The 57671-nt window shown below is 70.1% G+C and carries 49 protein-coding genes (1 of these 49 running past the window's edge); 14 read left to right on the top strand and 35 right to left on the bottom strand.

Features of this window, described 5'->3' with window-relative positions; all coding sequences use genetic code 11:
* From purN to icmB, 5 genes are all read right to left on the bottom strand, one after another.
* Positions 1 to 30: the start of a phosphoribosylglycinamide formyltransferase gene (gene purN / locus Adu01nite_RS26585; RefSeq protein ID WP_203730396.1), read on the bottom strand. It extends 588 nt beyond the left edge of the window; the window shows 30 of its 618 coding nt (coding positions 1-30); the start codon lies at positions 28 to 30; its stop codon lies off the left edge, out of view.
* Positions 31 to 110: 80 nt separating this feature from the next.
* The gene (locus Adu01nite_RS26580) at positions 111 to 1562 is read right to left on the bottom strand and encodes a cell division protein PerM (protein ID WP_203730394.1); all 1452 of its coding nucleotides are present in this window, start codon (positions 1560 to 1562) and stop codon (positions 111 to 113) included.
* Positions 1563 to 1674: 112 nt separating this feature from the next.
* On the bottom strand, positions 1675 to 2556 hold the full coding sequence (gene sucD, locus Adu01nite_RS26575) for a succinate--CoA ligase subunit alpha (protein ID WP_203730392.1): 882 nt from the start codon (positions 2554 to 2556) through the stop codon (positions 1675 to 1677).
* Positions 2557 to 2560: 4 nt separating this feature from the next.
* Positions 2561 to 3739 carry an ADP-forming succinate--CoA ligase subunit beta gene (gene sucC / locus Adu01nite_RS26570; RefSeq protein ID WP_203730390.1) on the bottom strand — a complete coding sequence of 393 codons (1179 nt, stop codon included), beginning with the start codon at positions 3737 to 3739 and terminating at the stop codon, positions 2561 to 2563.
* Between the two features lie 614 nt (positions 3740 to 4353).
* Positions 4354 to 4758, bottom strand: a complete 405-nt coding sequence (gene icmB, locus Adu01nite_RS26565; protein ID WP_203730388.1) for a coenzyme B12-dependent isobutyryl CoA mutase small subunit — start codon at positions 4756 to 4758, stop codon at positions 4354 to 4356.
* A gap of 392 nt (positions 4759 to 5150) precedes the next feature.
* Between icmB and Adu01nite_RS26560 the strand changes: the two genes are divergently transcribed.
* Both Adu01nite_RS26560 and Adu01nite_RS26555 read left to right on the top strand, forming a co-directional pair.
* Positions 5151 to 5891: a M23 family metallopeptidase gene (locus Adu01nite_RS26560; protein WP_203730386.1), complete on the top strand. Its 741-nt coding sequence runs from the start codon at positions 5151 to 5153 to the stop codon at positions 5889 to 5891.
* A gap of 82 nt (positions 5892 to 5973) precedes the next feature.
* The gene (locus Adu01nite_RS26555; protein WP_239132717.1) at positions 5974 to 6753 is read left to right on the top strand and encodes a M23 family metallopeptidase; all 780 of its coding nucleotides are present in this window, start codon (positions 5974 to 5976) and stop codon (positions 6751 to 6753) included.
* On the opposite strand, the gene pcrA is transcribed toward Adu01nite_RS26555, so the two are convergent.
* Complete coding sequence (gene pcrA / locus Adu01nite_RS26550; RefSeq protein ID WP_203730382.1) at positions 6750 to 9125, bottom strand: DNA helicase PcrA; 2376 nt, start codon at positions 9123 to 9125, stop codon at positions 6750 to 6752. The two genes, Adu01nite_RS26555 and pcrA, sit on opposite strands and share 4 nt — an antisense overlap.
* A gap of 86 nt (positions 9126 to 9211) precedes the next feature.
* Positions 9212 to 10579, bottom strand: coding sequence for an NACHT domain-containing protein (locus Adu01nite_RS26545; protein ID WP_203730380.1), 1368 nt, complete (start codon positions 10577 to 10579; stop codon positions 9212 to 9214).
* A gap of 105 nt (positions 10580 to 10684) precedes the next feature.
* On the opposite strand from Adu01nite_RS26545, the gene Adu01nite_RS26540 reads away from it, so the two are divergent.
* The 3 genes from Adu01nite_RS26540 to Adu01nite_RS26530 all read left to right on the top strand — a co-directional run bounded on the left by Adu01nite_RS26540 (position 10685) and on the right by Adu01nite_RS26530 (position 14825).
* Entirely contained in the window at positions 10685 to 11887 is a 1203-nt protein-coding gene (locus Adu01nite_RS26540) for a hypothetical protein (protein WP_203730378.1), read from the top strand.
* Positions 11888 to 11996: 109 nt separating this feature from the next.
* Positions 11997 to 13841 (top strand): bifunctional metallophosphatase/5'-nucleotidase, encoded by a 1845-nt coding sequence (locus Adu01nite_RS26535; RefSeq protein ID WP_203730376.1) that lies wholly within the window; start codon positions 11997 to 11999, stop codon positions 13839 to 13841.
* Positions 13842 to 14534: 693 nt separating this feature from the next.
* A complete protein-coding gene (locus tag Adu01nite_RS26530) occupies positions 14535 to 14825 on the top strand; it encodes a chorismate mutase (protein WP_203730375.1) in 291 nt (96 codons plus the stop codon).
* A gap of 736 nt (positions 14826 to 15561) precedes the next feature.
* Here Adu01nite_RS26530 and Adu01nite_RS26525 read toward each other — a convergent pair.
* From Adu01nite_RS26525 to Adu01nite_RS26495, 7 genes are all read right to left on the bottom strand, one after another.
* Positions 15562 to 16569: an ABC transporter ATP-binding protein gene (locus tag Adu01nite_RS26525; RefSeq protein ID WP_203730503.1), complete on the bottom strand. Its 1008-nt coding sequence runs from the start codon at positions 16567 to 16569 to the stop codon at positions 15562 to 15564.
* A gap of 1 nt (position 16570) precedes the next feature.
* Positions 16571 to 17581: an ABC transporter ATP-binding protein gene (locus Adu01nite_RS26520; protein ID WP_203730502.1), complete on the bottom strand. Its 1011-nt coding sequence runs from the start codon at positions 17579 to 17581 to the stop codon at positions 16571 to 16573.
* Between the two features lie 26 nt (positions 17582 to 17607).
* Complete coding sequence (locus Adu01nite_RS26515; RefSeq protein ID WP_203730373.1) at positions 17608 to 18510, bottom strand: ABC transporter permease; 903 nt, start codon at positions 18508 to 18510, stop codon at positions 17608 to 17610.
* The gene (locus tag Adu01nite_RS26510) at positions 18503 to 19429 is read right to left on the bottom strand and encodes an ABC transporter permease (protein WP_203730371.1); all 927 of its coding nucleotides are present in this window, start codon (positions 19427 to 19429) and stop codon (positions 18503 to 18505) included. The genes Adu01nite_RS26515 and Adu01nite_RS26510 overlap by 8 nt, the downstream gene beginning before the upstream one ends.
* A gap of 84 nt (positions 19430 to 19513) precedes the next feature.
* Positions 19514 to 21148 (bottom strand): peptide ABC transporter substrate-binding protein, encoded by a 1635-nt coding sequence (locus Adu01nite_RS26505; RefSeq protein WP_239132716.1) that lies wholly within the window; start codon positions 21146 to 21148, stop codon positions 19514 to 19516.
* Positions 21149 to 21361: 213 nt separating this feature from the next.
* The gene (locus Adu01nite_RS26500) at positions 21362 to 22021 is read right to left on the bottom strand and encodes a response regulator (protein ID WP_203730369.1); all 660 of its coding nucleotides are present in this window, start codon (positions 22019 to 22021) and stop codon (positions 21362 to 21364) included.
* Complete coding sequence (locus Adu01nite_RS26495) at positions 22018 to 23277, bottom strand: ATP-binding protein (protein WP_203730500.1); 1260 nt, start codon at positions 23275 to 23277, stop codon at positions 22018 to 22020. Before Adu01nite_RS26495 ends, Adu01nite_RS26500 begins: the two co-directional genes overlap by 4 nt.
* 153 nt (positions 23278 to 23430) lie before the next feature.
* Between Adu01nite_RS26495 and Adu01nite_RS26490 the strand changes: the two genes are divergently transcribed.
* The 3 genes from Adu01nite_RS26490 (at position 23431) to Adu01nite_RS26480 (ending at position 26492) form a co-directional block, all read left to right on the top strand.
* On the top strand, positions 23431 to 24837 hold the full coding sequence (locus Adu01nite_RS26490; RefSeq protein WP_203730367.1) for a PspC domain-containing protein: 1407 nt from the start codon (positions 23431 to 23433) through the stop codon (positions 24835 to 24837).
* On the top strand, positions 24834 to 25175 hold the full coding sequence (locus Adu01nite_RS26485) for a hypothetical protein (RefSeq protein ID WP_203730366.1): 342 nt from the start codon (positions 24834 to 24836) through the stop codon (positions 25173 to 25175). The genes Adu01nite_RS26490 and Adu01nite_RS26485 overlap by 4 nt, the downstream gene beginning before the upstream one ends.
* A 72-nt stretch (positions 25176 to 25247) precedes the next feature.
* Positions 25248 to 26492, top strand: coding sequence for a phosphatidylserine decarboxylase (locus Adu01nite_RS26480; RefSeq protein ID WP_203730364.1), 1245 nt, complete (start codon positions 25248 to 25250; stop codon positions 26490 to 26492).
* A 55-nt stretch (positions 26493 to 26547) separates the two neighbouring features.
* On the opposite strand, the gene Adu01nite_RS26475 is transcribed toward Adu01nite_RS26480, so the two are convergent.
* The 3 genes from Adu01nite_RS26475 to Adu01nite_RS26465 all read right to left on the bottom strand — a co-directional run bounded on the left by Adu01nite_RS26475 (position 26548) and on the right by Adu01nite_RS26465 (position 29551).
* Entirely contained in the window at positions 26548 to 27432 is an 885-nt protein-coding gene (locus Adu01nite_RS26475) for a CDP-alcohol phosphatidyltransferase family protein (RefSeq protein ID WP_203730361.1), read from the bottom strand.
* 267 nt (positions 27433 to 27699) lie between these two features.
* The gene (locus tag Adu01nite_RS26470) at positions 27700 to 28596 is read right to left on the bottom strand and encodes an NUDIX domain-containing protein (protein WP_203730359.1); all 897 of its coding nucleotides are present in this window, start codon (positions 28594 to 28596) and stop codon (positions 27700 to 27702) included.
* 4 nt (positions 28597 to 28600) lie between these two features.
* Positions 28601 to 29551 (bottom strand): NUDIX hydrolase, encoded by a 951-nt coding sequence (locus Adu01nite_RS26465; RefSeq protein ID WP_203730357.1) that lies wholly within the window; start codon positions 29549 to 29551, stop codon positions 28601 to 28603.
* Positions 29552 to 29779: 228 nt separating this feature from the next.
* Here Adu01nite_RS26465 and Adu01nite_RS26460 point away from each other — a divergent pair, with 228 nt between their 5' ends.
* Positions 29780 to 30037, top strand: a complete 258-nt coding sequence (locus Adu01nite_RS26460; RefSeq protein ID WP_203730355.1) for a PspC domain-containing protein — start codon at positions 29780 to 29782, stop codon at positions 30035 to 30037.
* A 105-nt stretch (positions 30038 to 30142) separates the two neighbouring features.
* On the opposite strand, the gene guaA is transcribed toward Adu01nite_RS26460, so the two are convergent.
* The 3 genes from guaA to Adu01nite_RS26445 all read right to left on the bottom strand — a co-directional run bounded on the left by guaA (position 30143) and on the right by Adu01nite_RS26445 (position 35010).
* Entirely contained in the window at positions 30143 to 31690 is a 1548-nt protein-coding gene (guaA, locus tag Adu01nite_RS26455) for a glutamine-hydrolyzing GMP synthase (RefSeq protein WP_203730353.1), read from the bottom strand.
* A 30-nt stretch (positions 31691 to 31720) separates the two neighbouring features.
* Positions 31721 to 33121, bottom strand: a complete 1401-nt coding sequence (locus Adu01nite_RS26450) for a S8 family serine peptidase (RefSeq protein WP_203730351.1) — start codon at positions 33119 to 33121, stop codon at positions 31721 to 31723.
* A 107-nt stretch (positions 33122 to 33228) separates the two neighbouring features.
* Complete coding sequence (locus Adu01nite_RS26445) at positions 33229 to 35010, bottom strand: S8 family serine peptidase (RefSeq protein WP_203730349.1); 1782 nt, start codon at positions 35008 to 35010, stop codon at positions 33229 to 33231.
* Positions 35011 to 35140: 130 nt separating this feature from the next.
* Between Adu01nite_RS26445 and Adu01nite_RS26440 the strand changes: the two genes are divergently transcribed.
* Entirely contained in the window at positions 35141 to 36235 is a 1095-nt protein-coding gene (locus Adu01nite_RS26440) for an LCP family protein (RefSeq protein WP_203730347.1), read from the top strand.
* Here Adu01nite_RS26440 and Adu01nite_RS26435 read toward each other — a convergent pair.
* Genes Adu01nite_RS26435 through guaB form a run of 3 tightly spaced genes read right to left on the bottom strand, consistent with a single transcriptional unit; the run spans position 36225 to position 40254 of the window.
* The gene (locus Adu01nite_RS26435) at positions 36225 to 37631 is read right to left on the bottom strand and encodes a M1 family metallopeptidase (RefSeq protein ID WP_203730499.1); all 1407 of its coding nucleotides are present in this window, start codon (positions 37629 to 37631) and stop codon (positions 36225 to 36227) included. The genes Adu01nite_RS26440 and Adu01nite_RS26435 overlap by 11 nt on opposite strands.
* Positions 37632 to 37633: 2 nt before the next feature.
* The gene (locus Adu01nite_RS26430) at positions 37634 to 38752 is read right to left on the bottom strand and encodes a GuaB3 family IMP dehydrogenase-related protein (protein ID WP_203730345.1); all 1119 of its coding nucleotides are present in this window, start codon (positions 38750 to 38752) and stop codon (positions 37634 to 37636) included.
* 14 nt (positions 38753 to 38766) lie between these two features.
* On the bottom strand, positions 38767 to 40254 hold the full coding sequence (gene guaB / locus Adu01nite_RS26425; protein WP_203730343.1) for an IMP dehydrogenase: 1488 nt from the start codon (positions 40252 to 40254) through the stop codon (positions 38767 to 38769).
* A 122-nt stretch (positions 40255 to 40376) separates the two neighbouring features.
* Between guaB and Adu01nite_RS26420 the strand changes: the two genes are divergently transcribed.
* Complete coding sequence (locus Adu01nite_RS26420) at positions 40377 to 40772, top strand: DUF5319 domain-containing protein (RefSeq protein ID WP_203730341.1); 396 nt, start codon at positions 40377 to 40379, stop codon at positions 40770 to 40772.
* Positions 40773 to 40798: 26 nt separating this feature from the next.
* On the opposite strand, the gene Adu01nite_RS26415 is transcribed toward Adu01nite_RS26420, so the two are convergent.
* Positions 40799 to 41647, bottom strand: a complete 849-nt coding sequence (locus Adu01nite_RS26415; RefSeq protein WP_203730339.1) for a response regulator transcription factor — start codon at positions 41645 to 41647, stop codon at positions 40799 to 40801.
* A 234-nt stretch (positions 41648 to 41881) separates the two neighbouring features.
* Here Adu01nite_RS26415 and Adu01nite_RS26410 point away from each other — a divergent pair, with 234 nt between their 5' ends.
* Positions 41882 to 42271, top strand: a complete 390-nt coding sequence (locus tag Adu01nite_RS26410) for a WhiB family transcriptional regulator (RefSeq protein ID WP_127499727.1) — start codon at positions 41882 to 41884, stop codon at positions 42269 to 42271.
* A 165-nt stretch (positions 42272 to 42436) separates the two neighbouring features.
* On the opposite strand, the gene Adu01nite_RS26405 is transcribed toward Adu01nite_RS26410, so the two are convergent.
* The 9 genes from Adu01nite_RS26405 to Adu01nite_RS26365 form a co-directional block, all read right to left on the bottom strand.
* Positions 42437 to 44122, bottom strand: coding sequence for a molybdopterin-dependent oxidoreductase (locus Adu01nite_RS26405; protein ID WP_203730337.1), 1686 nt, complete (start codon positions 44120 to 44122; stop codon positions 42437 to 42439).
* 22 nt (positions 44123 to 44144) lie between these two features.
* Complete coding sequence (locus tag Adu01nite_RS26400) at positions 44145 to 45851, bottom strand: peptidase M16 family protein (protein WP_203730335.1); 1707 nt, start codon at positions 45849 to 45851, stop codon at positions 44145 to 44147.
* Positions 45851 to 46792 carry a hypothetical protein gene (locus Adu01nite_RS26395; protein ID WP_203730333.1) on the bottom strand — a complete coding sequence of 314 codons (942 nt, stop codon included), beginning with the start codon at positions 46790 to 46792 and terminating at the stop codon, positions 45851 to 45853. Before Adu01nite_RS26395 ends, Adu01nite_RS26400 begins: the two co-directional genes overlap by 1 nt.
* A gap of 65 nt (positions 46793 to 46857) precedes the next feature.
* The gene (locus tag Adu01nite_RS26390; protein WP_203730331.1) at positions 46858 to 48033 is read right to left on the bottom strand and encodes an ROK family transcriptional regulator; all 1176 of its coding nucleotides are present in this window, start codon (positions 48031 to 48033) and stop codon (positions 46858 to 46860) included.
* 31 nt (positions 48034 to 48064) lie between these two features.
* Entirely contained in the window at positions 48065 to 49318 is a 1254-nt protein-coding gene (locus tag Adu01nite_RS26385) for a sugar ABC transporter permease (protein ID WP_203730329.1), read from the bottom strand.
* The gene (locus Adu01nite_RS26380) at positions 49315 to 50130 is read right to left on the bottom strand and encodes an ATP-binding cassette domain-containing protein (RefSeq protein WP_203730327.1); all 816 of its coding nucleotides are present in this window, start codon (positions 50128 to 50130) and stop codon (positions 49315 to 49317) included. The genes Adu01nite_RS26385 and Adu01nite_RS26380 overlap by 4 nt, the downstream gene beginning before the upstream one ends.
* 159 nt (positions 50131 to 50289) lie before the next feature.
* On the bottom strand, positions 50290 to 51393 hold the full coding sequence (locus Adu01nite_RS26375; RefSeq protein ID WP_203730326.1) for a sugar ABC transporter substrate-binding protein: 1104 nt from the start codon (positions 51391 to 51393) through the stop codon (positions 50290 to 50292).
* Positions 51394 to 51768: 375 nt separating this feature from the next.
* A complete protein-coding gene (gene ybaK, locus Adu01nite_RS26370; RefSeq protein ID WP_203730324.1) occupies positions 51769 to 52254 on the bottom strand; it encodes a Cys-tRNA(Pro) deacylase in 486 nt (161 codons plus the stop codon).
* An 85-nt stretch (positions 52255 to 52339) separates the two neighbouring features.
* Complete coding sequence (locus tag Adu01nite_RS26365; protein WP_239132715.1) at positions 52340 to 53512, bottom strand: THUMP-like domain-containing protein; 1173 nt, start codon at positions 53510 to 53512, stop codon at positions 52340 to 52342.
* A 224-nt stretch (positions 53513 to 53736) separates the two neighbouring features.
* Between Adu01nite_RS26365 and groES the strand changes: the two genes are divergently transcribed.
* Complete coding sequence (gene groES / locus Adu01nite_RS26360; protein WP_023358324.1) at positions 53737 to 54045, top strand: co-chaperone GroES; 309 nt, start codon at positions 53737 to 53739, stop codon at positions 54043 to 54045.
* A 68-nt stretch (positions 54046 to 54113) separates the two neighbouring features.
* Entirely contained in the window at positions 54114 to 55763 is a 1650-nt protein-coding gene (groL, locus tag Adu01nite_RS26355) for a chaperonin GroEL (RefSeq protein ID WP_203730320.1), read from the top strand.
* Between the two features lie 164 nt (positions 55764 to 55927).
* On the opposite strand, the gene Adu01nite_RS26350 is transcribed toward groL, so the two are convergent.
* Together Adu01nite_RS26350 and Adu01nite_RS26345 are read right to left on the bottom strand one after the other, a co-directional pair.
* Positions 55928 to 56635, bottom strand: a complete 708-nt coding sequence (locus Adu01nite_RS26350) for a HEAT repeat domain-containing protein (RefSeq protein ID WP_203730318.1) — start codon at positions 56633 to 56635, stop codon at positions 55928 to 55930.
* Between the two features lie 189 nt (positions 56636 to 56824).
* Positions 56825 to 57671: ABC transporter ATP-binding protein (locus tag Adu01nite_RS26345; RefSeq protein ID WP_239132714.1), on the bottom strand; the 847-nt coding region annotated here is incomplete at its 5' end.

The following is a 57671-nucleotide window of genomic DNA, read 5'->3' as shown; positions in this document are numbered from 1 at the left end:
GACCAGGCGGGCGGGCGCGGGGTCAGTCACCCGAGAACCCTATCTCCGCCGCGGCGAGCCGCGGCCAACGGGGCATTCAGCCTGGGCGGCCGGTCACGCTTTCGGGGCCGTCAGCTTTTGGGAGCGGGTGCGAACGTACGGGCGGCGGCCGCACCCAGCGAGGCCGACAACGCCACCACGATCGTCGCGACCAGCGCCACCTGCCACGGGTCGGGCCCGATGGTGGCGAGCCGGCCGTCGCCGAGCGGCCCGCTGGACGCCCGGCTCATCACGCCGAGCACGAGACCCGCCACCGGGCCGGCGAGCAAGCCCCCGCCGAGCACCGTGGACCAGGGCAACTCCGGTTTCCGACCGGGCCCTTTTTTCGGACCGGCCCGGCCGCTCTTCTCGTCGCCGAGCGCGGCCCGGTTGAGGCGCAGGATCAGCAGCCAGCCCGCGGCCATCCCGGCCAGCACCGGAACGGCCAGCAGCACCGCGCCGGCCGCGCCCATCGGCCCGTCCGGCACCCCGGCCAGCAGCGGCAGCGCCGGCAGCTTGCCGACCATCACCTCGGTGAGCCCGACCTCCGAGCCGGTGCCGAGCGCGAAGCCCGGCCCGAGCAGGTAGGCGGCCGCCCACACCGCGGCGTTCCCGCCGTAGGCGAGGCTGAGCAGCGTGATGCCGGCCTGACCGGCCACTCCGGTGTGATAGACGGAGATCGTGTCGGCGGCCTGGCCGCCGCCGACCGCCACCGACAGCCCGGCCGCCGCGGCTCCGGCGGCCAGGATGAACAGCGCGGCCATCACGCCGGTGCGCAGGCCGTCGCGCATGACCCGCGGCGTGCGGCGGGCCAGCACGCTCAGCGCGTCGGTGCCGCGCACCGACCCGGCGAGCGATCCGAGCAGGCCCAGCAGGAAGAAGTTGATCGCGGCCCGGGCCGGGGTGACGTCGGTGCCCCGGCCGTCGACCGCGAGCGAGGCGACCGAGCCGAGCAGCGAGTAGGTCAGGCCGATGCTGAAGGCCACCAGCAGCGCGTCGCCGATCTTGCCCGACCGGCGGGCGCCGATCGCGCGGGTGACGTGCAGGCCGGCCCGGTTGAGCCGCCAGACGATCAGGCCGGTGAGCAGCAGCGGTGGCAGGCCGAGCGAGCCGGCCGAGGTGCCGATCGGGACGCCGTGCCCGAGCAGCCAGCCGGCCAGGCCGGCGTGTGCGGCACCGCCGAGACCGCCCTGGCCTTCGAGGGTGCGGGCCATCCCGATGACCGCGGCGACCGGGAGGTAGCTGAGGGCGGCCGCCCACAGCGTGGCGAACGCGACCGCGACCGGCAGCGGGGCACGCCGGCTGCGCGGCGGCGGCTTGCGCTGGCCGGGCACCTTGACGGTGGGTTGCGCGCCGAGCTTCTTGTCGTCGACCAGCACCGTCGGCCGATCGCCGGCCTCCAATGCCCCGGTCGGACGGTCGATCGCCTCGGTGGCGCGCTCGACCGGCACGGTCTCCCGCGGGGCGGCCGGCGCGTCGAGGGCCGCCTCGGCGACCGCGAACGGGTCGTCCGAGCCGTCGGGACGGTCGGTTGTGCTCGGCATCGCCGCCTACTTTTCCACGAGAGAGGGCTTGCGGCGACGCAGATACAGCGGCGCGCCGCCAATCGGGTCGCATTGACCCGAGCGACGGCGCGCCCTTGTGGTGCGTACCAAATCAGCTCATGACCTCGCGCATGAGCCGCGCGGTCTCGCTCGGGGTCTTGCCGACCTTGACGCCGACGGCCTCGAGGGCCGCCTTCTTGGCGTCGGCGGTGCCCGCCGAGCCGGAGATGATCGCGCCGGCGTGACCCATGGTCTTGCCGGGCGGGGCGGTGAAGCCGGCGATGTAACCGACCACCGGCTTGGTCACGTTCGCCTTGATGAACTCGGCGGCCCGCTCCTCGGCGTCGCCACCGATCTCACCGATCATCACGATGGCGTCGGTGTCCGGGTCGTCCTGGAACGCCTTCAGCGCGTCGATGTGGGTGGTGCCGATGATCGGGTCACCGCCGATGCCGACCGCGGTCGAGAAACCGATGTCGCGCAGCTCGTACATCATCTGGTAGGTCAGCGTGCCGCTCTTGCTGACCAGGCCGATGCGGCCGGCCGGGGTGATGTCGGCCGGGATGATGCCGGCGTTCGACGCGCCCGGCGAGGCGATGCCCGGGCAGTTCGGGCCGATGATCCGGGTCTTCTGACCGCGGTCGATGTTGAGCGCCCAGAACGCGGCCGAGTCCTGCACCGGCACGCCCTCGGTGATCACCACGGCGAGCGGGATCTCGGCCTCGATGGCCTCGACGACCGCGCCCTTGGTGAACGCCGGCGGGACGAAGATGACCGACACGTCGGCGCCGGTCTCCTTGATCGCCTCGGCCACGGTCGCGAAGACCGGCAGCGAGACGCCGTCGAAGTCCACGGTCGTGCCCGCCTTGCGCGGGTTCACACCGCCGACCACGTTGGTGCCGGCGGCGAGCATCCGCTTGGTGTGCTTGGAGCCCTCCGAGCCGGTGATGCCCTGGACGATTACCTTCGAGTCCTTGGTGAGCCAGATAGCCATGAAGTCACTTCCCCGCAGCCGCGAGCTCGGCGGCGCGCTCGGCCGCTCCGTCCATCGTGTCCACCCGCTCGACCAGCGGGTTGTTGGCGCTGTCGAGGATGGCGCGGCCTTCCTCGGCGTTGTTGCCGTCGAGGCGCACCACGAGCGGCTTGGTGACGCTCTCGCCGCGCTCGGCCAGCAGGGCCAGGGCCTGGATGATGCCATTGGCCACCGCGTCGCACGCGGTGATGCCGCCGAAGACGTTCACGAAGACCGACTTGACCGCCGGGTCGCCGAGCACGATCTCCAGGCCGTTCGCCATCACCTGGGCGCTGGCGCCGCCGCCGATGTCGAGGAAGTTGGCCGGCTTGACGCCGCCGTGCGCCTCGCCCGCGTAGGCCACCACGTCGAGGGTGGACATGACCAGGCCGGCGCCGTTGCCGATGATGCCGACCTCGCCGTCCAGCTTGACGTAGTTGAGGTTCTTGGCCTTGGCCGCCTGCTCCAGCGGGTCGACCGCGGACTGGTCGACCAGCGCCTCGTGGTCGGGGTGCCGGAACGACGCGTTCTCGTCCAGCGTGATCTTCGCGTCGAGCAGCAGCACCCGGCCGTCGCCGACCTTGGCCAGCGGGTTCACCTCGACCAGCGTGGCGTCCTCGGCCACGAAGGCCTGCCACAGCTTCACCGCGATGTCGACGATCTGCTCGGCGACCTCGGCCGGGTATTGCGCCGCGGCCACGATCTCGCGGGCCTTGGCCTCGTCGACGCCCTTGCTGGCGTCGATCGCGATCTTGGCGACCCGGTCCGGCTGCTCCTCGGCGACCGTCTCGATCTCCATGCCGCCGGCCACGCTGGCGATGCAGAGGAAGGTGCGGTTGGCCCGGTCGAGCAGGTAGGAGAAGTAGTACTCCTCCTTGATGTCGGCCGTCTCGGCCAGCATCACCTTGTGGACCGTGTGGCCCTTGATGTCCATGCCCAGGATGTCGGTGGCGCGCGCCTCGGCCTCGTCGGCACCGTCGGCCAGCTTGACGCCGCCCGCCTTGCCACGGCCGCCGACCTTCACCTGCGCCTTGACGACAACCTTGCCGCCGAGCCGCTCCGCGATCGCGCGGGCCTCCTGCGGGGTCTCGGCGACGCCGCCGCCCAGCACGGGCAGCCCGTGCCGTTCGAACAGGTCACGCCCCTGATACTCGAACAGGTCCACGTGTCTCCTTCTCTCGCGACGCCGAGCGCCGGCGAACCGCACCGTTGCGTCCCGACCTGTAAGTACGCGGGCGGTCGTGAACGGCGCCGCCGGCGTGAAGAATGTCCGGCCCGAAAGGGACCCTCTTCCGCAGACTAGCGAGCGGAAGAAGCGCCCCGTAGCGGCGGGTGCGCGGTGTGCAAGACGGCACACCACGCGTCCACCGGACGGGCCGGTTCGTACCCATCAAGCCTGCTCGGCGGCCCGCGCCCACGCACAGCGCCCCTCGCACAACCTTAGGTTGATCCGGGCGTGCTGCCCGGCCTTTCCTTATTGATCTTGTACGTCGTCCGCGGGTCACCCAAAAACTCCCGCGCGGCCGCGTAACCGCCCCGGAAGGGCGTCGTTGAGTGAGGTGTCGGAGCGCTGAGACGAACCGATGCGAAACGGCCGATGCCCTGTCGGTCGAGGGGTGGCGGCGGGGCATCGTGCATGAGAGGCCGGACGTGTGAGGGGTGCGTCCGGCCTCTCCCCTTGCCAGTCGTAGCTGGTGCGGTTTTCCCAGCAAGCGACGCACCGCGGAAACGCGACCGGCCGTAACCATTTGGCTACGGCCGGCGGGTTGTTCCTGGTAACTACGCCACGGGTGTAGTCACATTGGCGCGTACCCATTCGATGATGGATGCCGTGGTGGCTCCCGGGGTGAAAAGTTTGGCGACCCCGAGGGACTCCAATTCGGCAATGTCGTCGGCCGGAATGATGCCGCCGCCAAATACCACGATGTCGCCTGCGTCACGTTCTGCCAATAGCTCGATCACTCTGCGAAACAGAGTCATGTGCGCGCCGGACAGAACGGACAAACCGATCGCGTCGGCGTCCTCCTGAATAGCTGTCTCGACGATCTGCTCCGGCGTCTGATGCAGGCCGGTGTAGACGACTTCCATACCCGCGTCACGCAGCGCACGGGCCACCACCTTTGCACCACGGTCGTGCCCGTCAAGCCCAGGCTTGGCCACGACCACTCTGATGCGTGCCTGCATACCGAACCCTCCGTGTCCACCGGAACACCGTTGTCCTGAACGAACGGTAACCTGCCGACCCCGCCACGGGTAGTCGGCTCCAGATAAGTGAGATCACTTTGAGTGACTGGAAATGTATTCAGAGTGATCTGACCTTACGTTTCTATGCCAATCACAGAGAGTGCGCAACGATGACGCCTGGAAAAGGTAACGAATTCGGACATTCGCTGCACAAAACGGACGGGGAACTGTCAGGGAATTGGCGCTGCGACTTGTGAGTCGGCTGCCGTTTCGTTACCGTGGCGTCCGGCTGCTGAGTGGTTAACCCCAAACAAGCAGCTCGGATGGGCACCCTTCACAGCAATGGTGAGCGGGGATCCGACCGACGAAATGCCACTGACGGAGGGTTGTTCGTGCGCCAGCGCTTGTCGTCTGAGCCCGACCGGTATCGCGGCCGTCGCCGTGTACCCACCCCGCCCCGCAGTCGCTACGCGATCGTCGTCACCTCCGCCTTCATCGGCGCGGGCGTGGTGGCCATCGGCGCCGGTTCCAACCTGCCCAATGCGAAGGACGTCAACCCTGAGGTTCTGCAGAGCCTCAAAAGTGCGAACTCCGCCAGCGAAGCCATCGCCGACCGGTCGACCGACGAGAAGGCCTCCCGTAGTGAGGACCGCGGCGTCGCGAGCAAGACCAAGGTCAGCGCCGAGGAAGCCGCCGCCGATGTGTGGCTGCTCCCCCTGGAGGAATACGAATACACGTCGGCGTTCGGGGTCCGCTGGGGCCAGCTGCACGCCGGTATCGACCTGGCCGCCCCCGAGGGCCTGCCCTACAAGTCGATCCACGCCGGCAAGGTGATTCAGGCCGGCTACTACGGCGGCTACGGCTACTCGGTCACCGTGCAGAACGACGACGGCACCGAGGTCATCTACGCCCACTCGCGGCGGGTGCTGGTCAACGTCGGCGACAAGGTCAAGGCCGGTCAGGTGCTCGGCCAGGTCGGCAACACGGGCAACTCGTACGGCACGCACCTGCACCTCGAGATCCACGTCGGTGGGCAGCCGGTCGACCCCATCCCGTTCCTGCGCGAGCGCGGCGTCGACATCAAGCTCCAGGTCGAGTCGGTGTATGCCGGCATGGCGGCCGCCGCGTCCTGATCCACCCCGTTCCCGCTCAGTCACCCCGGAATCGGGCCGAAAGGCCTTATGTCGGGGTGTTTTCGTCTGCGGGAGGGTTCACGTGCGCACCGCTGGTCGCCACCATCGCGACAACCTGCCCCGCCACCGCGCCGTCAGCAGGCACGGGAGCACCGTGGCGCTGACCGCGGTCCTCGGCGCGGCCCTGGTCACCGGGATCGCCGGCGGCACGGCCGCCGCTGCCAACGCCCGGCACCATCGCGCCACCACCGCCGCCGTTGCGCTCCCCGCCCCGGCCACGGTCACCGACCCCTATCTGGCGGACGTCGACGCGGTGCCGCCGGAGGTGCTGCGCGAGGGTGGCGCCGGGCGGCTCGCCGACCGTAGCCGGCCCCTGCTGACCCGGGCTCCGGTCTTCGCCGCCCAGGACGTACGCCTCAAATCCCGACCGCAAGCCACCGTCGCCGCCGTCGCCGGCGGCGCCGCCTGGGTGAATCCCCATCCCACCGCCCGGGTGACCTCGTGCTTCGGGCTGCGCTGGGGACGGCAGCACGAAGGCGTCGACATGGCGGCCCCGGACGGGACGCCGATCGTCGCGGCCGGCGCCGGCACCGTGGTGCGGGCCGGCGTGGCCCAGGGCTACGGCAACGCCGTGCTGATCGACCACGGGGACGGATGGCTCACCCACTACGGGCACCTGTCGGTGATCACCGTGGTGGAGGGGCAGCGGGTGGCCGCCGGGCAGCAGATCGGCAACGAGGGCTCGACCGGCCACTCCACCGGGCCGCACCTGCACTTCGAGGTGCACCAGGGTTTCTATCAGAACCCGGTGGAGCCGACCGCCTGGATGCACGCGCACGGCGTGAACATCCTCGGCTGCTAGATCTTTTCGATCGGCGCGTGCCGCAGGATCAGCCACATCTTCTGGTCGCCGAAGTCGATCTGGGCGCGGGCACCCGGGCCCTGTCCCTCGATCGCGATCACCCGGCCCAGACCGTACCGCTGATGGTTGACCCGATCGCCGACCGCGACCTTGGGTGTCTGCGGCAGCTCGCTCGCCGTCGCCAGCTTGCTGGCGTCGATGCCCAGCCGGCTGGCCAGTTGCTGTGCCTTGGGCGTGCCGCCGGCGAAACCACCACCGCGCCCACGGTCGCCGCCCGCCCGGCCACCCACCCCGCCACCGGTGCCCGACCAGGACGTGTAGCTGCCCGCGGTGCGCTCCCAGCGGATCAGCTCCGGCGGCAGCTCGTCGGTGAAGCGGGACGGCGGATTGTATTGCGGCTGGCCCCAGGCGGCCCGGGTGACCGCGCGGGACAGATAGAGCCGCTGGCGGGCGCGGGTGATCCCGACGTAGGCGAGGCGCCGCTCCTCCTCCAGCTCGGTGTTGTCGCCGAGGGCGCGCATGTGCGGGAAGACGCCGTCCTCCAGGCCGGTCAGGAAGACCACCGGGAACTCCAGGCCCTTCGCCGTGTGCAGGGTCATGAGGGTGACCACGCCCTGGTTGTCCGGGTCGTCGTCGGGCAGCTGGTCGGCGTCGGCCACCAGGGCCACCTGCTCGAGGAAGCCGGCCAGGGTGGCGACCTGCTCTTCGCCCTCCTCCGCCTGAGACTCCACCCGTTCGGTGTACTCCCGGGCCACGCTCACCAGCTCCTGCAGGTTTTCCACCCGGCCCTGGTCCTGCGGGTCGAGGCTCTCCTCCAGCTCGCTGAGCAGGCCGGAGCGCTGCAGCACCGCCTCCAGCACCTCCTCCGGCGGGGAGGCCAGCGACATCTGCCGCAGGTCGTCGAGGAGCTGCACGAAGTCGGCGATGCTGTTGGCCGAGCGGGCCGCGATGCCGGGTGCGTTCTTGGCGTGCCGCAGCGCCTGGCCGAACGAGATGCGCTCGCGCGCGGCCAGCGCCTCGACGCAGGCCTCGGCCCGCTCGCCGATGCCCCGCTTCGGGGTGTTAAGCACCCGGCGGATGCTGACCGTGTCGTCGTCGTTGACCACCGCGCGCAGGTAGCCGAGCGCGTCGCGGACCTCCTTGCGCTCGTAGAAGCGCACCCCGCCGACCACCTTGTAGGGCAGGCCGACCCGGATGAACACCTCCTCGAACACGCGGGACTGGGCGTTGGTGCGGTAGAAGACGGCCACGTCACCCGGGCGCACTTCATCCCGGTCGTGCAGGCGGTCGATCTCGCGGGCCACCCAGTCGGCCTCGGCGTGCTCGGTGTCGGCCACGTAGCCGACGATCTGCTCGCCCGGGCCCTGGTCGCTCCACAGCCGCTTCGGCTTGCGGGACGTGTTGCGGTCGATCACCGCATTCGCCGCCGACAGGATCGTCTGGGTCGACCGGTAATTCTGCTCCAGCAGGATCGTGCGGGCATCCGGGTAGTCCCGCTCGAACTCCAGGATGTTGCGGATGGTGGCACCGCGGAACGCGTAGATCGACTGGTCGGCGTCGCCCACCACGCACAGCTCACCCGGCGGCACGTCCCCGCCGGACTCCCCGACCAGCTCTTTCACCAGCGTGTATTGCGCGTGGTTGGTGTCCTGGTATTCGTCGACCAGCACGTGCCGGAACCGGCGACGGTATGCCTCGGCCACGTGCGGGTGCGACTGGAACAGGTGCACCGTGGCCATGATGATGTCGTCGAAGTCGAGGGCGTGCGCCTCCCGGAGGCGGCGCTGATACAGCTCGTACGCCTCGGCGAGCGCCCGCTCGTTCGGCCCCTTCGCGTCGGCCTTGAAGTCTTCCGGCTCGACCAGCTCGTTCTTCAGGTTGGACACCTGGGCCGCGAGACCTCGCGCCGTATACCGCTTCGGGTCCAGATCGAGCTCGCGGATCACCAGCGTCATCAGGCGGCGCGAGTCGTCGGCGTCGTAGATCGAGAACGTGCTCTTCAGCCCGGCGTGGTCGTGCTCGGCGCGCAGGATGCGCACACACGCCGAGTGGAACGTCGACACCCACATGAGCCGCGCCCGCGGCCCGACCAGGTGGGCGACCCGCTCCTTCATCTCGCCGGCCGCCTTGTTGGTGAACGTGATCGCGATGATCTCGCCCGGGTGCACGTTGCGCTCGGCCAGCAGATAGGCGATGCGGTGGGTCAGCACCCGGGTCTTGCCGGAGCCGGCCCCGGCCACGATGAGCAGCGGCGAGCCGGCATGCGTGACCGCGTCACGCTGCGGCCCGTTGAGGCCGACCAGCAGCGACTCCGGGTCGAGTCGCGGGGCCGGGGCACGCCTCGGCGCCTGCTGCTCGCGCACGGCGGGCATGGCGAAAAGGCCAGGGCTTGGGGGTTCAGTGGAAGGTCGCATCGCGGTGGCAAGTCTAGGCCCACCCCCCGACAAGAATTCCGCCGTCACTCCTCCGCGAGGTACGCCTGAAGCCGAGCATGCCGGAACTGATAGACCGCCCCCACCTGACGCAGCACCCCACGCCGGTGCGCGTCCTCCAGGAACGTCCTGAGCCGCAGCGGCAGCCGCCGCCGAAGCGCCGGCTCGACCCGCGCGATCCCGAACCAGGCCCGGGCCCCACGGCCGATCCCCGGCGCGCCCCGGCGATCGGCGTCTCGGGCCAGGACCGTCAGCCACCGCTCCGCATCCGCGGCCGGAATGTCCAACAGCCGCGAGGCCGGGGATGCCGCGGGTGGCCGCGGCCGGTACACCGTCGGCAGGTACGCGCCCAGCAGATGCCGCTCGACCGCCAGCCGATCGCCGAAGGTCAGCAACTCGGCCGGCGCGGTCCCGGGCTCGCTGTAGGCAGTCCGGGTCAGGTAGACCATCAGCGGGCTGTCCAGCGCCTGCGCCAACGGCCCGTCCGGATGCGACTCGATCTCGTCGAGCACCGCCCGCCACCGGGCCGGCCCGTCGATCTGCCCGCTCGGCAGATAGTCCACCAGCTCGACCGCCCCCACCGGCGCGATCTCGATCACGGCCGCCCCGGGCAACGGCCGCCCGGTGGCCGCCATCAACTCCTCGTATTCCTGGGCGCGGCACGTCAGCACGAACGGCCGCTTCCCGCCGAGGGCGTCGTCAAGAGCCGCGATGGCCGCCGGATGCAGCGCCACCGGCATCTCGTCGAGCCCGTCCAGAATCGGCAGCACCCGGTCCCGCTCGACCAGCTCGCGCGCCATCTCCCGGCCGAGGAACGGGTGCTGCTCGGCCAGCTGCCGGGCCAGCCACGCGTCGAGATGCTCGGCCGGATCCCACCCGGCGATGTTGAGCAGCACCGGCACCGGGTCGCCGGGCGGCGGCTCGTCGAGCAGCCCGTTGACCAGCAGCACCGCCAGCGACGACTTCCCCGCCCCGGGCGCGCCGATCACCACGAGCTTGCGTTGCGGCAACTGCCGGAAGGCGGCGGCGATCCCCATCACGTCGCCGTGCAGCTTCAGCCTGGTCACGCCGGGCCCGACGATCGCCGTCGGATCGGCCTGCACCGGTCGCGCGGTCGAGGCCCACCGCACGTGCAGCGGCTCGGAGTGCAGCAGGCCGCGCCCGGTCGCCTCGCGCGTCCACTGCCGACGGATGCGCAGCGCCAACTCCTCGCCCGCCTGCCGCAGCCGCTCGGCCGGCTCGACCGCCGGCCGGCGCTGCACGGACACCGTGATCACCGCGCCGGCGATCGCCACCAGGCAACTGAGCACACTGGCCAGCTGATCACTCACGGACAACAGGTCGCTGTGCAGCACCAGGTAGGACAGGACCAGGACGCCCAGCCCCACGCTCACTACCCAACCCCAGGCCCGCATGCCAATCATCTTGCCGAGGGGGTGCGACAGAAACGAGTGTCTGTTTCAATCGGCCGACATACCGGGTCCGGCCCAGGAGGTGCGGTGCGGGACTTCACTCAACCGCCCGACCGGGTCCGGCAGGTCGGCGGCCTGGTCCTGGCCGCGGTTCTGGCCATCACCGTCGCGGTGATGGTCACCGATCCGGGCGACCCCACCCGGGTGATCCCGGCCGGGGCCGCCCCCGTCGCCGCGAAACCGGCCGACTCCCTCGCCGAGATCCTGACCGCCCAGGCCGCGGCCCTCACCCGAGGCGACCAGGCCGGCTGGCTCAAGCCGGTGGCCCCGGCCTTGCAGAAGCGCTACCGCGACCTCTTCCGATCCCTCCACGCCCTGCATGTGACCGAAGTGGACTACAAGATCACGGAGCGCGGGAAAACGACCGTCGAGGTCGAGCTCGCGTATTGCTTCAGCCAAGCAAGCTGCCCGAAGGAAAAGCCCAGGATCGCCCAGAAGCTGACCGTCACCACGTCCAATGTGATCACCGCCCTGGCCGAACCCAGCCACCGCACCGATCTCCAGCCGACCCCGTGGGAGGCCGGCGGCCTGGTCTTCGCGCAGGGAAAGCGGGTGACGGTCGGCGCTCCCCCGGCCCTGAAGAGTCGCCTCGGCGAAATCGTCAAGATCGCCGACCGGGCCGCGGCCGTCAACGACCGCTTCGCCGCCTACGTCGACAACCGCCAGCCCCGGTACCGCCTCTTCATCGCCACCGACAGGCTGTGGCGCAGTTGGTACGGCGGCAAGGCCACCGACTGGGCGGTCGGCTACATGCAGCCGCTGGGCGAGGCCGGTGCCGATGTGGTGATCAACCCGAGCCGGCTGCGGACGACCGAGGCACTCCGCGAGGTGATCCAGCACGAGTTCGGGCACGTCGCCACGATCGGCGGGGTAACTTCGCGGCACGAGGACATGTGGCTGGTCGAGGGGGTCGCCGAGTACATCGGGGCCCAGCCCAAGCGGGCCGCCGACACGTACAACCGGAAGGCCCTCCGCCGGCCCACCGTGCTGGCCGCCCGCCCGCTCCGGGACGGCGCGGGCGACAAGGAGGTCGCCGCCTTCTACGCGCAGGGGCACTTCGCGATGGACTGCCTGGTCACCGCGTTCGGCGAGCCGCGCGCGATGGAATTCGTCCGGTTACGGCTGCGCCTGGGCACCGAGCTGGACGAGGCGGCGCGCAGTGTGTTCGGTACAGATTTCCGACATGTGACCACGACGTGTGTCAATTGGATGGGGCACCAGGTCGGATAGCCGACCAGCAACAGACTTGTCACCTGAACGTTGTGGCGCTTACCTGCGTCGATGGTCCAAGCTGGCGGACATTGATCGACCGTTCACCCTCACCGGGAGTTCTCTTACTATGAACCGCCACCGTCGGGTGCTGCGTCATCTCGCCGCGCCCGCCCTCGCCCTGGCCGTCGTGGCCGCCCTGCCGATCGCCCAGAAGGCGGAGAAGGCAGCCCCGCCCGCCGAGTTCAAACCGGTGAGCGTGTCGTTCGGCGGCGCCGCGCACGGGTCCAAGGTCGCCAAGGGACAGTTCCTCAGTTACAACGACTTCCACGGCGCGATCGACCCGCCCGGTGGCAGCGGCGCCGTGGTCAACGCGTCCGGCACGAGCACCCCGGCCGGCGGCGTGGAATACCTCGCGACGTACCTCAAGAAGCTCCGCGCCGAGGCGAAGGCCGAGGGCCGGCAGACGCTGACCGTCGGCGCCGGCGACCTGATCGGCGCGACCCCGCTGGTCAGCGCCGCGTTCCACGACGAGCCGACGATCGAGCTGATGAACCAGATCGGCCTGCAGGTCAGCTCGGTGGGCAACCACGAGTTCGACGAGGGCGTGGCCGAGCTGATCCGCCTCCAGCGCGGCGGCTGCCACCCGACCGACGGCTGCCAGGACGGCGACCCGTTCAAGGGCGCGAAGTTCACCTACTTGGCCGCGAACACGATCGACAACAAGACCGGCCTGCCCATCCTCCCGCCGATCGACATCAAGATCGTCGACGGCGTCCCGGTCGGCTTCATCGGCCTGACCCTCGAGGGCACGGCCGGCATCGTCAACCCGGCCGGCATCAAGAACGTGCACTTCACCGACGAGATCGTGACCGCCAACAAGTGGAGCAACCTGCTCAAGCTGTTCGGCGTGAAGGCACAGGTCCTGCTGCTGCACGAGGGCGGCGCCCAGGCCACGGCCACCCCGACGCCGGGCGTGTCCGACTGCTACAACTTCACCGGCCCGGTGGTCGACATCGTCAAGGGCCTCAACCCGGAGATCGGCCTGGTCGTTTCCGGTCACACGCACCGCTTCTACTCGTGCAGCCTGCCCAACTCGAAGGCGACGAGCGTGGTCACCAGCGCCGGCACCAACGGCCAGCTGATCACCGACATCGACTACTCGATCGACAAGCGCAGCGGCCGCTTCGCCGAGATCACCGCCCACAACGTGATCGTCCAGAACGGCGTGACCGACGGCGCCGGCGGCTGGAAGAAGGACGCGAACGGCGTCTACCTGAAGAACCCCGACACGGTCGACGCCGGCGCCAAGAAGATCGCCGACAAGTACCGCACCGCCGTGGCCCCGATCGCCAACAAGATCGTCGGAAAGATCACCGCCGACATCACCCGCACCGCGACGGCAGCCGGCGAGACCCCGCTGGGCGACGTGATCGCCGACGGTCAGCTGGCCTACACGAAGTCGGCCGGCGCCCAGCTGGCCCTGATGAACCCGGGCGGCATCCGAGCCGACTTCGACGCCGAGGCATCCGCCGGCGGCGAGGCCAACGGCGAGGTGACCTACGGCGAGGCCTTCACGGTCCAGCCGTTCAACAACCTGGTGGTCACCCAGACCTTGACCGGCGCCCAGATCAAGGACGCCCTGGAGCAGCAGTTCGTCGGCTACAAGGGCCAGACCTCCACCAAGATCCTCCAGGTCTCGGCCGGCTTGACCTACACCTGGACCGCCTCGGCGGCCCTGGGCTCCAAGATCACCAACCTGGCCCTGAACGGCACTCCCATCGACCCCGCCACCAGCTACTTGGTGACAACGAACGACTTCCTGGCCAACGGCGGCGACGGCTTCTCCGTCCTGGCCACCGGCACCGGCCGGGTAACGGCCCCAGGCTTCGACATCGACGCCTTGATCGCCTACCTCGGCGCCGGCGCCCCGGTCGCTCCCGGCGACACGAAGCGAATCAGCACCACCGCCTGACGCCACCCCTCGACGGCCCGCCGAACACCACGTTCCGGCGGGCCGTCGCCTTCCCAAGCCCCGCGCCACCAGATCACCAGATCACCAGATCACCAGCGACAACCATCGCCCCAGCCCTCACCCCACCGAGCCGTCGGCGCCCCACCCCGGCGACAACACCACCCTCCACGCGAGGCCACCCCACCATCACCCAGCCGTCGGCGACCTACGCAAGCGACAAATGCCGCCTTCTACGCGCGGGCATCCCATCCTCACCCAGCCGCCGGCGACCTACGCAGGCGACGGCAACAGCATATTTTTTCGTACGCGCGCCGACTTCCCCAACCGCAAAGGTGGCGGCCCCCGCCTGCACGTCCGGGGCAGGCACCCACGCCCACGACAGGCGCCGGCCACCGGCCCGCCGGGTCCCAGCGCCACCGGCCCGCCGATCCCAGCGCGACCGGCTTTGCCCTGATCGACGGGCACAATCGCCGTCCCACGGATCGGGCGGTTTCCTTGCGGACCGGTTCCGGACGGGGGCATACTCGGCTGCGTGATTCAGCGGGCACGATTTTTTTACTACGGCACCGGAAGTCCGGCAGCCGTAGGCCTCGTCTGAACGACAGACCTACATCAAGCCCCGGGCTTCCCAGCCCGGGGCTTGATGCTGCCCGGGCCGGGTCGACCGGGGCGCAAGCACCCGAGGAGCAGAAGATGACCGCCGACGTGGTGGACCAGACGACCGGCGCGGGCGACCCGTTGTCCGCCGACGAGATCCGCGCCAAGCGCGAGCGCATCGACGAGATCGACCAGGCCATCATCGACCTGTGGCTGGAGCGGGCCAGCCTCTCCCAGGAGGTAGGCAAGACCCGCATGGCCAGCGGCGGCACCCGCTTGGTCCTGTCCCGGGAGCGCGAGATCGTCGAACGCTTCCGCGAGGCCCTGGGCCCCGACGGCACCCAGATCGCCCTGATGATCCTCAGAGCAGGCCGCGGCCCCCTGTAGGCCAGCCCCACCCGAGACGCCGGCCAACGACCCAAACACCACGCCGACCGAGTGCCGGTTTCGCACGGCTGCCCGCCACCTGCAGCCGCGCCGACGCCGGCCCGGCCACCCACAACGCGAAACTCCACCGACCGCTCGCCACCCGGCCGGCCCCGCAGCGATCTTGTGGAACTTCGCCCACATCGGGCGGTCTTGCCCCGGAACATGTGTCAGGGCGAAGTCCCGGTAGATGCGTCACTCGCTGTTGATCATGGCTAAGTGCCCACACCGGGCGGCGCCCCAGCAACTTGTCGAATAACCGCACACATCGCACATCAACTCGACAAGATCGCGGCGGCTGTCGCGGCAGGCGCCGGCCAACGGCGACCGGCAGGCGCCGGCCAACGGCGACGTGGCATCGGCGCGACGCGCTATCGCGACGACCCTGCCTGCGCGGAGACCGGGCGGCCGACGACCTCCCGTTTACAAGACGGGCGCGCTGGTGGGGAGGGCGCTGGGTGCGTGACCGGCCGCCCCGGCCGTAGCGGGCGGACGGCCCGGGGTTGCAATCAGCGCATACCGAGCAGGCGGGTGCCTGTTGGTCGGCTCGTACTCATAAAGAGCTTTGCCAACCGCAAAGCAGTCGGCGCGGGACTTGCGGGCGTGGTCTCGTGGCCGACTCGTCCTCATAGAGAGCTTTGCCAACCGCAAAGCGGTCGGCGCGGCACTCGCGGGCGTGATCTCGATGCCGGCGGATTCAGTGGCGGTGCAGCAAGTCTCGGACCTCGGCGTAGTGGCAGGCGCTCGGGTGTGGGGCGCGCTGGCGGATCTGCAGCAACGGCTCGTGGTCGGCGCAGTATGGCTGGGCCTTCCAGCAGCGCGTTCGGAAGCGGCAACCCGACGGAGGATTCGCCGGGGACGGCACGTCGCCCTCCAGAACGATGTGGTCGCGGTGGCCGCGCAGGCGCGGGTCGGGGACCGGGACGGCGGAGAGCAGGGCCTGGGTGTACGGGTGGGTGGGCTGTTCGTAGATGGCCATGTGGTAGCCGGTTTCTACGATTTTGCCCAAATACATCACCGCTACCCGGTCGGAGATGTGCCGGACGACCGAGAGGTCGTGGGCGATGAAGACGTAGGAGAGGCCCAGCTCGCGCTGCAGGCGCTCGAGGAGGTTGATCACCTGGGCCTGGATGGAGACGTCCAGGGCCGACACCGGCTCGTCGCAGACGATGATCTCGGGGCGCAGAGCCAGCGCTCTCGCGATGCCGATGCGCTGGCGCTGGCCGCCGGAGAACTGGTGCGGGTAGCGGTTGATGTGGTCGGGGTTGAGGCCGACCAGGTCGAGCAGTTCCTGGACGGCGCGTTCGCGGCCGGAGCGCGGGACGGCATCCGGGTGGATCGCGAAGGGCTCGCCGATGATGTCGCCGACCGTCATGCGGGGATTGAGCGACGTGTACGGGTCCTGCATCACCATCTGGATGTTGCGGCGGGCCCGGCGCAGCGCGTGGCCGGACAGCCGGGTCATGTCCTCGCCGCGCACCATGATCTCGCCGGCCGTCGGCTTCTCCAGGCCGACCAGGAGTTTTGCCAGCGTGGACTTGCCGCAGCCGGATTCGCCGACCACGCCCAACGTCTCGCCGCGGCGGAGCTGGAGGTCTACGCCGTCGACCGCGCGGACCTCGCCGACCTTCGAGCGGAAGACGATGCCCTGGGTGATCGGGAAGTGTTTGACCAGGCCGCGGGCGTCCAGCACCAGATCGGACACATCAGACACCGAGGACCTCCCGGATGAAGTGGCAGCTCGCGATGCGGTGCGGGGCGATCTGGTAGGACGGCGGCGGCTGGTCGCCGCGGCAGATCTCGCGGGCGTAACCGCAGCGGGGGTGGAACGAGCAGCCGCTCGGGATGTCGGTCAGCGACGGCGGCAGCCCGCGGATCACGTTGAGCTGGCGGCCCTTGTGGTCCAGGCGCGGGATCGATTCGAGGAGCGCTTTGGTGTACGGATGGGCCGGGCGCGCGTAGATGTCGTAGACCGGCGCCTCTTCCACGATCTTGCCGGCGTACATGACCGAGATCCGATCGGCGACGTCCGCGACCACCCCCATGTCGTGGGTGATCAGGATCAGGCCCATGTTGCGCTGGTGCTGCAGCTCCGCGAGCAGACCCATGATCTGGGCCTGGACGGTGACGTCGAGTGCGGTGGTCGGCTCGTCGGCGATCAGCACCTCGGGGTCGAGGGCGAGCGCCATCGCGATCATGACCCGCTGGCGCATGCCGCCGGAGAACTGGTGCGGATAGTCGTTGATCCGGTCCTTGGCGGCCGGAATCCGCACCTGGTCGAGCAGCTCGATGCTTCTTAGTTTCGAGGAAGCTCGGGACATGCCGCGATGCTTGCGGAACAACTCGGCCAGCTGGAAGCCGACCGTGTAGACCGGGTTCAGCGCGGACAGCGCGTCCTGGAAGATCATCGCGATCCGGTTGGCGCGCACCTTGCGGCGGTCCTTCTCGCCGAGTTTCAGCAGGTCGACGCCGCGGTAGAGGACCCGGCCGCCGGTCACGTGCCCGGGCGGCGAGTCGAGGATGCCCATCACCGCCTGGGCGGTGACCGACTTGCCGCAGCCGGACTCGCCGAGGATCGCGAGGGTCTCCCCCGCGTTCAGGTAGAAGGTGGCGCCGTTCACCGCCTTGGCCACGCCGTCCCGGGTGCGGAACTCGACGCGCAGGTCGTCGACGTGCAGCAGCGGTGCGCGCGGGTCGAGGCCGGGCAGCACGTCCATCTGGGCCTTGATGTCGGTCACCGGTGTCACCGCAACTTCGGATCGAAGGCGTCGCGGACCGCGTCGCCGAGCATGATGAAGGCCAGCACCGTGGCGGCCAGGAACAGCGACGGCCAGATCAGCGGGCCGGCCGCGACCCGGACGTAACCGGTGGCCTCGGAGATCGCGATGCCCCAGCTGATCGCGTCGCCCTTGAGCCCGATGCCGAGGAACGACAGGGTGGCCTCGCTGGCGATGTTGATGCCGAGCAGGATGGTCAGCACCACGATGAAGGACGCCATCGAGTTCGGCAGGATGTGCCGGAACAGCAAACGGCTGTTGCCGGCGCCGAGCATCCGGGCGGCCGCGACGTAGTCCTGGTTCTTGGCCGCGATCACCGACGAGCGCATGACCCGGGCGGCGGTCGTCCAGCCGAGCAGGCCGAGCGTGACGGTCACCGCGAAGACACCGTTGCTGGCCGGGTCGGATGACAGCCGCTTGGCCAGCACGATCGCGCCGAGCAGCAGCGGGATGCCGAGCATGACGTCGACGAAGCGGGACAGGACCGCGTCGATCCAGCCGCCGAAGAAACCGGCGCTGAGGCCGAACGCGGCGCCGATCAGGCCCGCGATCAGGGTGGCGAAGACGCCCACGATGATCGAGTAGCGAGCGCCGTAGACGGTCTTCGCGTAGACGTCGCAGCCCTGGAAGTCGTAGCCGAAGATGGCGCTGCCACCGGCCGGCTTGTGCTGGCGGCTGAGCACACACTCGCGCGGGTCGGCCGAGGTGAACAGCGACGGCCAGGCCGCCATCAGCAGGATCACCACGATCAGCACCAGCGCGACCCAGAAGACCTTGCTGCGGCGCAGGTCGTGCCAGGCGTCGCCGGCCAGGCTGCGGGGCCGGCCGACGGCCGGTACCTCGGCCGCGAGGATCGACGTGTCACTCATAGCGGATCCTCGGGTCGAGCGCGGCGTAGAGCAGGTCGACGACCAGGTTCACGACCAGGAAGACGATCACCAGGACGCTGACGAAGCCGACCACGAGCGGGCCGTCCTCGGTGCGGATGCCGCGGAACAGGTTGAAACCGACCCCGGGAATGTTGAACACCTTCTCGGTGACGATCGCACCGGACATCAGTGCGCCGAGGTCAACCCCGATCAGGGTGATCACCGGGATCAACGAATTGCGCAATACGTGTACGCCGATGACCCGCGCGCCGGTGAGGCCTTTCGCCCTTGCCGTACGCACGTAGTCGGCTCGCAGGTTCTCCGCCACCGACGCTCGGGTCACCCGCAACTCGGTGGCGACCACCAGGCTGGCCAGGACGCCCGCGGGTAACAGCAACTGCCAGAGGGTCGCGTTCTTGCCCGCGGTGGCCGGGAACCAGCCGAGCTTGATGCCGAACACCAGCTGGGCCAGCGGCGCGAGCACCACGATCGGCATGGCCAGCACGATCAGGGTGATGACCAGGGTGGCGTTGTCGAAGATGCTGCCCCGCCGGATGCCGGAGACGACGCCGGCCAGGATCGCGATGGTGGCCGCGATGACGATGGCCAGCAGGGCGAGACGCATCGTGACCGGCCAGGCGTCGGCCAGCATGCTGCTGACCTTCCGGTTGGTCATGGACGTGCCGAAGTCCCCGGTGAGCAGGCCCTTCATGTAATACCAGTACTGGGCGAAGAAGTTGTCGTCCAGGTGGTACCGCTCGGTCAGCGCGGCCCGCTGGCTCTCGGTGATGGGACGTTCGCCGACGAGGGCCTGGATGGGGTCGTCCTGGACGGCGAACATCAGGGCGTACACGATGAATGTGGCCCCGAAGAAGGTCAGGACCATCTGCAGCAGGCGCCGCACGATGTAGCGGAACATTTCGGTGCAGCCTTTTGAGCGAAGAAAGGTGGCGTCACGGTTTCATGTCGACCATGACGCCACCACCGTTCTTGAGCAGCCAGGTTAACTGGCGATCTCGATCTTGTAGATGTCCACCTTCTGGAAGAGGTCCATGCTCACGTTCGTGACCTTTTCCGAGTGGCCGAACACGTTCTGGCCGAAGCGCAGCGGGAGAACCGGCATATCCTGGGCAAGGATGTCCTCGGCCTGCTGCCACTTCTTCTCGGCGGCGTCCGTGGTGGCCGCCTCCGAGCCCTCGCGGACGAGGCTGTCGAAGGCCGTGTTGGTGTAGCCGTAGTAGTTCGACGAGCCGTCCGTCGTGTACAGCGGGCCGAGGTAGTTCTCCATCAGCGGGTAGTCCATCGCCCAGGCCAGCCGGATCAGACCGACCGACTTGTGCGCGCGCACCTTCTTCAGCAGGTCGGAGAGCTTCGCCTCGGGCGAACCGGTGCAGTTGACCCCGAGCGACGCCTTGATCTGGTTGCACATCGCGTCGACCCAGGCCTTGTGCCCGCCGTCCGCGTTGTACGAGACCTTGATGTCCGTGGGGCCCTTGGCCGCCGCGTATAGCGCCTTGGCCTTGGTCGGGTTGTACTCGCAGTTATCACCACACGTGTTCGGCCGGTAACCGGAGACCACCGGGGACACGAACGACGTGGCCGGTGTCTCCGAACCCAGGAAGATCTGGTCGGTCATCTCACCGCGGTTGATCGCCATCGAGATGGCCCGGCGGACGTCCCGGTTCGCGTACTGCGGGTCGTACATCGGGAAGCCGACGAACGCGAAGGCCGAGCTCGGGCTCTTCTGCAGGCGGGCACCGAGGTCGCCGGAGGCCGAGGCCAGGCTCTCAATCGGGACCTTCGTCTCGACGTCGAGGTTTCCGGCGAGCAGATCAGCGTATTGCGCACCCAGGTCCTGGTAGATCTTCCAGGTGATGCCGTCGACCTTGGGGACCGTTCCCTTGAAGTCGGCGACCTTCTCGACCTGGATCTTCGAGTCGTGCTCCCACTTGCCCTTGACCTTGAACGGGCCGTTGCCGATCGGCGCGTCGCCATAGGTGTCGGCCAGCACGCCGTCCGCCTTGAACGCCGCCTTGGGCAGCGGGTAGAAGGCGTCGTAGCCGATCACCGACTCCCAGCCCGCGAAGCCGGCCGACAGGGTCACCGTGAAGCTCGTGTTGGTGAGCTTCTTGAGGCCGGACAGCTTCTTCGCCTTCGGCTCGGGAGCCTTCTGCGGGCCGTCGCCGTCCGCGTCGACCGACTGCATCTGCGCGTAGCCGTCGATCCGGCTGAAGAAATACGACGCGAGTTGAGCGTTCGGCCCGTAGGCACCGTAATTCCAGGCGTTGATGTAGTTGTCGGCGGTGACCGGTTCACCGTTGCTGAAGGTGAAGTCGGGCCGGATCTTGATCGTCCAGACCTTGTTGGCCTTGTCGTGCGTGATCGACTCCGCCGCCACCGTGTACGGCTTGCGGTTGTCGTCGAAACGGACGAGCGGATAGAACAACGACGCCAACACGGACGAACCGTTCTGCTCAACCGTGTTCGACGGGATGAGACTGTCCGGCTCGACGATGCCGATGCTGATGGCGTTCGGCAGGGTCTCGTCGTCGTCCGAGGAGCCGCCGGAGCAGCCGGCCGCCAACAAGGCGATGGCGGCCGCACCGGCCGCCATCTTCCATGGGCCATTCCCACGCATGTGGAGGATGCCTCCTTCGTCGGCTCACGGGGGTCTGTGAGCCCGAGCAACTGTGACACAGCGATACCGAAGGTCGGTGTCCCGTTACCAAGCCGATACTAGCGACGGCCAGGATACGGCTTATCGCGTGAGACCGTCCACAGCGCCTTGAGCTGCGGGTATTCCACTGGGTGTGCGATCTACGACGCACCGCAGCGGCGAAGGGGCCAGAAGTCAGACAAGCCGCCGGTCGGCCGCCCATCGTGACAATTCGTAACGGTTGCTCATCTGGAGCTTGCGCAGAACGTTGGAGACGTGGGTCTCCACCGTCTTGATCGAGATGAACAGCTCCTTCGCGATCTCCTTATACGCGTAACCCCTTGCGAGCAGCCGCAACACCTCGCGCTCGCGGTTGGTGAGCTGGTCCAGCTCGGGGTCGGCGACCGGCACGTCGGGCCGGGAGGCGAACGCGTCCAGCACGAAACCGGCCAGCCGCGGGCTGAACACCGCATCCCCGTCGGCCACCCGGCGGATCGCCGCGGCCAGCTCGTCGGGCGAGATGGTCTTGGTGACGTAGCCCCGGGCGCCCGCCCGGATCAGGCCGATCACGTCCTCGGCGGCGTCCGAGACGGACAGCGCCAGGAACCGGACCTGCGGGTGCGAACGGCGCATCGCGTCCAGGACGGCGCGGCCACCGCCGTCCGGCATGTGCACGTCGAGCAGCACCACGTCCGGTTCGATCGCGGCGATCTTGCTGACCGCCTCGGCCACCGTGCTCGCCTCGCCCACCACGTTCACGTGCACGCCGAGCTCGGCGCGCACGCCGGCCCGGAACATCGCGTGGTCGTCGACCAGGAAAACCCTGAGACGGCCGCCGCCCTCTGACTCGGTCATCGTGCCGACTCCTTCCCAGCCGTCATGCTCTCTCGGGTGACGGGCAACATGAGGCGGACCTCGGTGCCCTCGCCGGGCGTGCTGCGGATCTCGGCGCGCCCGCCGTGTCGTTTCATCCGCCCGATGATCGACCCTCGGACGCCGTGCCGCGACTCCTCCACGCCGGAGAGGTCGAAACCCGCTCCCCGGTCCCGGACGAAGACGCTCAATTCATCCGCCTCGACCTCGGCGTAGAGCGAAATTGTCTGCACCCCGGCGTGCCGGGCCGCGTTGACCAGGGCCTCGCGGGCGGCGGCGACGAGCGCGGCGACCCGCTCGTCGCACTCGGTGTCGCCGACCACCACGGTCTCGACACTGATCGCGTAGGTGTCCTCGACCTCGGCGGCCGCCTGCTCCAGGGCCGCGGCCAGGCGCTCGGTCGGCGAGGCGGTCGGTTTGTAGAGCCAGTTGCGCAGTGACCGCTCCTGGCCGCGAGCCAGCCGCTGGACCTCTTTGATGTCGGCCGAGTTGCGCTGGATCAGGGCGAGCGTGTGCAGCACCTGGTCGTGGATCATGGCGGCCAGCTCGGCCCGCTCCTGCTCCCGGATCCGGCCCTCGCGCTCGGTGCGCAGCTGGTTGAACATGCGGTAGAGCAGCGGCGCGGCGACCACGCCGACCCCGAGCAGCCCGACCAGCGCGAAGATCACGCCGTTGAACACCGAGGCGAGCGAACCGGCCGGCGCGTAGACCGCGACCACACCGATGATGCCGGTGGCCACCAGCACGCCGCCGCCGATGAAACGGAACAGGAAGAATCGGCGGTCGCTCTCCGCCACCACGGCGGCCAGCCAGGGCGTCTGCGGCTGATTGCCGGCCCACTGGCCGCGCCGGGACGGGTCGGACTGGTGCCAGATGATGCCGGCCCCGACCGCGACCACCGCGATCAGCCAGCCCACCGTGCCGGCCACGCTGTCCTTGAAGACCAGCGCCTGGAGCAGCACCACGCCGAGGCCGATCGCCGCGAACGGCAGCAACATGGCGAGGTCGCGTCGCGCCGGCGCGTCGGTGGTGGGAATCTGTTGCGGCAGGACCGCCCAGAAGGCCGCGTAGAGCAGCAGGCCCAGCCCGCTGAAGCCGAGGAGGACGACCAACGCGATGCGAACCGCCAGCAGCGGGACACCCAGATGCTCGGCCAGACCGGCGGCGACCCCGGCGATGATCCGGTGGTCCCGTGGCCGGTACAGCCGGCGGGTGGGTGGGTTGACGGCGGTGCTGATGGTTCCTCCTCGGTTCGCTCATCCGATCGTCACACGTTCGGCGGCCCCGGGCCACGGGGAATGTCCCCCGGTATCGGGCCACCCGGATCTCAGGGTGGCCTCAGGGTCGGCGCCGGAAGCGACTAGGGCCGATGCGGCGACAGGATCGATGGCATGAACGACGAAGCTCCCCGTCCGCCATCGGACGACCCGACCACCCCACCTTCGTCGTCTGATTCCGCCTCGGCATCGCCGTCGGCGGAGCCGACGACCGAGCCGATCCCGCCCACCGGGCCCTACTTCGCCCGCGAGCATCTGGTCCGCCCCCGCCAGGGTCGATACGTCGCCGGTGTCTGTGCGGCGCTGGCCCGGGCCACCAACACCGACCCGGTCCTGTGGCGGGTGCTGCTCGCGGTGCTCGGCATCCTGAGCGGCGTCGGCGTCCTGCTCTACCTGATCGGCTGGCTGATCATCCCGGCCGAGGGCGACACCGCGTCGCCGATCGAGTCGCTGCTCGGCAAGGGCCGCTCCGGCATGGCCCCGCTGTCGGTGATCCTGCTCGGCGCGGCGGCGGCGATCTCGTTCGCGTTCATCGTCAACGACGGGATGCGGGCCGGGCTGCTCGCGGCCGCCGTCATCCTCGGCGCGGTCATCCTGATCAAGCGGAGCAACGGAAGCGGACGGCCCGCGGCATTTCCGGCGGCGACGCCGCCGCCTCCGGGCTTTGCGGCGGCGACGGCGACGACCGGGCAGCCCGCTGCGGCGTACGCTCCGGCCGGCTTCCCGCCGCCGGCGCCCACGGCCGCACCGGCCGCGGAACCGGTGACCGACTCCGACCTCCCGCCCAGGCCGCCGTTCGCGCCGCCGCCCAGTGGTTACCGGCCGCCGTTCGCACCGCACGGCCCGTGGGCCGGGTCGGCACCCACCGTCTACCCGCCGCCGCAGCCGATGCGGCCACCCAAGCCTCCCAAGCCGCCGCGCGAGCGCTCCAAGCTGGGCCGCCTCACGTTCTTCGCGGTGATCGTGGTGATCGGTGCGATGGCCGCGATCGACATGGCCGGAGCCAGCATCGCGGTGTCGGCGTACTTCGCGGCCGCCCTGATCACGATCGCGCTCGGCCTGATCGTCGGCGCATGGTTCGGCCGGGCCCGCGGGCTGATCGCGCTGGCGATCCTCACCTCGATCGGCCTGGGCATCGCCAACGGCGCCGAGCGCTGGGGCGGCGAGGTCGGCAACAGCACCTACCGCCCGCAGACCCTCGCCGCGGTCGCCGACCGGTACGACTTCACCGCCGGGAACGCGACGCTCGACCTGCGTGACGTCGACTTCAACGGCCAGACCCAGAGCGTCACCGCCACGATGAAGGTCGGCCAGTTGCGAGTGCTGCTGCCGGCTGCGGTCGACACCACCGCCTCGGTCAAGGTCGACGGCGGACGAGCGCTGGTCTTCGGACGTGAGTTCAGCGGGGACCGCAACGACACCAGCCACGAGGTGACCGACCTGGGCAACGACGGTGCCGGTGGCGGCACCCTCAAGCTCGACCTGCAGATGGACACCGGCAACGTGGAGGTCCTCCGATGAAGCCGCACCGCACCGACGGGGTCTCGCTGAGCTTCGGCCTGATCTTCCTGCTGATCGCGCTCTGGTGGGCGGTCTCCCGGGTGATCACCATCCACCTGCCGGCCATCGGCTGGCTGGTCGCCGGCGGGCTGATCATGTTCGGCGTGTTCGGCCTGCTCGGGGCCATCCGTTCCGGCCGCCGGGCACCGGCGCCGGTGCCGGCCACCGCCACCGTCGCACAGCCCGTCACCGAGCCGCAGATCCCCGGCGACCTGCCGCCGGAGGTGCACGCCTCGATCGTCCGGGAGCTCCTCGACGATCCGGCCGACCGCTTCCGCAAGGAGCACCCGGAGACCTGACTTCGGTGGGACAGGACGTAAGGCGCCGCCCGTGAGCAGTCCGCTCACGGGCGGCGCAATATGCTCGGCCTCATGACCACGTACCCCGCCGTGTCCAAGGCTCCCATCGTCGGCATCGGCAGCACGGCCGCCCGGGCCCTCACCGCCGAGTTCGCCCGGCACAACGCGGCCACGTCCGCGCTGGTCGTGGGCGCCGACCACGCGTCGCTCGTGGTCGCCTCCGCGGTCGAGGCGCTGCTGCCCGGCGACGCGCTCACCCTGGTCGCCGGCGAGCGCAGCACCGCCGAGTTGCTCCGCGACCACATCGCCGGGCTGGGCAGCTGGATCGCCGATCGGGTGAAGGTGGTGGACGCGATCGACGAGGCGCAGCCCGCCGACGTGCTGATCGTCGCCGAGCCGGTCACCGGCACCGCCCAGGAGGTCCGGGCCCTGATCGAGAGCCTCGGCAAATACCTCACCGACGGCGCCGTGGTCACCCTCGCCACCCCCGCGGTGCCCGGCCGCACCGGCGGTGCCGCCGCCGAGCTGTTCCGGCAGGGCGCCCTCTTCGGGGTCGGCTCCGACCTGGTGGTGCGCAACTCGCCGCCGCTGCGCGTGCACAAGCTACGGTTCACCACCGCGGCCACCGCGGTGGCGGCCACCCTCGCCCCGGCGTACCGGCCGTCCAGCGTGCCGGTCACCCGGAGCATGCACATCGACTCCAACGGGGTGGCCGCGGCCGGCATCGCGCTCGGGCTGGCCGCGCTGGCCCGCACGGCCCGGCCGAAGTCGAAGCTCTGGCTGCTGCCGGCCCTGGCCGCGGCGCCGGTGGCGGCGTTCTTCCGCGACCCCGAGCGGGACGTGCCGACCGATCCGGCCGCGGTGGTGGCGTCGGCCGACGGGCGGGTGCTGTCGGTCGAGCGGACGACCGACGCGCGGTTCGGGCCGGGCGAGTTCCTGCGGATCGCGGTGTTCCTGTCGGTGCTCGACGTGCACGTCAACCGGGTGCCGGTGGCCGGCCGGGTGACCGACTACTTCGTCGAGGACGGTGGGTACGCGAACGCGATGACCGCGGCCGCCGAGCACAACGTGGCCGCCTACACGGTGCTGGACACCGAGCACGGCACGGTCGTGGTGGCCCAGCGCACCGGGCTGATCGCCCGCCGGATCGTGCAGCGGGTGCCGATCGGCACGCTGGTGGCCCGCGGCGAGCGGATGGGCCTGATCCGCTTCGGCTCGCGCACCGACGTCTACCTGCCCGCCGACAAGGCCGAGGCGCTGGTCGCGGTCAACGAGAAGGTGGTCGGCGGCTCATCAGTCATCGCCCGCTGGCTCTGACCTTCAACGCAAGGAAGGGCCGCCCCGATCGGGGCGGCCCTTCCTTTGCCGACTGTCAGGCGCGCCGGGCGCGGGCCCAGAGGACCGGGCCGCTCAGCAGGTAGGCGATGACGATCACGGCGAACGTCAGCCGCGGGTCGACCAGGGCACCGACCACCGGCAGCAGGAACAGCCACGGCGGCAGGCGCAGCAGGCGGGCGAGCTTCGCATACGGGAAGCTCGACACCATCGCGAACGCCAGCAGCGCCACCCCGCCCAGCAGGGCCAGGCCCGGCACCGGCAGGTCGATCAGCACGGTCACGGCCAGCACGGCCGCCGCCATCGTGGTGGGCACGCCGCAGAAGAACTTGCCGTCCTTGGGCGAGACGTTGAAGCGGGCCAGCCGGACCGCGGCGCAGCCGGCCACCAGCACGCAGGCGATGGCCGCGGCCGGGGTGGGCACGGTGTGCGCGAGGGACGCGTAGACCACGACCGGGGCGGCCAGGCCGAACGAGCACATGTCGGCCAGCGAGTCCATCTGGGCACCGAACGGGCTGGACACGCCGAGCTTGCGGGCCAGTGCGCCGTCCAGGCCGTCGAACGCCACGCAGGCGACCAGGCAGGCGGCGGCCGGGCGGATGTCGCCCGCCATGGCCAGGAAGATCGCCAGCAGCCCGAGGCCCAGGCTGGCCAGGGTGCACGCGTTGACCAGGGCGAACCGCAGCTTGCGGGCCGTGGTCTGCGCACCCGGGAGGAGCGAGGTCGAGTCCTCGACGACCGGCGACGGCGGCGTGGCCAGGTGCGGAACGACCGGGCGGGGCGCGAGCTCGTGCCCCGTGTAGATCACCTCGGCGCGAGTGGCGGTGGCTGCCCGCCCGAACTCGCCTCGCCCGAGCTCGCCGTTGCGGCGGCCCACGCGCACCAGCAGCGCCTGCCGGGCGAGAGTGCCACCGCGGCGCAAACGGCCTGCCCAACGGCGGCCGGCGGGACGGGGACTATCCGTCGAACGACGCCGGCGCCAAGGGGTTCTCGGCACGTATTCCTCCATGGGAGTCGGTATGCCCACCTGCACAGTTGCGGTGGGTTGTGGCCCCGTAGCCCGCCGCACACGCGTCCATCGGGTGCGCGGGGGTTACACGATTGCACAGCCGCGCGTCCTTGGCGAGAGGTCGAACGGCGGCCCTTGTTACGGGCGGGCTAGCGGGACCGGACGCCCCGTGTGACGATTTTAACTCGCTTGTTCCCGGTCGATTCCCGCTACGGCTTCGCGGGCCAGCTCGGTCAGCTCGAGCCGCTCGGTCTCGGCCCGGGTGAACCAGCCGGCCTCGGCGGTGGATCCGCCGGCCGCCTCGGTCACTACCGGTTCTGTCGGCACATCGACCAGAACCCTGAACACGACCCGGATGACGTGCCAGTCGATCGGCACCCCCTCCGGCCCGACGGCCCCCGGGTCGTATCGATGCGAGACGCCCAGCAGGCCGGTCACCCGGCCGTGTTGCGAGGTCTCCTCGGTGAGCTCGCGGGCCAGGCCCTGCTCGGGGGTCTCGCCGTGGTCGGTGCCGCCGCCGGCGAGGTGCCACTGCCCGGCGCCGGGGTATCCGTCGGCGATCCGGGCGAGCAGGATCCGCCCGGCCGGGTCGGTGGCGGCCGCGTACGCCCCGAAGCGCTGCACCCGCTCCGGCCGCGCCAGCTCTTCATCCGACTTTTCCGAAAAGTCGGGAAAATCGGCAGACAGACCGGTCTGTTCCGCCGTGAACGGCATCAGCGGCACCGACGCCGGCGCGACCCACTCGACCAGGTCGGTCGTGCCGTCGGCCTCGGCCGTCAGCGACCCGCCGACCACCGCGACGTCGTAGAAGATCCGGTCGGTGTGCTCCAGGTTGCCGCCCGGCAGGCGGAACACGTCCGCGGACACGCCCCGCAGCCCGGAGATCCGAACAGACAGACCGGTCTCCTCAGAAAACTCACGGACCACGGCGTCATCCGGGTGCTCACCCTGCTCGACACCGCCGCCCGGAAGAGTCCACAGACCGGGGAACTCGCTGCGTGGCGAATTCCGGGCGAGCAGCACCCGCCCGGAATCGTCGCGGCACACCCCGTACGCCCCGACCCGTCTGATCTTCACCCAGCTAGGTTAGCCGCGCCTTTTGCAGCGCTTCGGCGGTCACCTCGGTGAGTTCCGACTCAGCCAGCCGGCGGACGTCGGGCAGCGGCATCCACAGCGCCTCGGACGTCGACCCGCCGACGTCCTTCACGATCACGTCGGTGGGGTCGTCGACGATCACCCGATAGAAAGCACGCACACCGTGCCAGTCGATCGGGTAGCCCTCCGGACCCAGCGAGGCCGCGTCGCGGTGGCTGGCCACGCCGAGCAACTCGATCAGCCGCCCCTCCTGGCCGGTCTCCTCGACCAACTCGCGGATCAGCGCGGTGCCGGGCTGCTCGCCGTAGTCGGTGCCGCCGCCGGGCAGGTGCCAGCAGCCCTCGCCCGGGTAGCCCGGGGCGATCCGGGTCAGCAGCACGTGGGTCTGGTCGGCGTCAGTGGCGATCGCGTAGGCCGCGAAGCGCTGAGCGCGATGCAGACCGTCCGGGCCCTCGTATGCGTAGAACGACGGGAAGGTCGGCGCCACGTCCGGGCGGAGATCGGGCGAGGCCGCGCTCAGCCCGAGCGCATCCGCCGCGAACGGGCGGATCTTCAGCTTCTCCGCCTCTTCCAGCGTGAACCACCGGGCCAGGTCGGTGGAGTGGCCGACCCGGTCGACGAGGTTGCCGCCACGGATCGACACGGAGTAGATCAGGCGATCGGTGTGGATGGTGACACCACGATGCGGCAATGAGCGCATGTCGGCCAGCACGTTGCGCAGGCCGGTCACGGTCACGCTCAGACCGGTCTCGGCCGCGGTCTCGCGGACGACGGTGTGGTTGGGGTCTTCACCATGATCGACTGCGCCGCCGGGGAGCGACCAGACGCCGGGGGTGCCGGAGCGGCTCGAGGCTCGGACGAGCAGCACACGACCGTCGTCGTCAGTGGCGACGGCATACGCGGCGATTCGCCGAAGTGGTTCCAGTGCGGGGGTCACGGGCGGCAATTCTGCCCGGAATATGTTAACTCCAGAAAACGTCTGTCGGATTCCTGACAGCGTGATGGCGCTGCGTAATCGCAGATCAGAGGGGTTTGGCCTACTCCGGGCAGCGGCATCGTCACCCGGCGTATCGGTCATTTCCGATCTTGTCAGGGCCGGATGTCAGGGTTCAAATCGGGGGGCTCACCGAGGTCGGCGGGCACTCTCCGCGGTCAGCATGGAGGCATGACTGACGCACTCTACCGCCGCCTCCTCCGCCCCCAGGACGACCGCATCGTCGCCGGCGTCTGCAGCGGCATCGGCCGCTACTTCGGCGTCGACCCGGTGCTGATCCGGGTCGCCTTCGCCATCTTCGCCGCCGTCACCTGGGGCACCGCACTGCTGGCCTACCCGGTGATGTGGTTCCTCATCCCGGAAGAGCCCGCGCCGACGCCTCCGGCTTGGCGAGACCCGAGCGACCCCACCTGGGGACGACCGGTCTAGCTTTCACTATGAGTACGCGTCGGCACGAGCCCCCGGTCCACAGCGCGAGCCGGGCGACCCGTCACGGCCGTTGCGCGACCGCAGGGATGAGGCGGTCCGCCGGGGTCACTCCCACTCGATCGTGCCCGGCGGCTTGCTCGTGACGTCCAGGACGACCCGGTTGACCTCGCGGACCTCGTTGGTGATCCGGGTGGAGATCTTGGCGATCACGTCGTAGGGCAGGCGGGACCAGTCCGCGGTCATCGCGTCCTCGCTCGACACCGGGCGCAGCACCACCGGGTGGCCGTAGGTGCGGCCGTCGCCCTGGACCCCCACGCTGCGCACGTCGGCCAGCAGGACCACCGGGAACTGCCACACGTCCCGATCCAGGCCCGACGCGGTCAGTTCCTCGCGGGCGATCAGGTCGGCCGCGCGCAGGATCTCCAGACGGTCGGGGTCGACCGCGCCGATGATGCGGATCGCCAGGCCGGGGCCGGGGAACGGGTGGCGCTGCACCATCTCCTCGGGCAGGCCCAGCTCGTTGCCGAGCGCGCGCACCTCGTCCTTGAACAGGGTGCGCAGCGGCTCGATCAGCGCGAACTGCAGGTCGTCGGGCAGGCCGCCGACGTTGTGGTGGGACTTGATGTTGGCGGTGCCGGTGCCGCCGCCGGACTCGACCACGTCGGGGTAGAGCGTGCCCTGGACCAGGAACTCGATGTGGCGCTCGGCGTCGAGCTCGCGGGCCGCGGCCTCGAAGGTGCGGATGAACTCCCGGCCGATGATCTTGCGCTTCTGCTCGGGGTCGGTCACGCCGGCCAGGTGGCCCAGGAACACGTCGGCCGCGTCCACCACCTTGAGCCGGATGCCGGTGGCCGCCACGTAGTCCTTCTCGACCTGCTCGGCCTCGCCCGCGCGCAGCAGGCCGTGGTCGACGAAGACGCAGGTCAGCTGGTCGCCGATGGCCTTGTGCACGAGCGCGGCGGCGACCGCCGAGTCGACGCCACCGGACAGGCCGCAGATCACCTGCTTGTCGCCGACCTGGCGGCGGATCTCGGCCACCTGGTCGTCGATGATGTTGCCGGGGGTCCAGGTGGGCGCCAGGCCCGCGATGTCGTAGAGGAACCGCTCCAGCATCCGCTGGCCCTGCTCGGTGTGCGCCACCTCGGGGTGGAACTGCACGCCGGCCCGCTTGGCGGTCAGGTCCTCGAACGCCGCCACCGGGGCACCGGGGCTGGACGCGGTCACCGCGAAGCCCGCGGGGGCCACCGCGACACTGTCGCCGTGGCTCATCCACACCGGCAGCCCCTCCGGCAGCTCGCGCAGCAGCGTGCCGCCCTGAGCCGTCAGCAGGGTGCGACCGTACTCGCGGGAGCCGGTGTGCGCGACCTCGCCGCCGAGCGCCTTGGCCATCGCCTGGAAGCCGTAGCAGATGCCGAAGACCGGCACGTCGTTGTCGAACAGCGTCGGGTCCAGCGACGGCGCGCCGGGCTCGTAGACGCTGGACGGGCCGCCGGACAGGATGATCGCGGCCGGGTTCTTGGCGAGCATCTCGGCGACCGGCATCGAGTGCGGGACGATCTCGGAATAGACGCGGGCCTCGCGGACGCGACGGGCGATCAGCTGGGCGTACTGGGCGCCGAAGTCGACGACGAGCACGGGACGCGGGGTACTCACCGGGCGAGTTTACCGGCGGCCCCGGTCGGGTCAGCGGCGGACGGTCGCCACCCGGAGGTTGCCGGCCTTGTCGTAGGCCCGGACCGCGACCGTGCGGGCGCCGGCCGGGATGGTGAACTGCCGCAGGTAACCGGCGTAGCTGCCGGCCACCTTGCCGTTGACCAGCAGCTCCAGGCGAGCCACGCCGGAGGCGTCGGTGGCCCGGGCGGTGACCTTGCGGCCGTTCGGGTAGACCGTGACCGCGGGGGCGACGTTGTCGGCGCGCACCGTGCGGCGGGCGGTCGTCATGTTGCCGGCCCGGTCGTAGGCGCGAAGCTCCAGCGCGATCAGGCCGCTGAGCGGGGACTGCCACGTGAAGGAGTACGGGGCCGCACGGTCAACCGCGATCAAGCGTCCCGCCGCGTACATCTCAAGATGCGTGACCCCGTGCTGGTCGACAGCGGCGGCACCCACCGTGACCAGGCCGCGGACCGTTGCCGCCAGGGCGCCGAAGGCGACCGCCGGGCCGGTGGTGTCACCGTCGGCGGGCAGCGCGGCGAGCGCACCCACCGCGTCCACCTGGCCGTTGCGCGCGCCGGTGGTCAGCGCCGTGCGGATGGCCGACGCCGACGGTGCCGGATCGGTCGCGGCGAGCAGGCCGGCCACCCCGGCCACGAACGGCGTCGCCGAGGACGTGCCGCAGTACTGGCCGATCGCGCCGTTGCGCTGCTGCGCCGGGTTGCACCCGGGAGCCGTCAGGTCCACCCAGCTCGCGCCGTAGTTGGACCAGGAGTAGCGGGCACCCTTCTCGTCGACCCCGCCGACCGCCAGGGCCGCCGGGATCGCCGCCGGGAAGTGCGGCTGGGTGGTGCCCTTGTTGCCGGCCGCGGCGATCACCAGGGCGCCCTTGCCGGTCGCGTAGTCCACCGCGTCGCGCAGGCCCTGGGTGTCCTCGTTGCCGCCGAACGAGGCGCTGATGATGGTGGCGCCGTGGTCGGCGGCGTAGCGGATGCCGGCCGCGAAGTTGTCGTAGTTGCCGGCGCCGGTCGCGTCCAGGACCTTGACCGGCAGGATCTGGCAGAACCAGCAGATCCCGGCGACGCCGAGGCGGTTGTTGCCGCCGGCCGCGGCCACCCCGGCGGCCATCGTGCCGTGCCCGTTGTCGTCCGACGCGTCGTCGTCGTTGTTGACGAAGTCGTGGCCGGGGAGCACCCGGGTGCCGAAGTCGGGGAGCTTGGTGACGCCGGTGTCGACGATCGCGATCGTCACCCGGGCGTCGCCGCGCACGGCCGACCACGCGTCGTTGACCCGGGCGTGCTGCACGCCCCACTGACCGGCGTAACCGGGGTCGTTGGCGGTGATCGCGTCGGTGTGGCCGATGGTGGTGTCCGCGGCGGGGGCGGAGAGAGCTGCGATGACGGCGAGGCCGGCAAGGAGTCCCCGAACGAGCATGCGGTGCGCCCCCTACGTGAAAGGAGCCGGCCACGGTGGCCGGCTCCCTCACGTTCGGTTCGCTGTCTGACCGTTCCGGTCCATCCCGGGTGCGGTCAGGTTGTGGGTCAGCGGTGGTAGGTCAGCACCGACGTGATCCGGGCGTTTCCGGCCACGTCGTAGGCCCGCACCTGCACCCGGATGCTGCTCTTCGGGTACTTGCTGGCCACGAAGCTGAACGCCGCGGTGTTGGTGTGCGTCTGCACGACCTTGCCGTTGATGATCAGCTGGTAGTTCTTGATGCCGTACTTGTCGGAACCGGTGTAGGAGATCTTGACGGTGCCCGAGATCTTGGCCTTGTTCTTGGGCGCCTTGGTGATCTTCACCGTCGGTGCGGTGTTGTCCGCGATGACGGTCCGGTCGTAGTACCGCTGGTTACCGGCCTTGTCGAAGACCCGGAAGGAGACCTTGGCCGGGCCGTTGCGACCGGCCGAGTTCCACTTCAGCGTCCACGGCGCCTTGTAGGTGCCGGCCTTGAACACGCCGTCCACCCACAGGGTGATCAGCCGGACGCCGGAGCCGACGTCGGCCAGCTTCGACGGGGTGAAGGTGACCGTGCCGCGCACCTTGGCGTTCTGCAGCGGGGAGAGGCCCGCGATGGTCGGCGGGGTGGTCTCGGTGCCCTTGGTGAGCGCGTTCGTCGCGTTCACCTTGCCGTAGGTCACCCAGCTGCCGATCGGGGTCGCGCTGCTCTGGATCGCGGACAGCAGCGACCAGCCGGTGAAGTTCGGCTTGGCCGACTTGAGCAGGCCGGCGATGCCGGTGACGATCGGGGCGGAGAACGACGTACCGGGCTCGCCGGTGTTGTAGTTGCCGTTCTTGTCCATCACCGCGTCCCAGCCGGGAGCGGCCACGTCGACCCACTTGTCGGTGCCCGAGTTGTAGCTCGTGAACGACGCCTTCTCGTTGGTCTTGTTGGTGCAGGCCGGGTCGGACGCGAACTCCGGGCAGCGGGCGGTCGCACCCACCGCGAGCACGTCGCTGTACGCCGCCGGGTAGTTCCGGGTCGTGTTGCCGCCGTTGCCGGCCGCCGCCACCACCAGCACGCTGCTGGCGTTGGCGTAGGCGACCGCGTCGGCCAGGACCTGGCTGTAGCCGGTGCCGCCGAGCGACATGTTGATGATCTTCGCGCCGTTCTGGACCGACCAGGTGATCGCCTTGGCGATGGTGCTGTCGTAGCCGTCGCCGTTGCTGTCCAGCGCCTTCACCGGGAGGATCTGGCACGCCCAGCAGACGCCGGCCATGCCCTGGCCGTTGTTGCCCCGGGCCGCGATCAGCGAGGACACCATGGTGCCGTGGCCCTCGTCGTCGGCCGGGTTGCTGTCGTTGTTGACGAAGTCGTAGCCGGGCAGCACGGCGCCGGTCAGGTCACCGACGGCGGTGACACCGGTGTCGATGACGGCGATCCGCACCGCCGAGCCGGTGGTCGTGTCCCACGCGGCCGGGACGTTGACCTCGTTCAGCTCGGGCTGGTGGCCCTCGGCGTAGAAGGGGTCGTTCGGGGTCACTTCAGCGATCTTGCGAACCCGGTCGACCTCGACGTACGCGACGTTCGGGTCGCTCCGCAGGGACGCGATGAGCGAAGCGCTGGCCGCCTTCGGCACCTGGAGGGTGGTGGCGTTCAGCTGGTCGAGGTTCTGCTGGGCGCGGGCGCCCGCCGCGGAAAGCTTCTGGGTGGTGGTCGCCGGGCCGGACCCGGCCTTGTAGCCGACGATCAGGCGGACCGGTGCGGCCGTGCCGGACGAACCGCCGGTCTCGGCTGCGTTGGCCCAAGTCGCGGCGCCCGTCAGCGATGCGACGACCGCTGTGGAGATCAGACCGACGATAATCCGTCGCTTGGTGAGCTGCATGAAAGCTCTTGCCTCCCCGTTGATATGGCGGACGAAGCGTAAAGGGCCATCGGCGAAGTGCAATGAGGTGTTTCACACTGCGGGATCTTGTGTCATTGAGCTGCTTGGTGCTGTCCTCTACTGTTCCGCCATGCGGAATCGGAAGCTCATGTGGTGGGTGGTGGGCGCCCTCGTCGTCGTCCTGCTCGGCGGCGGTGGCATCGCGCTGGCCGTGTCCCGCAAGTCTTCTCCCGCCGCGAAGCCGGTCGCCTCGGCGGCGCCCACGACGGCGGTGACCTCGGCCGCGCCGACTACGCCGCCGCCCTCCCCCGGCGCCGACATCACCGGTCCGCTCGACCTGCTGCTGCTCGGGGTCGACACCCGGGTCACCATCCCCGACTGGGAACCGCACTCCGACGCGATCATGCTGCTGCACGTCGACGCCGGGCTGAAATCGGGCTATCTCTACTCGCTGCCCCGCGATCTGCGGGTGAAGATGCCGGCGTTCGCGAAGGCCGGGTTCGGCGGCGGCACCTACAAGCTGACCGAGGCGATGAGCCGCGGGTCGCGGGTGCCGGGGTCGAAGAAGACGAACGTGCAGCAGGGCTACGAGCTGCTCACCAAGACTCTTACCGCGTACACCGGGATCAAGACCTTCCAGGCCGGCGCGATCCTCAACTTCGGCGGGCTCGACAAGCTGGTCGACCAGCTCGGCGGGGTCGACCTGACGGTGGACCAGAAGGTGACGTCGCACCACCGCAAGCCGGACGGGTCGCTGCGGCCGCTGGTCGGCGGCGAATATCAGGGGCCGGCCGCGGTCTACCTGCCCGGGCAGCGTCACCTGGTCGGGTGGCAGGCGATCGACTACGCGCGGCAGCGGTACGGCCTGCCGGACGGCGACTACGACCGCCAGCGGCATCAGCGGCAGCTCGTCCGGTCGATCCTCACCAAGGCACTCGCCCAGGGGCTCGTGTCCGACTCGGCCAAGCTGGAGGGCGTCATCACGGCTTTGGGCAACACCCTGGTGTACGTCGGTGGCCGCACCCCGCTCGAGTACGCGTACGCGCTGCGGGACCTCGCGCCCTCGAAGATCACCCTGGTCGGGCTGCCCGGCAACGGCGTGGGCGGCGGCAGCGGCTACCTCGGTGAGGCCCTGACCGCCGAGGGCAAGGGCTTCCTGACCGCGGTCGCCAAAGGACAGATCCCCGCTTACCTCGCCAAGCACCCGAAACTGGTCAATAAGTAAGGCTGGGTTTGGTCGTGCCGTAGAGCCAGGCCTGGAAGAACCCACCCAGGTCCTTGCCGGAGATCTTCTCGGCCAGCGCGATCAGGTCGGCGGTGTCGGCGTTGCCGTTGCGGTGCTCGCTCGTCCAGGTGGTGAGCAGCGTGCCGAACGCCTTGTCGCCGATGGTCTTGCGCAGGGCGTAGACGGTCATCCCGCCCCGGTCGTAGACGGCGGTGCCGAACAGCTTGGCCACCCCGGGGTTGCCGGGTGCCAGCTTCCAGTTGAACGAGTTGTAGGTGCGGTCGAAGCTCGCCTGCACCGCCACGTCGTCGTCGTGCTCCAGCCACAGCCATTCGGCGTACGTCGCGAAGCCCTCGTTGAGCCAGATGTCCTGCCACTTCTCCAGCGCCACACTGTCGCCGAACCACTGGTGGGCGAGCTCGTGCGCGACCACCGAGCTGTTCTCGCCGCCCTCGAAGAACGCCTGCCCGTAGGCCGGCCGCGACTGGGTCTCCAGCGCGTACCGGATCCGCTCGTCCTCGACGACGATCCCGCCGTAGGCGTCGAACGGGTACGGCCCGAACTGCTTGGCCAGGAAGTCGGCGATCTCTCCGGTGCGAGCGACCGACTTGGCGGCGGCACCGTCGGCCGGCACGGATTCCGGCACCGCGGTGACCATCGGCTTGCCGTCATGGGTGCCGGTGGTGATCCGGTACTGCCCGATGACCACGGTGGACAGATAGCTGGCCAGCGGCGCGTTCTCGGTCCAGCGCCAGGTCGTCCAGCCGTCGGCGGTGGTGGTCCTGCCGGGCACGCCGATGCTGATCGCCTCGAGGCCGTCCGGCACGGTCATCGCCAGCTTGAAGGTGGCCTTGTCGGACGGGTGGTCGTTGACCGGGTACCACGTGCTGGCCGATTCGGGCTGCCCGAGCGCGACAGCGCCGGCATCGGTGCGCAACCAGCCACCGTCACCGAGCGTTTTGTTGGCCAGTTGGCCCGGAGTGCCGGCGTAGTCGACGACCACGGTGAACGGCGTGCCCGTCCGGATGCCGGCCGCCGGCGTGACCACGAGCTCGTTGCCGGCGCTCTTGGCGGTCGCCGTCTTGCCGTCGACCGTGACCCTGCTCGCGGCCAGCTTCGCGAGGTCGAAGTCGAATCGGGACAGGTTCTGGGTGGCGACGGCGGTGATGGTGGCCGTCCCCGCCAGGTGCCCATTTTTCGGGTCGTAGCGCAGGTTGAGGTCATAACCGGCTACGTCGTAACCACCATTGCCATAAGTCGGGAAATAGGGGTCACCGGCCCCGTCGGCGCCCGGCTTGAACGTGACCGCGTCCGCCGACGCACTGGTGGCCGGCCCGCCGGAGGTGCTGCACGAGCCGACCAGGAATGCGATAAGGACGAAGCCCGCGCGCCGCATCATCAGTGGTCGAGAACCAGCGCCACCTTCTGGAACTCCTTGACGTCGCGGTAGCCGCACTTGGCCATCGCCCGTCGCAGGCCCCCGAACAGGTTGAGCTGCCCGTCCGCCCGGTTGGCCGGGCCGAACAGCAGCTCCTCGAGGGTGCCGTCCGGCTCGCCCGCGATGCAGAACCCGCCGCGCGGCAGCGAGGGGTGGCTGGCCGACGAGTGCCACCAGGCACCGCCCGCCGGTGCGCCCTCGGCCAGCGACAGCGGCTCGCCCAGCATCACCGCGTCGGCGCCGCAGCCGATCGCCTTGGCGATGTCGCCACTGGTCGAGAGGCCGCCGTCGGCGATCAGGTGGACGTAGCGCCCGCCGGTCTCGTCGAGGTAGTCGCGGCGGGCCGCGGCCGCGTCGGCGATCGCGGTCGCCATCGGCACCCGGATGCCCAGCACGGTGTCGGTGGTGGACCATTCGTCGGCGCCCACGCCCACGATCACGCCGGCCGCGCCGGTGCGCATCAGGTGCAGCGCCGTCTTGTAGTCGGTGCAGCCACCCACGATCACCGGCAGGTCGAGGTCGGCGATGAATTCCTTGAGGTTGAGCGGCTCGTCCGTCGTGGACACGTGCTCGGCGCTGACCAGGGTGCCCTGGATGACGAGCAGGTCGACGCCGGCGTCCAGCACCACCGGGGCGAGCGCCAGCGTGTGCTGCGGCGACACCCGGACGGCGACGGTGACGCCGCCCTCCCGCATCACCCGCACCCGCTCGGCGATCAGCTCCGGCCTGATCGGCTCGGAGTAGACCTCCTGGAGCCGCTTGGTGGCGTCGGCGTCCTCGTCCAGCGACGCCAGCTCTTCGAGGATCTTGGTGGGGTCCTCGTAGCGGGTCCAGAGGCCCTCGGCGTTGAGCACGCCCAGGCCGCCGAGGCGGCCCAGGGCGACGGCCGACTCCGGGCTCATGGTGGCGTCGGACGGGTGCGCGACGCACGGGATCTTGAACGGGTAGGCGTCGACGCGCCACTCGGTGGACACGTCGTCCACGTCGCGGGTCCGCCGGCTCGGAACGATGGCGATGTCGTCCAGGTGGTAACCGCGCTGGGCGGTCTTTCCGAGACCGATCTCCACGACGTCACGCATTGCTGATCCTCTTTTTAACGCGAGTGGTAGTTGGGAGCCTCGACCGTCATCTGGATGTCGTGCGGGTGCGACTCCTTGAGGCCCGCAGCGGTAATCCTGATGAGCTGTCCACGCTCCTGCAAGTCCGGGATGGTCTCGGCACCGGCGTAACCCATGGCCAGCCGCACGCCGCCGACCAGCTGAGCGACCACCCGCGACAGCGGGCCACGGTAGGGCACCTGACCCTCGACACCCTCCGGCACCAGCTTCTCCTCCGGCACATCATGCTGGAAGTAGCGGTCCTTCGAGTAGGACTTCGCCTGACCACGCGACTGCATCGCGCCCAGCGAGCCCATCCCCCGGTACGACTTGTACTGCTTGCCGTTCACGAAGATCAGGTCGCCGGGGCTCTCCTCGGAGCCGGCCAGCAGGCCACCCAGCATCACCGTCTCGGCACCGGCCACGATCGCCTTGGCGATGTCCCCGGAATATTGGATGCCGCCGTCGGCGATCACCGGAACACCGGCCGGGCGGCAGGCGCGGGACGCCTCCATCACCGCGGTGATCTGCGGGACGCCGACACCGGCCACGATCCGGGTGGTGCAGATGGCGCCCGGGCCCACGCCGACCTTCACCGCGTCGGCACCGGCCTCGACCATCGCCTTGGCACCGGCGAAGGTGGCCACGTTGCCGCCGACGATGTCGGTGGTGGTGTCCCGCTTGAGGCGGGCGATCATGTCGAGCACCTGGCGCTGGTGACCGTGCGAGGTGTCCACGATGATCACGTCGACGCCCGCCTCGATCAGGCCGCGGGCCCGCTTGTAGGACTCGTCGCCGACGCCGATCGCGGCCGCCACGCGCAGCCGGCCCTGCGGGTCCTTCGTCGCGTTCGGGAACTGCTCGGACTTCGTGAAGTCCTTCACCGTGATCAGGCCACGGAGCCGGCCGTTCTCGTCGACCAGCGGCAGCTTCTCGACCTTGTGCCGCTGCAGCAGGGTCAGCGCCTCGTCCTTGCTGCACCCGACCGCCGCGGTGATCAGCGGCGCCTTGGTCATCACGTCGCGCACCTTGGCGCTGTGGTCGCTGACGAACCGCATGTCGCGGTTGGTGACGATGCCGACCAGCACCCCGGCGCCGTCCACCACCGGCAGGCCGGAGATGCGGTAGCGGCCGCAGAGCGCGTCGACGTCGCGGAGCGTGTCGTCGGGGCTGCAGGTGACCGGGTTGGTGATCATGCCGGACTCGGAACGCTTCACGAGGTCGACCTGAGCGGCCTGGTCCTCGGCCGAGAGGTTGCGGTGCAGGACGCCGATGCCGCCCTCGCGGGCCATCGCGATCGCCATCCGGCCCTCGGTCACGGTATCCATCGCGGCGGACAGGACCGGGATACTGAGATCGATGTTGCGGGTCAGCCGCGTATTGGTGTTGACCCGGCTCGGCACAATGTCCGATTCGCCGGGCTGAAGAAGCACGTCGTCGAAGGTCAGACCGAGCGGAACCGTACGGGCCGAGTCGCTTTCCACGGAGCATCCCTAACTGCCGGAAGACGGATGGTTCATCGTACCCATCCGTCGTGAGCGCTCTCGTGCGACGGACAGGACGTGCGGGCCAGCACACATCCGCCCGGGGTGAGTACGGTAAGGGGGTGCAGGATGAGCCCATTGACCCGTTCAACGGCGACCCGAGCGACCCGGCCGCCGACCTCGACGACCTCAGCGAGGACGGCGAGAATGAGCCGCTGACCGAGGCGGAGCGGCAGGACGTGCTCGAGGACCTGAGCGACCTGGAGATCTACCAGGCGCTGCTGAGTCCGACCGGCATTCGTGGGCTGGTCATCGAGTGCGAGGACTGCCACGAGCCGCACTACTTCGACTGGGACCTTCTCCGCGGCAACCTGCGCCATCTGCTGTCCAGCGGCCGTCCGCGGGTGCACGAGCCGGCCTACGACCCGGATCCCGATCATTACGTGACGTGGGAGTACGCGCGTGGCTACGCCGACGGCGTACACGACACATTGACGGAAGGGACCGACGACGAGTAGTCGCCGGTCCCTCCTCCGCTGAAAAACTAGGCGACCAGACCGGCTCGGAAGCCGGCTGCCACCGCGTGGGCGCGGTCGCGCGCCCCGAGCTTGCGGAACAACCGCCGGGCGTGGGTCTTCACGGTGTCCTCCGAGACGAAGAGCTCCCGGCCGATCTCCGCGTTGCTCTTGCCGTCGGCCATCCCGCGCAGCACCTGCAACTCCCGCTCGGTGAGCGTGAGCCGCCGGCCGGCCGGAGCCGGGTCGGCCAACCCGACCTGGGTCTCGTTGCCCGGCCAGGCCACCATCGGCCGGCCGGTCGCCGGGTCGATCGGTGCGTCGCCACGCTGGGCGGGCACCATCGGTGAGTTCGGCAGCATGGCCGGCACGCCCGCCGAGTTCGGCGCCCCCATCGGCATGCCGTTCTGATAGGCGGCCCGGGCCGCCGGTGAGTTGTTGTTCCGCACGCCGCCGGCGACCCCCGCCGGCTGCGCGTTCGTTCCATTGATCGGCATGCCCTGCGGCCGCACCGGGAGCAGCAGCAGGAGAAGCGCCTTGGCGACGACACTGACCAGGTCGTGCTCGACGCCACGGATGACGCCGCGGGCGCCGGCCGCGACGGCCGCCGCGGCTACCCGCGGATCTTCGGCACCGAAGAGCACCACCTGCGCCTGTGGGGCGCGGGCGAGAACGCGACGGGTGAAACCGACGCTGTCGGGACGGGTCACGGCGGTGTCGGCGAGGACCACTTCGGCCGGCCGTTCGGCCAGCCGGATCATGGCTTCAGTCTCGCTGACCGCGGTCCGGACGACGCCGGTCATGCCGAGCCGGGCCGCGGTGGACGCGACGGTCTGGGCCGCCAGCGGGGTACGGACGCACACGAGGACGGTACGCACAGTGATCCTCCTTCTCTCTCAGAGGAGATCACGCGAGGGCCGCAGCATTACGCGCTTTAGATGGAAAAAATGGGAAAGATCGGTATCAGTTGCTTGGTCGATGTCATGCGGCTGAAGAACACATCGAAGAGTCGGGTGTGAGCCGAGGATCACCGGGGTAAAAGCGGCCCAGGCCTGAGCATGAAGGCCCCTCATGACGACACTCCGCGGTGCCGCGCGAGAGGAGGGTGTTTGATGTCGAACGTTCGCAGACTGCCCGGGCCCATCGCTGACCTGTGGGATTGGCAGCGACTCGGGTTGTGCCGTGGTCGGGACAGTGCGCAGTTCTTCCACCCGGACGGCGAGCGCGGATCCTCCCGCAATCGCCGCGAGGCCAAGGCCAAGACCATGTGTGGTGCTTGCCCGGTGCGAGCGGAATGTGCCGCTCACGCCCTGGCGGTTCGCGAGCCGTACGGGGTCTGGGGAGGTTTCAGCGAAGCGGAGCGGCTGCGGCTGCTCGCGGTCGGCTGGGAGGACCTCGCCGACCGTCATCACGGACGCGTCGACCTTGCTCGGCTCGAGGCTCGCCTGGGCCGGCCCCACAAGTCGGCCGTACCGGCACAGCGGCAGGCCCCCGCGGCCTGAGGCCGCCCGGCGCCAAGCAACACCCCGACGACCCGGTCCCCGTTCGGGGGCCGGGCCGAGTTGTCAGACGGTTCTTCAACAACCGCATCGGTGGACATGCAAACCACCGTATGAGCGACTTGCGCTATCGAGTCGGACCGTAAGTGCGTCCTTCACGCGTTGGCACTACCCGACGTTGACCTGCACGGAGTGCCATCCGGTGGCGCCGTCCGGGGCGGGTGGCGCCGGGCTCGAAGTCTGCGTCTGCCCACTCGTGTCCGTTGCGCGCACCCGCAAAATGTGCTGTCCCGCGGTGGCCTCCCACGGGTAGCTCCACTGCCGCCAGGTGTCCGGCGAAACCGTGTCGGCGAGCGTCGCGGAAACCCACGGTCCGGCGTCGACCTGCACCTCCACCTTGGCGATCCCCCGGCGCTGCGCCCAGGCCACCCCGGCCACCGTGACCGTGCCGGGCGAACGGGCGGCGCCGTCACGCGGGGTGTCGATCCGCGACTCGGTCTTGATCGGCGCCTGCTGCGACCACCCGCGCGGCACCCAGTAGGCGTCGAAGTCGGAGAACCGCGACAGCTCGATCTCGGTGATCCACTTGCAGGCGCTCACGTAGCCGTACAGCCCCGGCACCACCATCCGCACCGGGAAGCCGTGATCGACCGGCAACGGCTCGCCGTTCATCCCGACCGCGAGCAGCGCATCCCGCCCGTCCCGCAGCGCCGCGGTCGGCGTGCCGCACGTCCAGCCGTCCGCCGACCGCTGCACCACCTGATCAGCATCGGGCAGCGGATCCGCCTCGTCGAGCAGTTCCTTGATCGGCGTACCGAGCCATCGGGCGTTCCCGATCAGATCGCCACCGACCTCGTTGGACACACAGGTCAGCGTCACGTACCGCTCGATCATCGGCCGCTGCAGCAGTTGCTCCCAGGTGATCGTGATCGGGTTCCGCACCATCCCGTGAATCTTCAATTCCCAGGTCGTCGGGTCCACCTGCGGCGGATAGAGCGCGGTGTCGATCCGATAGAAGTCCCTGTTGGGAGAGATGTAGGGCGTCGCGCCCGGCGCCTGCACACCGGCGGGGAGCGGCGGCGCGGTCTGCCGCGGCGGCGGCAGCACGACCTCCTTGCGGGCCGCCGTCACCGCCCGGCGACCGGTCAGCCATCGACCGGCAAAACCGGACACCAGAGCAACGCCGCCGGCGATCCCCAACGCTTTCAGAAAGCGCCGCCGGCTTTCCGGATCAACATATGAGTACGCGTCGGGACGAGCCCCCGCCTGCTCGGTCGGAGCATCGTCGGCCACCGGGCCGTCCGCCACCGACGGCCCGGCCCCGGTGGTCACCCCGGGCGCCGCACCCACCAGAGCCGGCTCGGCCACCTCGACCGCTTGGGCCGCCCCGGCCAGATCCAGCAGATAGCGCAGCACGAACACGGCGAGGCCGGCGCCGATCAGCGACGGCAGGGCGGCCAGGACGCCGGCGTCGTGCCGGGTCACCGCGGCCGCGACGCCGACCACCGCGAACAGGCCGATCCCGGCCACCGCCAGGTTCCAGCGCCGGACGGCGGCCACGCCCACGGCGTACGCATAAATCGCCAGGAGAATCGCCGTGCCGGTGATCAACGCGGTTTTGTCGTGCACCCCGAAGACCCGGACACCGAAGTCCTTCATCCCCGGCGGCACGTTGTCGACCACCACGCCACCGACCGCCAGCAGGGGAGCCGACAGCGGCCCGGTCAGCACCGCGATCATCTCGGCCACACCCACGGCCACCGCGGCGGCCGCCACCCCGGCCAGGCCGGCGCGCAGGGAAAGTTTCACGTCCCCATCGTGCTCCTCGATCGGCGCACCGACGACCGCCGTCATGGTTCCGTAAGAAAGCCGGCGCCTATCTCCGCTTCGGCGGGCGGGCACCGTAGCGCATCCGGTGATGCGAGCGCCGGATGCCGACCACCCCGAGCGCCGTCACCAGGGCACAGAGCACCGCCACGGAGAGTGTGTAGGCGAGGTCCTCGGTGTCGGTCAGCAACGAGAGGAACAGCAGCGCTCCCAGCCCGCCGAAGACGAGCGTCACCGGCCACCAGAGGATCAGGCCCATGATGCCGGCGACCTTGTCCGAGTGACTGGCCGTGCCGGCCGGTCCGGCCTTCGCCCGCGGCTTCGGGATCTGGCCGGGGTTGCGGGCCGGCTCGTCGACCCGCAACCCGGGCGGGATGGCCGCGTCGATCCGCCCGACCGCGGCCGGGCCACCCTTCAGCAGCGTCGGCTCGACCCGGACCACGATCCCGTCCGCGCCGACGAGCTGCCGGCCGCCGTCCGGCCATGCCCGGACGAGGACACATTCGTCGTAGCGTACGGTCGCGAGGTTCTCCTCCTCGACAACGCTGACCCCCTCCGGGCCCACCATGAGCCGGGAGGTCGAATCGCCCAGATATCTGAACTCGGTGCCGGTGACCGCCCGCTCGGACGTCTGCGGCGCGAGCGCGAAACCGGCCCAGTCAGCCCGCCCGGGAGACATCATCAGCCCGGTGCGCCAGGCCTCGGCGGCCACCTCGGCCACCTCGGCCGCGGTCACCGTGTGCAGCGCCGCGATCTGCTCCCCGGCGTCCTGGACCGGGCGACCGGCCAGCAGGCCGAGGGCCTGACCGGGCAGCCGGGCACCGACCTCCTCGGCCAGCCGCAATGCCTCCACCTGCTTGTTGACCACGGCGGTGACGTCGGCCGGGTCGACCCGGCCGGCCCGCAGCGTGGCCAGCACGTCCACCATCCCGCCGAGGACCGCGCCGGACTTCTCCGGCATCGCGTCGGCCATCGCCAGGATCGTCACCCGGTCCCGGCCGACCGGCTGGTAGTCGGTCTGCGCGGTATAGGAGAGGCCGGACTCCTGGCGCAGCTCGCGGAACAACATCCGTTCCAGCACGTCGGCGTAGACGTACGCGGCCGGCGACCGCGGCACCACCGCGTCCCAGACCACCAGGCCGGAGTCGCCGGCGAAGCAGGCCGGCGTGACCGGGAGCGCCGACGACGGAGCTGGCGCCGGCTGCCGCGCGCCCGGCGGCAGATCGAGCTCCAGACCGGCCGGCACCTCGTCGCCGGCCACCCACAACACGGCGTTCTCCCGAGTGAAGTAGCGCGCCACCCAGGCCCGCAGGTCATCTTCGGTGATCGCGGGCAGGCCCCACTCCGGGTAGGCGATGGTGCCGTAGTCCCGCGCACCGTAGCGCCACAGCGACATCGGCTCGGCCACCGCCGCGCTGCGGCCGTGCGACTCGGCCGCCAGCACCTCCTTCTCCACCTCCAGCCGGCGCATCGGCAGGTCGCGCAGGGCCGCGCAGACGCCGTTGAGGAACGTGACCACGTCGGCCTCGGCGCCCTGCATGTGGAAACGGGTGAACTCGACGCCGGTCGCACCGTTGTAGTGGTAGTCGGCAACGCCCACCGAGTGCAGCGCCAGATGCTCGATCAGATGGGTGATGCCGCGCTTGGCCAGCGGCTCGTCCGCGAACCCGACCCGGAACGCGAGCCCGGCGTGGGCCGGCCCGGTGGTGGGCGCCAGCAGGACCGGCACGCCGGCAACCTCGAGCTGCTTGATCATCAGGCCGCCTTCCCGTGCCGCGCGGCCCGTCGCCGGTAGTCCCGGATCTGGTTGGCCGCGTTCCCGTCGCCGAGGTACTGCCAGGGAATCTCGGTGCCGAGATCGCCGAGCATCCGGAACATCGCCGCGGCCGCGGCCTTGTCGCCGATCAGGCTGAACGCCATCGCGAAGCTGCTCGCCGCCTGCACCCAGCCCCAGTCCCGGCCGAAGTCCGGATGCGAGACCGAGCGCTGGGCCGCTTCCTCGATCTCCTGCCGTACCGGCCGGCTGCGCAGATAGGCCGGGCCGCCGCTCTCCAGCTCCAGCCAGTGCTCGATGTGGCCGTCCACCACCAGCACGCCCTGCACCGCACCGGGCGGCGCGGCCAGCATCTCCGCGCGGCACCAGGTGTGCAGCAGCTCCCAGCTGCCGCTCCACTTCGGGCACAGCCGCTGCAGGTACTGGTTCTGCCCCGGCAGGTGGTGCGGGTCGGCCGCGGCCAGCTTCTGGTAGCGGCGGCGGGTCTCGGACAGGCCCAGCTCCAGCCCGCGGGCCGAGGTCAGCCGGGCCACCCACAGCGCCGGATCGGACGGCCGCCGGGCCACCCCGTCGAGCAGGACGATCTCCGCCTTGCGCAGCCAATCGTGGAACGCGGCGAACTGGCCGCCGGACACGTACTGGGCGCGATAGCCGGACCGAATCTTCCAGCCGACGTTGATCAGGTGCATCCCGAGCATGGCCACGGCCATGGTGTCATCCGGGTCGGACGACACCACGGAGCGCAGGAAATCCTCGAGGCTGTCCCCGTCGGCGGCGGCCCGGATCAGGATCGAGCGGCCAACCGGCGAAGCCGGATCGAGCACGGCCCGCACGGCGCTCCAATCGCGCGCCCGCAGGGCTCTGCGAACAGCCGCAACCTCGGGGTACGCGGCCGCCGCATCGAGCAGAACGGTGTCGGACATGGCCGGGGATCATAGTGAACGTTGATCATTCGCGATGCCCCGTTTTCCCGGGCATCTCGCGCCGGTCAGGTCAGCAGGGGGTCTTCGAGGAGGTGTTCGAAGGCGAGTTCGGCAGCGCCGATCAGGGCCGCGTCGTAGCCCAGCTCCGGGGTGCGCAAGCGGATGTGCTCGCGGCAGGCCGGCAGGGCGATCGCGTTCAGGCGGCTGCGGATCTGCGCGGCCGCGACCAGGTAGACGTCGCGCAGCGTGCCGCCGAAGATCACGGCCTCGGGGTTGAAGATGTTGACCAGGTTGCCGACGCCGAAGCCGATCCACTCGCCGACCTGGCGCACCGCGAACTGGGCCTGGCTGTCGCCGCGCATCGCCGCGTCGACCACGCCGAGCACGGCCTCGCGGCCGGTGTCGTCGCCGCGCCCGGCGTGCTTGAGCAGCGCGTACTCGCCGATCTCGGTCTCCCAGCAACCGCGCGAGCCGCAGCTGCACTCGCGGCCGTAGGGGTTGACGACCATGTGGCCGACCTCGCCGCCGTACCCGCCGTGGCCGGACACCCGGCGGCCGTCGGCGATGATGCCGGCGCCGACCCCGACGTCGCCGAAGAGGTAGATGACGTTGTCGCAGCCGGCGGCGGCGCCGCGGGAGTGCTCGACCAGCGCGGACACGTCGGCGTGGTTGCCCACCGTGAGCAGGCCGTCGCCCAGCTCGGCGCGCAGCGCCGCACCCACCGGCTCCTCGACCCAGCCGATCGTCGGCGCGAGCCGGACCATGCCGTCGTCGCGCCGCACCATGCCGGCCACCGCCGCGCCGGTGCCGATGTAGCGGGCGCCGGCCGGCACCTCGCGGCGCATCTCGTGGATGAACTCGGTGAGGGGCTGCACCGCGTCGAGCACCTGCATGCCGCGCGGCCGCTCGGTCTCCCGGCGGTCCAGGATGCGCCCGCCGAGGCCGACCCGGGCCGCCCGCAGGCGGTCCACCTCGATGCTCAGCGCGTACGCGTAGACCATCGACGACTCGGGCCGGACAACCAGCGATGGTCGCCCGGCCCGGCCGGTCTCACGCGGTGCCGCCTCGCTGACCAGCCCTGCGGTGGTCAGCTCGGCGGTGAGGGCCCCGATCGTGCTCCGGTTGAGGCCGAGCCGGCTGGTGAGTTCCGCCCGGGAGGTCGCGCCGTGTACGTGCACGTACCGCAGCAGGGTCCCGAGGTTGTGCCGGCGAACCTCTTCCTGGCTGGGGCCGGCCCGCATCAGCGTGCCGCCCCCATTCCCAGGATCTCGCTCATCGGTTTCCGGTTGATGCGGCCCTGCGCCGGGCCAGTGCGTCGACGCTCGCCGCGACCAGCAGGATCAGGCCGGTGACGATGTACTTGGTACCGGCCGTGTAGCCCATCAGGCCCATGCCGTTGTCGATGACCGTGATCACCGCGCCACCGACGACGGCGTTGATGGCCTTGCCCTTGCCGCCGAAGAGGCTGGTACCGCCGATGACGGCGGCACCGACCGAGTACAGCAGGATGTTGCTTCCACCGGTGTTCGGGTCGACCGAGTTGGCCCGGCTGACGGCCATGATGCCGCCGATCGAGGCCATGAACGAGCCGATCACGAAGACCGAGATGCGGATCCGGTCGACCGGGATACCGGCCCGGCGGGCCGCCTCGGTGTTGCCGCCGACCGCGTACAGGTGCCGGCCGTAGGTCGTCTTGCCCAGCACGAAGGTCCAGACGACCAGGAAGACCGCGATGATCGGGGCGACGATCGGCACACCCTTGACCGAGTTGATCACCGGGTTGATGCTGCGCTCCTGGGTCAGGATCGCGGTCGCCACCAGCACGATGATCGCGAGAGCCCCGATGCGCATCAGCACGATGCCCATCGGGTCGGTGACCAGGCCACGCGCCGCGCGGGTGCGGACGGTGTTGAGCTGCACCAGGGCGAACAGGACCACCGCGGTGAGCGCGAACGCCCAGCTCAGGGCCACCGAAAGGTTGCTGTTGGCCAGCTTGAGCACGAAGGTGTCGTTGATCGAGATGTTCTTGCCGCCGCCGAGCAGCTTCAGCAGGATGCCCTGGAAGGCGAGGAAGGCCGCCAGCGTGACGACGAACGATGGAATACCGAACTTCGCCACCAGGAAGCCGAGCACGAAGCCGATCACGATGCCGGCGAGCATGGCCGCGGGCAGGGCGGAGTACCAGTCCCAGCCGTGGTTGGTCAGCAGGATCGCCATGATCGCGCCGCACACGCCCGAGGCGAAACCGGCGGACAGGTCGATCTCACCCAACAGCAGGACGAAGACCAGGCCCATCGCGATGAAGATGTACTGCGCACCCTGCGAGAACAGGTTCGCGAAGTTGAGCGCCCCGAAGAACGTCTCGCGGGCGACACCGAAGATCAGGCACAGCGCGACCAGACCCAGGACGGCGGGAAGGGACCCGAGGTCACCACCGCGGACCCGGCCCCAGTAGTCGTTGATGTGGCTGCCGACGGTCGGCTTGACGACCTTGACGCCGCCGGCCGTGGTGGTCGTGGTGGTCACTGGTCGCCTCCGGGCGTGATGTCGACGATTTCCCCGCCGAAGTCGGAGGGTTTTTCGGGTGGCAGGCCGATGTTGCCGCTGCGGCCCGCGGTGATCAGTTCGACGATCTGCGAGTGCGTCACGTCGGTGGTCTTGACCTGGGCGGCCATCCGGCCGAGGTAGAGCGCGGCGATCCGATCCGAGACGGCGAAGACGTCATTCATGTTGTGCGAGATCAGCACCACGCCGAGGCCCTGGTCGGCGAGGCGGCGCACCAGCTCCAGCACCTGGGCGGTCTGCGCGACGCCGAGGGCGGCGGTCGGCTCGTCGAGGATCACGACCCGCGAGTTCCACAGCACCGCCTTGGCGATCGCCACGGTCTGCCGCTGGCCACCGGACAGGCTCGCGACGAGCTGCCGGAGCGACTTCACGGTGCGGACCGAGAGACTGGCGAGGGTGTCGCCGGCCATCTGCTCCATGGTCGGCTCGTCGAGCACGATGCCGCGCTTCTTCTCGCGGCCGAGGAACATGTTCTGGACGATGTCCAGGTTGTCGCAGAGTGCGAGGTCTTGGTAGACGACCTCGATGCCCAGCGCGGAAGCGTCCCGCGGGGTGTGGATCGCCACCTGGTTACCGTCGAACGTGACCGTTCCCGAATCGATGGTGTAAATGCCGCTGACGCACTTGACCAGCGTCGACTTGCCGGCACCGTTGTCACCCACCAGGGCGGTGACCTCGCCGGGGTAGACACTCAGTCCGACGTCATGCAGGACCTGAACGGGACCGAAACTCTTGTCGATCCCGTTGAGTTCCAGGAGGGGTGTGGCGGCCACGGTGGTTCTCCTTCGCTTGGTGACCGAGGTTCGTCGTCGTGGCTCCGCCACTGGCGATCGGGTGTGGGGGGGTGACCCAACTCCGGCGCCGCTCACACCCTGGGGAGTGAGCGGCGCCGTGGTCAGCGGTCCCGGGACCAGCCCGTCAGCAACGCTGGGTCAGCTGATGCCGGCTTCGGTGCAAGCCTTGGCGAAGTCCGCCGTGCAAAGCTCGTCCTTGGTGACGAAACCGTCCGCGACGACGTCCTTGACGTTCGCCTTGGTGATCGACTGCGGGGTCAGCAGCACCGAGGCGACGTCCTTCTTCGACTCCGGGTCGGTCACCTTGCCGGTCGCCGAGGTGGGCTTCTGGCCCTTGGCGATGGCGATGGCGAGCTCCGACGCGGCGTCCGCCTCCTTCTTGATGGCCTTGTAGACCGTCATGCACTGGTCGCCGGCGAGGATGTTCTGCAGGCCCTGCACGGTCGCGTCCTGGCCGGTGACCGGGACCTGGCCGTTGAGCTTGTTCTTCTTCAGCACCGAGATGGCCGCGTTGCCGAGACCGTCGTTCGCCGCGAGGACGCCCTTGATGCTCTTGTTCGAGGTCAGCATCTGCTCGAAGATGGTGCCGGCCTGAGCGTTGTCCCAGTCCGGGACGTCCTGGTTCGGGCCCTTGACGAAGGTGCCGTCGGCGTACTTCGGGTCCAGAACCGAGTTGTAGCCCTGGGCGAACAGGGTGGCGTTGTTGTCAGTCGGGGAGCCGTTGAGCTCGGCGACGACCGGCTTGACGGCCTTGTTCGCGGTGAGGCAGTCGACCAGACCCTGGCCCTGCAGCTCGCCGACCTTCACATTGTCGAACGACACGTAGTAGTCGGCACCGCCGTTGAGGGTCAGACGGTCGTAGTCGATCGTCGCGATACCGGCGGCCTTGGCCTTGTCGAGCACGGCCTTACCGGTGCCGGAGTCCAGGTTGACGATCACGAGGACCTTGACGCCGCTCGAGATCATGCCGTCGGCGATGGTCTGGAACTGGGTCTTGTCACCCTGGGCGTTCTGGATGTCGGCCGTGACGCCGGCCGCGTCGAACGCCGCCTTCAGGTACTTGACGTCGGCCGTGGCCCACCGGGCGGAGCTCTTGGTGTCGGGCAGGATCACGCCGACCTTGCCGGTGGCGGAGGTGCCGCTGCCGGAACCGGTGTCGCTGTCGTCATTGTCACCACAGGCGGCGATGCTGCCGGTGGCCAGGAGGCCGACGGCGGCGAGGGCGAACATTCCCTTACGCATTCCTTGTGTCCTTTCGGGTAAACCGGGCGTTCGATCAGATTCGATGTGTGCGCGGTCGGGAGTGTCGCTCCCCGAGACGCCGATTCATCAGGAGCTAGTTTGTTGTGCCCGGCAACGTATTCCCGTTACGGCCTGTCGCACAAGCGGTGCGCCCTCGGGATCTCGTAACCCGGCATAACAATCCGGCAACACGGCGGTGATACGGGGATTTCGGCCCTTCCCGTGGCCGGAGGCCGGTCCAGGCCGGTAACTCAAGTGGCTCACATTGTGACGCTAAGTCACGTCAATGCCCGATCTCTCCCGTTCTCGGGAGAAAGATCCGCCCGACGCGTAACGTTGTCGTAACGGACGAGGCTTGGCCGGAAATATCGGGCTTTATGTCCGAATCTTGGCGGTAACCGCATCGGTCAGCCGAATCAGATCCGCCGGTGCGAGGCCCACCTGGAGGCCCCGGCGGCCGGCCGAGATGAACATCCGGTCAAGGGCGATCGCCGACGAGTCCACCACCGTCGGGAGCCGCTTTCGTTGTCCGAGCGGACTTATTCCGCCACGGACATAGCCGCTGCTCCGCTCGGCTGCGGCCCGGTCGGCCATGGCGGCCCGCTTGCCGCCGGCCGCGCTCGCGAGGGCCTTCAGGTCGAGTTCGCCGGTCACCGGGACGACCCCGACCACCAGATTGCCGTCGACGTCGGCGATGAGCGTCTTGAAGACCCGCGCCGCGTCGATCCCCAGCGCCTCGGCGACGAGTGCTCCGTAGTTCGGAGCGTCCGGCGAGACGTCGTAGGGGTGCAGCGTGTGCTCGACCTTCTGCTGGGTGAGCACAGCGGTGGCCGGAGTCCCGGCCGCGGGCTTCTTTGCCATGACCGGAAAGGTACCCGGGGTCCCGGGCCGCCGTCCGGTGGGATTTTTTGCCCTTTTTCCTGGGCAAAGTTGCCTCAAGTTCGGCCTAGATGGCGTGGCACAGCAGCACCGTGGGGGCGCCGGCCACCCGGGTGAGGATCATGCTGGCCGCTTCCCTGCCGGACAACCGCAGGTCGCGGCGCAGTTGATCGGGCTCCAGGGCCGAACCCCGCTTGCGGATCTCCAGGCGGCCGACGCCGCGGTCGCGCAGGAGGGTGCGGAGGCGTTTCAGCGAGAACGGCAGCACATCCGTGATCTCCAGGCGGCGGCCGAACGGGGTCTCGGCGGGGGTGTCGGCGTAGACGTAGGCGATCTCCGGGTCGGCCAGGTGGCCACCGACCGTGGTGGCGAACTCGGCCACCAGGTGCGACCGGACCACGGCCGGGTCCGGGTCGTAGACGTAGCGGCCGACCGGGCCGACCGGGGCCCGGGCGAGGCCGCTGCCGGTCAATTCGGCCATTCCCGGCATCAGGGTCGCGCGGCGGTCGGCCGAGGCCAGGGGGCCGCACCAGAAGGCGGCCTCGACCAGGTCGCCGTCGACGCTCACCCACTCGCCCTCGGCGCCCGGCGGCAGCAGCGCGTGGTCGATGCCGGGGGCCAGCTTCAGGACCGTGCGCGGGACCCGGGTGGGCAGGGCCGCGATGAAATCCCACGGCGGGGAGTACGAACGGGGGTCGAACACCCGGCCCCGGCCCGCCCGGCGACGAGCGGGATCGGCGAAGACCGCGTCGAACTCCTCCACCCGTACGGTCGTGGCGTCCGCACAGTCGACCTTGATCATGTCGTCCAGCCCCAGGGCCGCGACGTTGGCGGTGACGACCGCCGCTGTGGTCGGGTCGCTTTCCACCGCGTACACAAAAATGCCGGCCCTCGCCGCCGCCATCGCATCCGCACCCAGACCGCACCCCAGATCGGCCATGCTCTTGACACCGGCCGCCGCGAGGCGCGCCGCCCGCCGCTGCGCGACGACCGCTCGCGTCGCCTGCTCGAGGCCCGCTCGGGTGAAGAACATCCGCTCGGCGTCGGCGCCGAACTTCGCAACCGCCCGGCGACGCAGCTCGACCTGGGTGAGCGCGGCCGCCGCAAGCTCCGCCTCGACCCCGCGGGAACGCACCGCGGACGCCGCCACCAGCGGATCTCCATGATCGGCGGCGGTGGCGACAGCCAGCGCATTCACCCCTTCGGGGGTACCCAGGCGGGTCAGCAGGTCGGGAGTCACGCAGGCATTGTCCACGGCTTTCCCGCCCGCGTGACGACACTGGCACTCTGGTTGACGGAGTGCTAGTTCCGGCATAACCTCGCGATTAGCACTCTCAACATGAGGGTGCCAGCCGCAGGCCCGTCGGGCAGGCGGTTAGGCACCAGGCGGACCGGCACCCGCGACGACGGCCCCGCCCGGTGGCATGAGGCATGCACAAGATCTATACCCAGGAGGGTATGCCCGTGACTACCGCGACCAAGGTTGCGATCAAGCCGCTCGAGGACCGCATCGTGGTCCAGGCGAACGAGGCTGAGACCACCACTGCGTCGGGCATCGTGATCCCCGACACCGCCAAGGAGAAGCCGCAGGAGGGCACCGTCCTCGCTGTCGGCCCCGGCCGCATCGACGACAAGGGCAACCGCGTCCCGATCGACGTCCAGGTCGGCGACACGGTTCTCTACTCGAAGTACGGCGGCACCGAGGTCAAGTACGCCGGCGAGGAGTACCTGGTGCTCTCCGCCCGTGACGTCCTCGCGGTCATCGAGAAGTGACCTACTGACAGTGTTCGCCGCCCTGGCCCGGTTCTCGGGCCAGGGCGGTGGTGCTTGAAAGGACTGAAATGGCGAAGATTCTCAGCTTCTCGGACGACGCCCGGCACCTGCTCGAGCACGGCGTCAACACGCTCGCCGACACGGTCAAGGTCACTCTGGGCCCGCGCGGCCGCAACGTCGTCCTGGACAAGAAGTTCGGCGCGCCCACGATCACCAACGACGGCGTCACCATCGCCAAGGAGATCGAGCTCTCCGACCCGTACCAGAACCTTGGCGCGCAGCTGGTCAAGGAGGTGGCGACGAAGACCAACGACGTCGCCGGCGACGGGACCACCACGGCGACCGTGCTCGCGCAGGCGCTGGTCCGCGAGGGCCTGCGCAACGTGACCGCCGGCGCCAACCCGCTCGGCCTCAAGCGCGGCATGGACCTGGCCGGCGAGGCCGTCTCCAAGGCGCTGCTCGCCAAGGCCGTCGAGGTCGCCGACCACAAGGCGATCGCGAACGTGGCCACCATCTCGGCCCAGGACGCCACCATCGGCGAGCTGATCGCCGAGGCGATGGACCGGGTCGGCCGCGACGGCGTCATCACCGTCGAAGAGGGCTCGGCGATGCTGACCGAGCTCGACGTCACCGAGGGTCTGCAGTTCGACAAGGGCTTCATCTCGCCGAACTTCGTGACCGACGCCGAGTCGCAGGAGGCCGTCCTCGAGGACGCGTTCATCCTGCTGACCACGCAGAAGATCGCCAGCATCGAGGAGCTCCTCCCGCTGCTGGAGAAGGTTCTGCAGTCCGGCAAGCCGCTGCTGATCATCGCGGAGGACGTCGAGGGCCAGGCCCTGTCCACCCTCGTGGTCAACTCGATCCGCAAGACCGTCAAGGTCGCCGCGGTGAAGGCTCCCGGCTTCGGCGACCGGCGCAAGGCGATGCTGCAGGACATGGCGATCGCCACCGGCGGCGAGCTGGTCGCGCCCGAGCTCGGCTACAAGCTCGACCAGGTCACCCTCGACATGCTGGGCACCGCCCGGCGCGTCGTGGTCGACAAGGAGAACACCACGATCGTCGACGGTGGCGGCAAGTCCGCCGACGTCACCGACCGGGTGTCGCAGATCCGCAAGGAGATCGAGGCCTCCGACTCCGACTGGGACCGCGAGAAGCTCTCGGAGCGGCTGGCCAAGCTCTCCGGTGGCATCGCCGTCATCAAGGTCGGTGCGGTCACCGAGGTCGAGATGAAGGAGCGCAAGCACCGCATCGAGGACGCCATCGCGGCGACCAAGGCGGCCGTCGAGGAAGGCACCGTCCCCGGCGGCGGCGCCGCTCTCGCCCACGTCGCCAAGGAACTCGACGGCGGCCTCGGCCTCACCGGCGAGGAAGCGACCGGCGTCGCGATCGTCCGCAAGGCGCTCGTCGAGCCGCTGCGCTGGATCGCGCAGAACGCCGGCCACGACGGCTACGTCGTGGTGGGCAAGGTCGCCGAGCTGCCGTGGGGCCACGGCCTCAACGCGGCCACCGACGAGTACGTCGACCTGGCCGCGGCCGGCATCATCGACCCGGTCAAGGTGACCCGCAACGCGGTCACCAACGCCGTGTCGATCGCCGGCCTCCTGCTGACCACGGAAAGCCTCGTGGTCGAGAAGCCGGCCGACGCGGAGCCCGCCGCGGGCGGTGGCCACGGCCACAGCCACGGTGGCCACGGCCACCAGCACGGCCCCGGCTTCTGATCCGGTTCTGCTGTGGAATGGGCGCGCCCGGTGGGCGCGCCCATTTGCGTTCCCGCCCTCTTTCCGCCTCTTCCGGCGAGCTGCCGGCGGGCGCCGGCCCCGGGGTGCGCTGACGCCCGCGCTGCGCCGACCCGGGTGCGCTGACCCAGGTGCGCTGACCCGCGTCAGCTGGGCGGCAGCAGCTTGGCCAGGCGGGTCTTCTTGCCGTTCTCGCGCACGATCCACGCGACGTCGGCGTCGGCCTCGGCAAGCGTGCGGAAGCGTGGCAGGCCGGCGGCGGGGTCGGCGGCGACCGCCACGCTCCAGCCGTAGCCGAGGGCTTTCCGCAGCGTGCGGACGTCGTCGTCGCGGCGCCGGACGGCCGGCAGCCCGGCCAGCCAGGTGGTGGCGGTGGCGCAGACGTCCAGAGCGGTGGTCACCGCGCCGGGTGTCTTCAGCAGCCGGGGTTCGCAGATCGCGGCGACCGCGGCCCGCAGCACCAGCGGGTCATCGGCCCGCGCCCACTCGGCGACCAGCTCGCACAGCCGCGCCGGATCCGCGTCACCGAGTCGCTGCAACGCCATCGCGACCGCCTCACGCACCCGCCAGCGCTCGTCAGCCGCATGCGCCCGAAGTCGCGGCTCGAGCTTCGGAGCATCCGGGGTTTCGGCCAGCAGCCGACCGAGGCCGATGACGCCGCAGAAGACCAGGTACTCGTCGCCGTCGGCGATCAGCCGGTCGAAGAGCGCCGCATCGCCGGTGTCAGCGACCGCCTGGGCCAGCTCGATGTCGGCCCGGGGACCGGGAAGCCCGGAGCGCTCGGTCAGATAGGCCGGCCATCGATGCACCTCAAGGCCGGCCAGCTCACGCTGGCACTCCGCACGCCGTCCCACCAGCGCAGACTACGCCGGACGGCAGCCTGCCGACCCGGGCCTTTCGGCCCTGCGACCAGCCCGGCCCTGCGACCAGCCCGGCCCTGCGACCAGCCCGGCACTGCGACCAGCCCGGCACTGCGACCAGCCCAGCTCTGCGGCCAGCCCGGCACCGGGCGTCGGCGGTAGCGGCCGACGCTCCGGATTGCTTCAGCGGCCGGCCCTGGCTCCCTTGTAGTCGGTCATCGGATCGTCGAGCACCTTCGGTGCCTCAGCTGTCTCCGGCACCGGCGGCGGTTCCGGAGTGCGTTCGCCGTGCCAGGAACGCCACAGGGCGGCATACGGGCCGTTCGCGGCGACCAGCTCGTCGTGTGAGCCCAGCTCGGTGATCCGGCCGTCCTCGACGACCGCGACCCGGTCGGCGTCGTGGGCCGAGAACAGCCGGTGGGCGATCGCCACCACGGTGCGGCCGTGCAGCACCGCGGCCAGCGAACGCTCCAGATCGCGGGCCGCCCGCGGGTCGAGCAGCGACGTCGCCTCGTCGAGCACCAGCGTGTGCGGGTCGGCCAGCACCAGCCGGGCCAGCGCGATCTGCTGAGCCTGCGCCGACGACAGCGGATGGCCGCCCGCCCCGACCTCGGTGGCCAGGCCGCCGGGCAGGGCGAGCGCCCAGTCGAGCGCATTGACCGCGGCCAGCGCGGCCCGGACCTCGGTCTCGCCGGCACCGGGCCGGACCATCGCGACGTTGTCCTGCACCGAGCCGATGAACACGTGGTGCTCCTGGCTGACCAGGGCCACCTCGGTGCGCAGACGAGCCAGCGGCAGGTCGCCGAGCGGCACACCACCGACCGTGATCGTGCCGGTGGTCGGCTGGTGCACGCCGGCCAGCAGCCGGCCGAGTGTCGACTTGCCGGCCCCGGACGGCCCGACCACGGCGAGCCGCTCCCCCGGTCTCAGCGTGAGGTCGATGCCGTGCAGCACCTCGCGGCCCGCCACGTACGCGAAGTGCACGCCGCGCACCTCGATCCCGGTGCCGGCCGGCGCCGGAACCGCCCGC

Origin of the sequence: Paractinoplanes durhamensis (genome assembly GCF_016862175.1) — a bacterium.
Lineage (GTDB): Bacteria > Actinomycetota > Actinomycetes > Mycobacteriales > Micromonosporaceae > Actinoplanes > Actinoplanes durhamensis.
This window is presented reverse-complemented; position numbering and strand designations above follow the sequence as displayed.

What these genes read in the sequence shown, in the direction of transcription:
- icmB (WP_203730388.1), bottom strand. Translation starts at nt 4,758, where the DNA reads ATGCAGGCACGCATCAGAGTGGTCGTGGCCAAGCCTGGGCTTGACGGG.
- Adu01nite_RS26395 (WP_203730333.1), bottom strand. Translation starts at nt 46,792, where the DNA reads ATGTCCGACACCGTTCTGCTCGATGCGGCGGCCGCGTACCCCGAGGTT.
- Adu01nite_RS26400 (WP_203730335.1), bottom strand. Translation starts at nt 45,851, where the DNA reads ATGATCAAGCAGCTCGAGGTTGCCGGCGTGCCGGTCCTGCTGGCGCCC.
- Adu01nite_RS26390 (WP_203730331.1), bottom strand. Translation starts at nt 48,033, where the DNA reads ATGCGGGCCGGCCCCAGCCAGGAAGAGGTTCGCCGGCACAACCTCGGG.
- Adu01nite_RS26410 (WP_127499727.1), top strand. Translation starts at nt 41,882, where the DNA reads ATGTCGAACGTTCGCAGACTGCCCGGGCCCATCGCTGACCTGTGGGAT.
- Adu01nite_RS26405 (WP_203730337.1), bottom strand. Translation starts at nt 44,122, where the DNA reads ATGACGGCGGTCGTCGGTGCGCCGATCGAGGAGCACGATGGGGACGTG.
- Adu01nite_RS26480 (WP_203730364.1), top strand. Translation starts at nt 25,248, where the DNA reads ATGACCACGTACCCCGCCGTGTCCAAGGCTCCCATCGTCGGCATCGGC.
- Adu01nite_RS26580 (WP_203730394.1), bottom strand. Translation starts at nt 1,562, where the DNA reads ATGCCGAGCACAACCGACCGTCCCGACGGCTCGGACGACCCGTTCGCG.
- Adu01nite_RS26430 (WP_203730345.1), bottom strand. Translation starts at nt 38,752, where the DNA reads ATGCGTGACGTCGTGGAGATCGGTCTCGGAAAGACCGCCCAGCGCGGT.
- Adu01nite_RS26530 (WP_203730375.1), top strand. Translation starts at nt 14,535, where the DNA reads ATGACCGCCGACGTGGTGGACCAGACGACCGGCGCGGGCGACCCGTTG.
- Adu01nite_RS26520 (WP_203730502.1), bottom strand. Translation starts at nt 17,581, where the DNA reads ATGGACGTGCTGCCCGGCCTCGACCCGCGCGCACCGCTGCTGCACGTC.
- Adu01nite_RS26435 (WP_203730499.1), bottom strand. Translation starts at nt 37,631, where the DNA reads ATGCGGCGCGCGGGCTTCGTCCTTATCGCATTCCTGGTCGGCTCGTGC.
- Adu01nite_RS26505 (WP_239132716.1), bottom strand. Translation starts at nt 21,148, where the DNA reads ATGCGTGGGAATGGCCCATGGAAGATGGCGGCCGGTGCGGCCGCCATC.
- Adu01nite_RS26500 (WP_203730369.1), bottom strand. Translation starts at nt 22,021, where the DNA reads ATGACCGAGTCAGAGGGCGGCGGCCGTCTCAGGGTTTTCCTGGTCGAC.
- Adu01nite_RS26440 (WP_203730347.1), top strand. Translation starts at nt 35,141, where the DNA reads ATGCGGAATCGGAAGCTCATGTGGTGGGTGGTGGGCGCCCTCGTCGTC.
- Adu01nite_RS26450 (WP_203730351.1), bottom strand. Translation starts at nt 33,121, where the DNA reads ATGCTCGTTCGGGGACTCCTTGCCGGCCTCGCCGTCATCGCAGCTCTC.
- sucD (WP_203730392.1), bottom strand. Translation starts at nt 2,556, where the DNA reads ATGGCTATCTGGCTCACCAAGGACTCGAAGGTAATCGTCCAGGGCATC.
- Adu01nite_RS26490 (WP_203730367.1), top strand. Translation starts at nt 23,431, where the DNA reads ATGAACGACGAAGCTCCCCGTCCGCCATCGGACGACCCGACCACCCCA.
- Adu01nite_RS26485 (WP_203730366.1), top strand. Translation starts at nt 24,834, where the DNA reads ATGAAGCCGCACCGCACCGACGGGGTCTCGCTGAGCTTCGGCCTGATC.
- Adu01nite_RS26510 (WP_203730371.1), bottom strand. Translation starts at nt 19,429, where the DNA reads ATGTTCCGCTACATCGTGCGGCGCCTGCTGCAGATGGTCCTGACCTTC.
- groL (WP_203730320.1), top strand. Translation starts at nt 54,114, where the DNA reads ATGGCGAAGATTCTCAGCTTCTCGGACGACGCCCGGCACCTGCTCGAG.
- Adu01nite_RS26460 (WP_203730355.1), top strand. Translation starts at nt 29,780, where the DNA reads ATGACTGACGCACTCTACCGCCGCCTCCTCCGCCCCCAGGACGACCGC.
- Adu01nite_RS26445 (WP_203730349.1), bottom strand. Translation starts at nt 35,010, where the DNA reads ATGCAGCTCACCAAGCGACGGATTATCGTCGGTCTGATCTCCACAGCG.
- Adu01nite_RS26515 (WP_203730373.1), bottom strand. Translation starts at nt 18,510, where the DNA reads ATGAGTGACACGTCGATCCTCGCGGCCGAGGTACCGGCCGTCGGCCGG.
- Adu01nite_RS26375 (WP_203730326.1), bottom strand. Translation starts at nt 51,393, where the DNA reads ATGCGTAAGGGAATGTTCGCCCTCGCCGCCGTCGGCCTCCTGGCCACC.
- Adu01nite_RS26535 (WP_203730376.1), top strand. Translation starts at nt 11,997, where the DNA reads ATGAACCGCCACCGTCGGGTGCTGCGTCATCTCGCCGCGCCCGCCCTC.
- ybaK (WP_203730324.1), bottom strand. Translation starts at nt 52,254, where the DNA reads ATGGCAAAGAAGCCCGCGGCCGGGACTCCGGCCACCGCTGTGCTCACC.
- pcrA (WP_203730382.1), bottom strand. Translation starts at nt 9,125, where the DNA reads ATGCCCGCCGTGCGCGAGCAGCAGGCGCCGAGGCGTGCCCCGGCCCCG.